Annotated in this window: 48 protein-coding genes, 1 tRNA gene and 2 pseudogenes (2 of these 51 cut by a window edge); 21 read left to right on the top strand and 30 right to left on the bottom strand. The window is 41.4% G+C overall.

Annotated elements, in window-relative coordinates; all coding sequences use genetic code 11:
• The 9 genes from OCV39_RS18375 to OCV39_RS18335 form a co-directional block, all read right to left on the bottom strand.
• Positions 1–254, bottom strand: the 5' portion of a protein-coding gene (locus tag OCV39_RS18375) for a glycine zipper family protein (protein ID WP_136995303.1). Its footprint begins 139 nt before the window's first position; 254 of the gene's 393 nt are visible here — the first part of the coding sequence; the start codon lies at positions 252–254; its stop codon lies off the left edge, out of view.
• A 173-nt stretch (positions 255–427) separates the two neighbouring features.
• On the bottom strand, positions 428–1,717 hold the full coding sequence (locus tag OCV39_RS18370) for an ATP-binding protein (protein ID WP_261889636.1): 1,290 nt from the start codon (positions 1,715–1,717) through the stop codon (positions 428–430).
• A 33-nt stretch (positions 1,718–1,750) separates the two neighbouring features.
• Positions 1,751–2,458 (bottom strand): response regulator, encoded by a 708-nt coding sequence (locus OCV39_RS18365; RefSeq protein ID WP_390903274.1) that lies wholly within the window; start codon positions 2,456–2,458, stop codon positions 1,751–1,753.
• 229 nt (positions 2,459–2,687) lie between these two features.
• Positions 2,688–5,378, bottom strand: coding sequence for a glycoside hydrolase family 31 protein (locus tag OCV39_RS18360; RefSeq protein ID WP_261889634.1), 2,691 nt, complete (start codon positions 5,376–5,378; stop codon positions 2,688–2,690).
• Positions 5,379–5,703: 325 nt separating this feature from the next.
• Positions 5,704–6,261: a copper-resistant cuproprotein CopI gene (gene copI, locus OCV39_RS18355; RefSeq protein ID WP_017051893.1), complete on the bottom strand. Its 558-nt coding sequence runs from the start codon at positions 6,259–6,261 to the stop codon at positions 5,704–5,706.
• Between the two features lie 84 nt (positions 6,262–6,345).
• Positions 6,346–9,477 carry an efflux RND transporter permease subunit gene (locus OCV39_RS18350; protein ID WP_136995301.1) on the bottom strand — a complete coding sequence of 1,044 codons (3,132 nt, stop codon included), beginning with the start codon at positions 9,475–9,477 and terminating at the stop codon, positions 6,346–6,348.
• A complete protein-coding gene (locus OCV39_RS18345) occupies positions 9,474–11,180 on the bottom strand; it encodes an efflux RND transporter periplasmic adaptor subunit (RefSeq protein WP_261889633.1) in 1,707 nt (568 codons plus the stop codon). The genes OCV39_RS18350 and OCV39_RS18345 overlap by 4 nt, the downstream gene beginning before the upstream one ends.
• Positions 11,181–11,193: 13 nt before the next feature.
• Positions 11,194–12,579, bottom strand: coding sequence for a TolC family protein (locus tag OCV39_RS18340; RefSeq protein ID WP_390903255.1), 1,386 nt, complete (start codon positions 12,577–12,579; stop codon positions 11,194–11,196).
• A gap of 89 nt (positions 12,580–12,668) precedes the next feature.
• Positions 12,669–13,133, bottom strand: a complete 465-nt coding sequence (locus tag OCV39_RS18335) for a hypothetical protein (protein ID WP_171757399.1) — start codon at positions 13,131–13,133, stop codon at positions 12,669–12,671.
• A 91-nt stretch (positions 13,134–13,224) separates the two neighbouring features.
• Between OCV39_RS18335 and OCV39_RS18330 the strand changes: the two genes are divergently transcribed.
• Complete coding sequence (locus OCV39_RS18330; protein ID WP_315973073.1) at positions 13,225–13,467, top strand: DUF6363 domain-containing protein; 243 nt, start codon at positions 13,225–13,227, stop codon at positions 13,465–13,467.
• 178 nt (positions 13,468–13,645) lie between these two features.
• Here OCV39_RS18330 and OCV39_RS18325 read toward each other — a convergent pair whose 3' ends face one another.
• Positions 13,646–14,839 (bottom strand): acetate/propionate family kinase, encoded by a 1,194-nt coding sequence (locus OCV39_RS18325; protein WP_261889632.1) that lies wholly within the window; start codon positions 14,837–14,839, stop codon positions 13,646–13,648.
• Positions 14,840–15,157: 318 nt separating this feature from the next.
• Here OCV39_RS18325 and OCV39_RS18320 point away from each other — a divergent pair, with 318 nt between their 5' ends.
• Complete coding sequence (locus tag OCV39_RS18320; protein WP_315973069.1) at positions 15,158–16,771, top strand: putative bifunctional diguanylate cyclase/phosphodiesterase; 1,614 nt, start codon at positions 15,158–15,160, stop codon at positions 16,769–16,771.
• Between the two features lie 67 nt (positions 16,772–16,838).
• On the opposite strand, the pseudogene OCV39_RS18315 reads toward OCV39_RS18320, so the two are convergent.
• A pseudogene (locus OCV39_RS18315) lies at positions 16,839–18,868 on the bottom strand (DEAD/DEAH box helicase).
• Positions 18,869–19,185: 317 nt separating this feature from the next.
• Between OCV39_RS18315 and rnb the strand changes: the two are divergent.
• Together rnb and OCV39_RS18305 are read left to right on the top strand one after the other, a co-directional pair.
• On the top strand, positions 19,186–21,183 hold the full coding sequence (gene rnb, locus OCV39_RS18310; RefSeq protein WP_261889630.1) for an exoribonuclease II: 1,998 nt from the start codon (positions 19,186–19,188) through the stop codon (positions 21,181–21,183).
• A gap of 116 nt (positions 21,184–21,299) precedes the next feature.
• Positions 21,300–22,106 (top strand): AraC family transcriptional regulator, encoded by an 807-nt coding sequence (locus OCV39_RS18305; protein ID WP_261889629.1) that lies wholly within the window; start codon positions 21,300–21,302, stop codon positions 22,104–22,106.
• An 11-nt stretch (positions 22,107–22,117) separates the two neighbouring features.
• On the opposite strand, the gene OCV39_RS18300 is transcribed toward OCV39_RS18305, so the two are convergent.
• Entirely contained in the window at positions 22,118–22,468 is a 351-nt protein-coding gene (locus OCV39_RS18300; RefSeq protein ID WP_261889628.1) for a DUF3024 domain-containing protein, read from the bottom strand.
• Between the two features lie 175 nt (positions 22,469–22,643).
• Between OCV39_RS18300 and OCV39_RS18295 the strand changes: the two genes are divergently transcribed.
• Positions 22,644–23,462 (top strand): phosphate ABC transporter substrate-binding protein, encoded by an 819-nt coding sequence (locus OCV39_RS18295; RefSeq protein WP_261889627.1) that lies wholly within the window; start codon positions 22,644–22,646, stop codon positions 23,460–23,462.
• A gap of 51 nt (positions 23,463–23,513) precedes the next feature.
• Here OCV39_RS18295 and OCV39_RS18290 read toward each other — a convergent pair whose 3' ends face one another.
• Entirely contained in the window at positions 23,514–24,191 is a 678-nt protein-coding gene (locus tag OCV39_RS18290; RefSeq protein ID WP_136995294.1) for a MaoC family dehydratase, read from the bottom strand.
• Between the two features lie 330 nt (positions 24,192–24,521).
• On the opposite strand from OCV39_RS18290, the gene OCV39_RS18285 reads away from it, so the two are divergent.
• Positions 24,522–24,612 (top strand) — tRNA-Ser (locus tag OCV39_RS18285).
• A gap of 176 nt (positions 24,613–24,788) precedes the next feature.
• Here OCV39_RS18285 and OCV39_RS18280 read toward each other — a convergent pair.
• Positions 24,789–25,244, bottom strand: coding sequence for an Lrp/AsnC family transcriptional regulator (locus OCV39_RS18280; protein ID WP_261889626.1), 456 nt, complete (start codon positions 25,242–25,244; stop codon positions 24,789–24,791).
• Between the two features lie 169 nt (positions 25,245–25,413).
• Between OCV39_RS18280 and OCV39_RS18275 the strand changes: the two genes are divergently transcribed.
• Positions 25,414–26,340 (top strand): DMT family transporter, encoded by a 927-nt coding sequence (locus tag OCV39_RS18275; protein ID WP_113799729.1) that lies wholly within the window; start codon positions 25,414–25,416, stop codon positions 26,338–26,340.
• 101 nt (positions 26,341–26,441) lie between these two features.
• Positions 26,442–26,843, top strand: coding sequence for a PPC domain-containing DNA-binding protein (locus tag OCV39_RS18270; RefSeq protein ID WP_261889625.1), 402 nt, complete (start codon positions 26,442–26,444; stop codon positions 26,841–26,843).
• Here the strand turns inward: OCV39_RS18270 and OCV39_RS18265 are convergent.
• On the bottom strand, positions 26,800–27,450 hold the full coding sequence (locus tag OCV39_RS18265; protein WP_017053593.1) for a class I SAM-dependent methyltransferase: 651 nt from the start codon (positions 27,448–27,450) through the stop codon (positions 26,800–26,802). The genes OCV39_RS18270 and OCV39_RS18265 overlap by 44 nt on opposite strands.
• 128 nt (positions 27,451–27,578) lie before the next feature.
• Between OCV39_RS18265 and OCV39_RS18260 the strand changes: the two genes are divergently transcribed.
• Positions 27,579–28,223, top strand: coding sequence for an HAD family hydrolase (locus tag OCV39_RS18260; RefSeq protein ID WP_017053592.1), 645 nt, complete (start codon positions 27,579–27,581; stop codon positions 28,221–28,223).
• A 109-nt stretch (positions 28,224–28,332) separates the two neighbouring features.
• On the opposite strand, the gene OCV39_RS18255 is transcribed toward OCV39_RS18260, so the two are convergent.
• The 6 genes from OCV39_RS18255 to OCV39_RS18235 all read right to left on the bottom strand — a co-directional run bounded on the left by OCV39_RS18255 (position 28,333) and on the right by OCV39_RS18235 (position 31,264).
• Entirely contained in the window at positions 28,333–28,926 is a 594-nt protein-coding gene (locus tag OCV39_RS18255) for a hypothetical protein (protein ID WP_261889624.1), read from the bottom strand.
• A gap of 165 nt (positions 28,927–29,091) precedes the next feature.
• Positions 29,092–29,514 (bottom strand): bacteriohemerythrin, encoded by a 423-nt coding sequence (locus OCV39_RS18250; RefSeq protein WP_017053590.1) that lies wholly within the window; start codon positions 29,512–29,514, stop codon positions 29,092–29,094.
• A 508-nt stretch (positions 29,515–30,022) separates the two neighbouring features.
• Complete coding sequence (locus tag OCV39_RS18245) at positions 30,023–30,172, bottom strand: hypothetical protein (protein WP_261889623.1); 150 nt, start codon at positions 30,170–30,172, stop codon at positions 30,023–30,025.
• A gap of 86 nt (positions 30,173–30,258) precedes the next feature.
• The gene (locus OCV39_RS21225; RefSeq protein ID WP_353958735.1) at positions 30,259–30,426 is read right to left on the bottom strand and encodes a glycosyltransferase family 9 protein; all 168 of its coding nucleotides are present in this window, start codon (positions 30,424–30,426) and stop codon (positions 30,259–30,261) included.
• Positions 30,407–30,940 carry a phage regulatory CII family protein gene (locus OCV39_RS18240; protein WP_261889622.1) on the bottom strand — a complete coding sequence of 178 codons (534 nt, stop codon included), beginning with the start codon at positions 30,938–30,940 and terminating at the stop codon, positions 30,407–30,409. Before OCV39_RS18240 ends, OCV39_RS21225 begins: the two co-directional genes overlap by 20 nt.
• A 111-nt stretch (positions 30,941–31,051) precedes the next feature.
• On the bottom strand, positions 31,052–31,264 hold the full coding sequence (locus OCV39_RS18235; RefSeq protein WP_171755856.1) for a hypothetical protein: 213 nt from the start codon (positions 31,262–31,264) through the stop codon (positions 31,052–31,054).
• Between the two features lie 97 nt (positions 31,265–31,361).
• Here OCV39_RS18235 and OCV39_RS18230 point away from each other — a divergent pair, with 97 nt between their 5' ends.
• The 5 genes and pseudogenes from OCV39_RS18230 to OCV39_RS18210 all read left to right on the top strand — a co-directional run bounded on the left by OCV39_RS18230 (position 31,362) and on the right by OCV39_RS18210 (position 38,215).
• Positions 31,362–31,988, top strand: a complete 627-nt coding sequence (locus tag OCV39_RS18230) for a phage repressor protein CI (RefSeq protein WP_261889621.1) — start codon at positions 31,362–31,364, stop codon at positions 31,986–31,988.
• Between the two features lie 60 nt (positions 31,989–32,048).
• Positions 32,049–33,014, top strand: coding sequence for an HNH endonuclease (locus tag OCV39_RS18225; RefSeq protein WP_261889620.1), 966 nt, complete (start codon positions 32,049–32,051; stop codon positions 33,012–33,014).
• 79 nt (positions 33,015–33,093) lie between these two features.
• Entirely contained in the window at positions 33,094–36,411 is a 3,318-nt protein-coding gene (locus tag OCV39_RS18220; RefSeq protein WP_261889619.1) for a KAP family NTPase, read from the top strand.
• A gap of 87 nt (positions 36,412–36,498) precedes the next feature.
• Entirely contained in the window at positions 36,499–37,038 is a 540-nt protein-coding gene (locus OCV39_RS18215; protein ID WP_261889618.1) for a hypothetical protein, read from the top strand.
• A 146-nt stretch (positions 37,039–37,184) separates the two neighbouring features.
• Positions 37,185–38,215, top strand: a pseudogene (locus OCV39_RS18210) (phage integrase).
• Between the two features lie 164 nt (positions 38,216–38,379).
• Here the strand turns inward: OCV39_RS18210 and OCV39_RS18205 are convergent.
• Positions 38,380–39,423: a GMP reductase gene (locus tag OCV39_RS18205; protein ID WP_017053589.1), complete on the bottom strand. Its 1,044-nt coding sequence runs from the start codon at positions 39,421–39,423 to the stop codon at positions 38,380–38,382.
• A 511-nt stretch (positions 39,424–39,934) separates the two neighbouring features.
• On the opposite strand from OCV39_RS18205, the gene OCV39_RS18200 reads away from it, so the two are divergent.
• Positions 39,935–40,480 (top strand): porin family protein, encoded by a 546-nt coding sequence (locus tag OCV39_RS18200; protein ID WP_261889617.1) that lies wholly within the window; start codon positions 39,935–39,937, stop codon positions 40,478–40,480.
• 72 nt (positions 40,481–40,552) lie between these two features.
• On the opposite strand, the gene OCV39_RS18195 is transcribed toward OCV39_RS18200, so the two are convergent.
• The 6 genes from OCV39_RS18195 to OCV39_RS18170 all read right to left on the bottom strand — a co-directional run bounded on the left by OCV39_RS18195 (position 40,553) and on the right by OCV39_RS18170 (position 45,520).
• The gene (locus tag OCV39_RS18195; protein ID WP_261889616.1) at positions 40,553–42,100 is read right to left on the bottom strand and encodes an NAD(P)H-hydrate dehydratase; all 1,548 of its coding nucleotides are present in this window, start codon (positions 42,098–42,100) and stop codon (positions 40,553–40,555) included.
• Between the two features lie 89 nt (positions 42,101–42,189).
• The gene (locus OCV39_RS18190) at positions 42,190–42,630 is read right to left on the bottom strand and encodes a PAS domain-containing protein (protein WP_017053586.1); all 441 of its coding nucleotides are present in this window, start codon (positions 42,628–42,630) and stop codon (positions 42,190–42,192) included.
• Entirely contained in the window at positions 42,630–43,634 is a 1,005-nt protein-coding gene (locus OCV39_RS18185) for a response regulator (RefSeq protein ID WP_261889615.1), read from the bottom strand. Before OCV39_RS18185 ends, OCV39_RS18190 begins: the two co-directional genes overlap by 1 nt.
• A 128-nt stretch (positions 43,635–43,762) precedes the next feature.
• The gene (locus tag OCV39_RS18180; protein ID WP_017053584.1) at positions 43,763–44,002 is read right to left on the bottom strand and encodes a hypothetical protein; all 240 of its coding nucleotides are present in this window, start codon (positions 44,000–44,002) and stop codon (positions 43,763–43,765) included.
• Positions 44,003–44,205: 203 nt separating this feature from the next.
• Positions 44,206–44,559: a hypothetical protein gene (locus OCV39_RS18175; RefSeq protein ID WP_017053583.1), complete on the bottom strand. Its 354-nt coding sequence runs from the start codon at positions 44,557–44,559 to the stop codon at positions 44,206–44,208.
• A 418-nt stretch (positions 44,560–44,977) separates the two neighbouring features.
• Positions 44,978–45,520, bottom strand: coding sequence for a DUF3332 domain-containing protein (locus OCV39_RS18170; protein ID WP_171755848.1), 543 nt, complete (start codon positions 45,518–45,520; stop codon positions 44,978–44,980).
• A 410-nt stretch (positions 45,521–45,930) separates the two neighbouring features.
• Here OCV39_RS18170 and OCV39_RS18165 point away from each other — a divergent pair, with 410 nt between their 5' ends.
• The 3 genes from OCV39_RS18165 (at position 45,931) to OCV39_RS18155 (ending at position 49,983) form a co-directional block, all read left to right on the top strand.
• Positions 45,931–47,166, top strand: coding sequence for an L-lactate MFS transporter (locus OCV39_RS18165; protein WP_113799745.1), 1,236 nt, complete (start codon positions 45,931–45,933; stop codon positions 47,164–47,166).
• Positions 47,167–47,422: 256 nt separating this feature from the next.
• Positions 47,423–49,777 carry a fatty acid cis/trans isomerase gene (locus OCV39_RS18160; RefSeq protein ID WP_261889614.1) on the top strand — a complete coding sequence of 785 codons (2,355 nt, stop codon included), beginning with the start codon at positions 47,423–47,425 and terminating at the stop codon, positions 49,775–49,777.
• 23 nt (positions 49,778–49,800) lie between these two features.
• Positions 49,801–49,983: a hypothetical protein gene (locus OCV39_RS18155; protein WP_261889613.1), complete on the top strand. Its 183-nt coding sequence runs from the start codon at positions 49,801–49,803 to the stop codon at positions 49,981–49,983.
• A 92-nt stretch (positions 49,984–50,075) separates the two neighbouring features.
• Here the strand turns inward: OCV39_RS18155 and torS are convergent, their stop codons facing one another.
• A complete protein-coding gene (gene torS, locus OCV39_RS18150; protein ID WP_261889612.1) occupies positions 50,076–53,036 on the bottom strand; it encodes a TMAO reductase system sensor histidine kinase/response regulator TorS in 2,961 nt (986 codons plus the stop codon).
• Between the two features lie 95 nt (positions 53,037–53,131).
• On the opposite strand from torS, the gene torT reads away from it, so the two are divergent.
• Entirely contained in the window at positions 53,132–54,172 is a 1,041-nt protein-coding gene (gene torT, locus OCV39_RS18145) for a TMAO reductase system periplasmic protein TorT (RefSeq protein ID WP_017053577.1), read from the top strand.
• A 91-nt stretch (positions 54,173–54,263) separates the two neighbouring features.
• Positions 54,264–54,719: a methylglyoxal synthase gene (locus tag OCV39_RS18140; RefSeq protein WP_017053576.1), complete on the top strand. Its 456-nt coding sequence runs from the start codon at positions 54,264–54,266 to the stop codon at positions 54,717–54,719.
• 219 nt (positions 54,720–54,938) lie between these two features.
• Here the strand turns inward: OCV39_RS18140 and helD are convergent, their stop codons facing one another.
• Positions 54,939–57,008 carry a DNA helicase IV gene (helD, locus tag OCV39_RS18135; protein WP_017053575.1) on the bottom strand — a complete coding sequence of 690 codons (2,070 nt, stop codon included), beginning with the start codon at positions 57,006–57,008 and terminating at the stop codon, positions 54,939–54,941.
• A gap of 193 nt (positions 57,009–57,201) precedes the next feature.
• Here helD and yccS point away from each other — a divergent pair, with 193 nt between their 5' ends.
• Positions 57,202–57,671: the beginning of a YccS family putative transporter gene (yccS, locus tag OCV39_RS18130; RefSeq protein ID WP_261889611.1), read on the top strand. The gene runs 1,684 nt beyond the window's last position; only the first 470 of its 2,154 coding nucleotides appear in the window; it begins with the start codon at positions 57,202–57,204; the stop codon falls past the right edge of the window.

Here is a 57,671-nt window from a genome sequence, read left to right as displayed (position 1 = left end):
ACAGCTGCCCCACCGACACCATCTTCAAGTACACCGACAAGAGCACCCACTACTGCTCCTGTCACTGCGCTATTCTTCGCTTCCGTTTTAGCCGCTTCTGCTTTATCAACTTGCTCTGCATAAGACTGGCAATACTTGAAATCTTGGTCATATTGATTTGCATCGACACCTGTCATATCTACGACAGGTTTTTGGTTGTAAGCGCACGCTGATAGAGTGCTTGTCACTGCGAGTAACCAGATAATTTTTTTCATAACGGTACCTTATTGATTAAATTTAAAGTAACGTAAATGTACAGCGTTTTATTGGATATGACTGTCCTAATTTGTCTCGCTTTTGTCATACTCTGTCAGACACAAAAAAAGCGGTGCAAATGCACCGCTATATTTTTATAGAACACCGTTAATTATCTGACTATAAAGATTAATCAAACATCGTTTGGTATTTTTACAACAAAACAAGCTCCGCCTAAATAACTGTGGGAAATGCTCACTTTTCCGCGGTGACGATCGGTAATTTGCTTGACTATCGCCAGCCCTAAACCATGCCCTGATTTCTTTTTGTTTCGAGCTGAATCTGCACTATAAAATGCATCAAACAAATATGGCCAGTGCTTCTCATTGACTCCTTCACCGTCATCATGAACTTCAATACAGATATAGCCCTCATCTTTTGATAGAACAAGATGTATGTTCTGCTGTGCGAATTTACAGCCATTTCTAACTAAATTGTCCAACGCTCTTTTCAGTAAATGTGAGTCTGCTGTAAGGTAAGTTTCGACCGCAAACAAATCCGACTTAATATTGATCTTTGTATCTTTCCTCCAACGAATAATTTGATCTGTTATCCATTCATTGATTGAAATCGACTGTAGATTTAAATCTGTATCTGGCCTCTCGACACGAGCATAATACAGAAGTTCATCAACCATCGCCTCCATCTCTTCTGTATCTTCAATGATGCTTGCAATCGTCTTCTGCTGTTCTTTATCCAAATTCGTATCAGATAATATTTCAGCCTGCCACTGCACTCTAAAAATAGGGGTTCTTAGCTCATGTGCAACCGCATTAGTTAACGCTCGGTTACTGGTAATCAAACCTGAAATTTTATCAGCCATGTGGTTAAAGCTTTGATTTAAAGTTCCAACTTTTTTTGAACCTTTTAAAGGTGCTCGCGCATTAAAATCACCATCAGCAAAAGCCAAGGTGACTCTTTCTAATTCACGTATTCTGCGACTTAAAAACCAGATAAGAAGCACGCAATAAAGAGCAAATCCAAAAATAAAAAATATCCAAACGATATTGTCATCAAAATCTATTTTCTGAATTAACGGTGCATCAGCATCAACATCCATTGTATAGATGTCATTACTATTGTTTATCGTAAACCATAAAATGCGTTCATCATCATAATAAAATCGCTGATCCACATGAGCAGCGATTCCATCTCGAACTTCTTTTGACTCACTACCTGAAGGTATAGTGGTCAGTATTTGGCGTGTTTTACTGGTGAAGTTATGCAGGGCTTCTAACGCAGCTTCTTTTCCTTGTCCATCAGATATTGTATCAATGGTGTCTAGGTAAGCCTCAGCTTCGTACTCTTGTAAAATATAATCGTAATCGGTATTAATTTGATAAATAACGATTTCATAGCCCACTAAACTCATAAAAAAAAGTAATATAAGCCCAAAGAATGACTCTAAATATATTCTTCGCATCTCACCCCTACCATATAACTGTCATTATCGAATCTAGTTTTCCCATGCATCAGGGATAAACAGATACCCTTTACCGCGAACAGTGATGATTTTCCTTGGTGGCACACTCACATCACCCAGCTTTTTTCTTAGAGCGACGATCTTATTATCGACGGTTCTATCAATGCCATCATACTCGATGCCTCTAAGTAACTTAGTGAGCACATCCCGAGACAGCACCTCTTCCGCTGATGATGCGAGTAAAAGTAGCAGGTCAAATTCGCTGTCTGTCATCACAATGTTCTGAGCACCAAGTTCACAACTACGATGCGCTTTATTTAACTTCAGTTGTCCAAAATGTAATTCATTCTTGTTTTCGACCACAGAAGTACTCTCTGCCCTACGTAACAACATACGGATACGAGCTAAGAGAACCCTTGGCTTGACCGGTTTACTCACAAAATCATCCATTCCAGTCTCTAGAGCGGCCACATGATCAAAATCATCATCACTTGCAGTAAGCATCAAAATCTTACCTCTATAGTCATTTCTGATCTGTCTACAAATTGTCAGTCCATCTTGGCCAGGCAACATGAGGTCGAGTAACACAAGATCTGGATTTTCATTGAGGATAACCTGCGGAGCTTCATTTCCATCCCCCACAGTAATTACGTTAAACCCTTGTTTTAAAAAGTAATCATTGAGCATTGACTGAAGTTTTAAATCATCTTCAACGATAACGAGTTTTTGAACGGACATAATTGATTCTCTGTACTTCAACTAGCGATTATGAATTGTCAGAGTTCGCCTGACACATGATTACAATGTTATAGAATTTCAGGTCATATGTATTTATAAATTGCGGCTGCAACCATAAATATCGCATATTTAGAAAACCGAAGTATCAATAAGTTCAATACGTTACTTACAAAAAAAGAGGCACCAAAATGATGCCTCTTTAAGAGAAAGTAATTATCAGTTAAGCGATGAGCTAATAGCTCACGATTATGGTTTGTTGATGCGATACATTTTGAGCATCAATAGCCAGTTCAAGTATATTCCCTTGCATTTTCCATGATGTGATTTTTTCACCGTTCAATTCGACTTTTGTTGCTGAGAGCCCATCAAGTTGCCACTCAACCAATATTGGTCTTAATTGAGGAGCGCCTTCATAAGTCCCACTCGTCGTGAGCGTCAGTTTTGCCTCAGATTTTTTCGTATCTAGTTTGATTAATGTACGTCTTAAATCACCATCCAAATACTCGTTAGTGACGCCATCATCTTCATAGAGTGTAAATTCACTGTGTTGAGGTAAACCAAATACTTTCAGCGCTATAGTTTCAGGAACGTCACTGGTTAACTTACCGCTAGCAGCAGGGTTGAATGGCACAATGGCCCCCTCTTTCGCGTAAAGTGGTAGTTGGAACAGTGCTTCACCTTTCAGCTCAGAATAGAGCGGTTGTTCTTTCAACTCGATGCCAGTATCACTGTTATATGATTCGCCTGTTCTAAAATCAAACCACTTCCCTTTCGGTAAATACACATCCACATTTTTTTGGCCTAATTTTGCTACAGCAACACTGAGTAATGATTCACCCATCATTTTGTGATTGCTTAGCGTTACTGCTTTTGGATCGTTTCCGAACTCAAAACCAAGACTTGGGAACACAGGAGCGTTGGTTAAATGTGCCGTATGAGCATTTGAGTAAATATAAGGAATTAGCTGATACCTCAATTCTAGGTTCGACTTATTACTCTCTAGATCACCGACTCTGTCCGGTGCTGTTTCTTTACAATTACATAAGTTCTCAGTGTGCGGACGAACAGGCACGTCAAACAATGAACTGTATGCGAACCACTGTGTGTAGGTTTCAGCGAGCGCTGCGTCTTTATCCTTACTCGGCACACCTAAACCCGCGCGATGGAAACCACCGATATCTGAACCATAATAATCCATACCCGATAACATCATATTGGTCTGCATACCCAGCTGAACCGACAAGCTGGTAAGATTAGAACCAATATCACCCGACCACATTGAAGCACCAAAACGTTGAATACCTGGCGCACCTGAACGTGACATAATGAACGGACGCTGGCTGACATCATTACGCTGATAGCCTTGGTATATACTTTCTAACCATTTGTAATTGAAAATGTTGTGTATTTCATTGTGTCCTTGGTCGCCAGCATAAATACCATTGCTATTGTACATTTCGGGCTCGCCAAGATCCGTCCAATGACCAATTACGCCCATATCAATCAGCGGTTGGCGTTTCCAATCATGCCACTTAATACCCGCCTCTTTATTAGTCCAGTCAATCATTCCGCCTTTACCCCACCAGTAGCCACCGCCGTCTGAGTTGGTATTGATCGCTTTACCTGTTTTAGGGTCTCTGGCTAAGAATCCAGACTCTTCCATTATGCTATGCTCTTCGAGATCACGGCTCACGTATGACTCTTCAATCAACATCATGCCAATGCCGTCGTCTTTTAACTGAGCAATTTTCTGTTTCGGTTTTGGAAAATTATCTTCATCCCAAGTCAAAGTGCCCATATGGCTCATTGGATCGTAAGGCTGAACATTCCCAAACCACTGCAAATCCATCACGACGCCATCGATCGGAAATTCATTTGACGCTAACGTTTCAAGCTTGCTGTCCATCTCTTTCCAATTATCAAAGCCGTACTCCGATAACCACATACCAAACATCTTTCTTGGTGGAACAAGTGGGTTACCAACCATCGACATATATGACTGGCGCAATTCAGGGAGATTCTCGGCTGCGAAATAGAATAAGTTCACATCGCCTTGCGCAGACTTAATTTTCCACGGGGACTGGCTGAAATCCCACTGTGTTGAGTACATATTGTCTAAATAGACGGCAAAATCCGTTTGATTTGGTGATGATGCATATAAAATTGGGAACATGGTATTGCCTGTTCCACCGCCATTAAACCCTTCCATACGGTTATTGGAGTGTCTCACTTTGCCATTCCAACTAGAGTCAATAACACCTGGGTTCTGAAACTCTTGCCCTAAACCATTAAGTCGATACTGCTCATCCGCTGAAACGGTAAAGGCGGTGTTTGTATCCGGGCAAATTTCACTTAATTGGTTATCTTTCTGATTTTCAACCGAAATACATAAGGTTTGCTCATCAACAGACACATCCAAGGCTGGCGTATTAAAGCCGTGTTTCGTTTTCTTAACCTTTGATGGTGCTTTAAATTTCGATAGATCAATCAGATCTGAGTGTTTAAACGATGCCTTTTCATCAGCGTCTTGGTAGGTGATTTGTAGAGCATTATCTGAATGAACAAAAATAGACAACTGCTTACTCTTTTGCGTCGCTCTCGCTTTGATGTTCGAGTATATTTTCTCGACAGTCGCGCTATCTAACTGCGTAGAGAGCGCGGATTTGAACGTATCTTCTGTATAAAACACTTCACCAAAAATAGGCCTCAGTGCCTTAGTCACATTCTCTTCTGGGAAGTCTTTTCTAAGACGAAAAACATCAACAGCCGTCACCTTGTAGGTATCTTGACCAGAGAAATGAAAGGATTGAGGCGCAGACGCCAATGCATGGCCGCTTAAGCCACTAAGAATACATGCGGTTAGGATATTAACGGGTAGTTTTTTGATAAGCACAACATCACCTAGAGATTGATTTTCCTTCACTTCTAAAACACATTCACTTAAGAGGAATGTTGTAATAGAGTCCTTGAAGCTTTATCCCATAGTAATAAAAGTGTTCACCGCTGAAAAATAGCCAAACTTAAACAAGATATAGATAAAAGCTATACCTCTGGTGCAACATAACGAGTTATCAGAATTTCGAGCAAGAAACAGAGAATTTATAGATGTTAAATATGTGACTTTACGACTGATATTGATCTCAAGGCGAATTGATAGTGTTCTGGTGCGCAGAAAAAATGAGTGAGCATGAATACCAAATGCTCACTCATTTGTTAAGAATAAAAGGCAGAACGTGCTGCCTTCGATATTAAAGTAGCGTTATCTTTTTCACCATCCCTTGCTCTGCATGTTCAGGAATATTACATGCAAATTCAACATTGCTATCCCCATGAAAGTGCCAGAGTAACTGTTTTGCTTTGCCAGGTTTGACTGTAACGGTACTGCCCGAATCATGGTTATGATGCGGCATAGACTTCATCATCTTACGATGTGCTAACTGCTCTTTCGCTGAACCAATCGAAAATTCATGATCTTGCTTACCAAGGTTCATCACAACAAACTGAACCACATCATTTGGTTGTATCTTCACCTCTTTCTTAAACTTAATCGTCATATCATCGTTGAGTAGAACATGAACAACTTTGTCTGGTTTTGCTCCTTTTGCTGGCATACCCACTTCTGACATACCTTCCATATTCATCATCGAATGGTCCATCTTGCTGTGGTTCATCTCGGTACTGTTCACTTTGGTACTGTTCATTTCTTCGTGGTTCATGGCTCCGTGATCCATTGTAGAGTGGTCAGTATCAGCCAATGCGTATGTTGTTGTGATCGTAAGCAGTGCTGCTAGTAGAGTCTTTTTCATGCGATTTTCCTTAATAAGTCATCTAATCTTTTTGATTTTCTATGTAGAGAGGGGCAGAAACCAATGGCTTCTACCCACTTAGCTTTAATCGTTTACCTTGCTCAGTTCTCGTTGCTTCCAAAGCTTAAAGATGGCTGGGAGTACCAGTAAAGTAAGCAGTAACGCTGATGCCATACCGCCAATCATAGGAGCCGCAATACGCTGCATCACCTCAGAGCCCGTACCTTCACCATACATAATTGGAATAAGGCCAATAATGACGGTGAGTACCGTCATCATGACCGGACGCACTCGAAGTCCTGCCCCCTCTCGAATCGAATGAGTTAGGTCTCTCTCTTGTAGTGTTAAACCTTTTTCTTTTGCATCGAGTTTGGTGTAATGCCAAGCTTGGTTGAGGTACACCAGCATAATGACTCCAATTTCTACCGCGACACCTGCAAGCGCAATGAAACCCACACCAACAGCAATAGAGAAGTTGTAGCCAAGGTAGTGCATTAGCCACAACCCTCCAACCATCGCTAGTGGCAACGTGAGCATGATGATCATCACTTCACCGACTCGTCTAAAACTCAGGTAAAGGAGTAGCATAATGATAGCGATGGTGATTGGCACAACGACACCTAAGCGCTCCTTTGCTCGCTCCATGTATTCGTATTGACCTGACCAAGCAATTGAATAGCCCGCAGGTAAATCAAGCTGATCACCCACCGTTTTCCGCGCATCTTCTACGTAAGAACCAAGGTCTCGACCATCAATATCCACAAACACCCAACCATTAGGGCGAGCATTCTCTGTCTTTATCATCGGAGGGCCATCTTCATAGCGAATATCGGCTACGTCTGCCAAGGCTATACGCGCACCATTTGGTGTAATCAGGGGTAAATTTTGCAGTTTTTCAACCGAATCACGATATTCTTGCGGGTAGCGAACATTAATTGGGTATCGCTCAAGACCTTCAATCGTTTCACCCACGTTCATACCACCGACTGCGGTCGAAACAACTTGTTGGATCTCTTTAATGCTCAGCCCATAACGAGCCGCAGCTCGGCGGTTTATGTCAATCGTGACATAACGGCCACCAGCAACACGCTCTGCATAAACCGATGCAGTGCCTGTAATGCTATTCAATATGGGCTCTAGCTCAGACCCAATCTGCTCAATGATTTTAAGATCAGGTCCCGCAATCTTGATACCGATTGGCGTTTTAATGCCAGTCGCAAGCATGTCGATCCGGGTTTTAATTGGCATTACCCAAGCATTGGTTAAACCTGGAAACTGAACTAAATCATCAAACTCTTTACGTAAAGACTCTGAAGTCACCCCGTCTCGCCATTGGCCTTTTGGTTTCAGTTGAATAACAGTCTCAATCATGGTCAGTGGGGCTGGATCGGTTGCGGTTTCAGCGCGACCTATCTTGCCCCATGCAGTCTTCACCTCTGGTACTGTCATAATCAGCTTATTTGTTTGCTGAAGTAGTTCTCTCGCTTTACCAATCGATATACCTGGGTATGTGGTTGGCATGTACATAAGATCGCCCTCATCTAGCGGTGGAATAAACTCACTGCCGAGTTGGGTGGTTGGGTAATAAGCTGAGCCCATCAGCGCAAGCGCAAGTAGGATCATGCTCTTTGGATACTTAAGGCTAAGGCTAAGTAGCGGTTTATACAGAGCTATCAGCCCTTTATTGATTGGGTTCTTATGCTCTGACAATATGTTTCCTCGAATGAAATAACCCATCAATACAGGAACTAAGGTAATCGCCAATCCCGCAGAAGCCGCCATTGCATAAGTCTTAGTAAATGCCAGTGGTGAGAACATTTTTCCTTCTTGGCCTTCCAAAGCAAATACGGGTACAAAGCTTAACGTAATGATCAGCAAAGAAAAAAATAGTGGAGCCCCTACCTCTTGAGCCGCATCACCTATCACTTGCCAACGGTTCTTATCGTTCAGTGGCGTTCGTTCGATATGCTTGTGAACATTCTCGATCATTACAATAGCCCCATCTACCATGGCACCAATGGCAATTGCAATACCGCCTAAAGACATGATGTTGGCATTGATACCTTGCCAATGCATGACGATGAACGCCGAAAGGATACCAACAGGCAAACTCAAAGCGATGACCAATGATGAGCGGATGTGGAATAAGAACAACGCACATACAATCGCAACCACCATGAATTCCTCTGCTAACTTTTTCCAAAGGTTCTCAACGGCAGCATCAATTAATGTGGAGCGGTCGTAAGTCGGAACAATTTCGACGCCTTCAGGTAAACTTCGTTGAAGTTCGGACAGCTTTGCCTTTACCTTAGTAATCACTTCACTGGCATTTTCACCAAATCGCATAACAATCACACCACCAGTAGCTTCTCCCTCGCCATTGAGTTCTGAAATACCACGTCTTATTTGCGGTCCAAAGTTGATATCAGCAATATCACCCAGTAACAAAGCTGTACCTTGTTGAGTGACTTTTAACGGCAGCGCTTCAATATCTTCAATGCTAGACAAATAACCCGTAGTGCGTACCATGTGTTCCGCTTCAGCCACCTCAACAACAGAAGCTCCACTCTCTTGGTTGCCATTTTGAATAGCCATATTGACTTGTTGTAAAGTCAGGTCATAAGCGCGTAATTTAGCCGGGTCGATTTGCACTTGGTACTGCTTAACCATGCCACCAACCGTTGCCACCTCTGACACACCTTCAACCGTTTGAAGCTCATACTTTAAGAACCAATCTTGCAAGCTACGGAGTTCCGCAAGGTCATGCTGTCCCGTTTTGTCTTGTAACACATAGCTGTATACCCAACCGACACCTGTCGCATCGGGACCCAAGGTTGGTTTTGCACTTGGCGGAAGCTTTGGTGCCACTTGGCTTAGATATTCAAGAACACGAGATCTTGCCCAATACATATCAGTATCATCGTTGAAGATAATGTAGACGTAAGAATCTCCAAAAAATGAGTATCCACGCACCGTCTCGGCACCAGGTACAGCAAGCATCGCAGTCGTCAGCGGATAGGTGACTTGGTCTTCAACAACCTGAGGAGCCTGCCCCGGATAGCTTGTTTTTATGATCACTTGAACATCAGAAAGATCGGGGATCGCATCGACAGGAGTATTCTTTACGCTGTATAACCCGCCCAAAATAAGTGCGATTGTTGCCACCAGAACCAGAAATCGGTTACTGATAGACCAACGAATGATGGCATTTATCATTGTTCACCCTCGCTTATTTCTAGTCCTTTCAATAGATACTCTGAACCTTGATTTTCAACTAAAAAACGAACGCTTTGACCTTCTTCAAAATCAACTAAATTCACCTCATCTCCAACAGAGAAGTTCATCTCTCCAGCGTCCCAATCCCATTCTGGTACTGGTTGATGATTAAGGGTTATCATGCCGAAATCAGCCATCAGCATGGTAATGTCACCGTTAATCCAAACTTCAGAAGCCATTAAAGATTCACTGATCTTGTAATCGACTATTTCATACTGACCCGATGCGGCCTTTTGCATCTCAAACTCCAAATGCTGCCCTGCAACAAATGAATCAAACGCTACGCTATCTGCTACGTTAAAGTTCATCACCATTCCGGGCCAGTCCCAATCAGGTACAGGTTGATGATTGATAGTAAGCATGCGATGACCCGCCATCACATCGGTGATTGTCCCTTTTGCCCAAGCCGTTTCAGCAGGAATTTTCACACCATTGATGCGTGATAATTCCGCAGACTGACTAGACTCTGAATCCAGCATGAAGTGTGCAGAGGTAACGATGCTGTCCCCCGCAGCTAAGCCTTGTAAGACTTCTATTTTGTCCGACGCTTCTCTTCCCACTTCGATTCGTACAGATCGATACTTGCCATCCCCTTCCGCTAACACCACTCGGGCCATGCCGCCAGACCGAATAACAGATGAACGAGGAATCGTTAAGACTGCATCGCTAGTAACCGGTTTTAGGACCACGTTTGCAAACATATTGGGTTTTAGCTTACCTTCTGAATTACTAAAGCGCAGACGTACACGTAAAGTACGAGTGCTTGGATCTAAGATCGGGTAGACATAATCCACTTCCCCACTCCACTCACCTCCAGGTAATGCATCAAGGTTCATTGACGCTTGGCTGCCCTGCTTAATCCAATGGGATTGACGCTCGAAAACTTCCGCGTTGACCCACACTTCATCCAATGGCCCAGCACTAATGACGGCTTGTGCCGGAGAAAGATAACCCCCTTCTCGAATGTTCAAGCTTGCTATAACACCATCGGCAGGTGCTTTTACCTCAATGGTTTGAGAAGCTTCCCCCTTACGAACTATCGACTTAATTTGGTTCCAGTCCACACCTAACGTAATTAAGCGCTCTGTCGCTCCTTTAACCATGCCTTTTCGGTTTGTTTTGTATGCACTGATAAGCTCTTCTTGGGCTTTAACCAATTCAGGCGAGTAGAGTGTAAATAGCACTTCACCCTGTTTTACTCTCTCACCTACCGCATTAATAAAGAGCTTCTCTACCCAACCAGATACACGAACATTGGTTTGCCATAATTGACTGTCATCAAAAGCGATATAACCCACCGTTTCGATACGAGGGGCTAATACTTCACGCTGGACTCTTGCCGTCTTAACACCGAGGTTATTCTCAACCGCAGGATCAATCCTCACTGTTCCTGGTTTATCATTCTCACCATTAAGGGCCTCTGCATATACTGGTATAAGGTCCATCCCCATCGGTGACTTACCAGGCTTATCTCGTCTGTAATTTGGATCCATCGGAGCTGCCCAATATAACGGTTCATCACTACCAGTAACGTCTTCTGAACTCGCCATTTTGTCGTTCATTCCTGAGTGAAAGAGGCTTGCGCCGTAACCTAATACGCCACCAATGAGTAACGCCATGCTTGCAACTTTAATCGTTTTCATTTTCGTTCCCTTTTTATTCTTCTAGATATTGGGTATTTGGCGTGCTGACTTGGTACTCGAAAGCACCAAGTAAAGAAGCAAGCTTGCTGCTGGTTTGATTAAAATCGGTAACTAAGCGACTCAGCTCGATCTTCAAGGCTAATTCATCAGTCGAAGCTGTAATCACATCACCAAACTGAGTTGTATTATTTTGATAACCTCGCTCAACAGCTTCGATTCGATCGGTGACTTGTGGCAATAGGCGGTCTTGATAACGCTTGATTCGCTCCTCTAAATTCACTCTATCGGTCACGAGTGCATTGACTTGTGCGTTCAACTGAGCGAGAAGAGTATCCTTCTGATATTGGGCAGCCCCAACTTGATACTGAGCTGAGGAAAGGTTCTTATCTTGTCGATTACCGGTGAACAAAGGGATGTCCATCGTGATATAGGCGCTAAGTAAATCAGAAGCGGGATCGCCCATCATGTTGTAAGCTTGGCGATAGGCATACATCACTTCCACACCAAATTGAGGACGATAAGCCTGTTCCGCAACCTCAACTTGAGTACGAATTGCCGAGATATTTGCGTCTGCCATTCGAGCCATTGGGTGGCCATTAAGCAAAGCGTAATACTGATTATTAGTAGGATGAGCCTTTAAGGTTGAACTCAAACGTTGCCAATTTAACTGGAAGCTCGCTTGCTTTGACGTTTCTGCACTCAGCCAATCCGCTCCTAACCATTCTGAAAGTTGGGCCATCACTCTGGCTTGCATTTGCTGATTTGAGTGAAGTTTTTCATCAAGCTTGCTCACCTGGAGCTGGGTATTCAGTAGGTCTTGAGCTTCGCTTTTTCCAATAGAATAGTTGGTTTGGACATACTGCTCCATCTCTGCCATCAGACTTCGAGTCTCTTTAACCAAAACTTCAACATGCTGGAGGTAACCAAGCTCTAACCACAGCTGCGTGACATTATTTGCCACATCACGTTCACGTACTTGGATTTGATAAGCGGCACCGTCAGCCTGCTGATTGGCTTTACGTTGTTTGAGTTCGAGAGTCGACCCGCGTTCAAACTGCTGCATCAACCCAACTGAGATATTGGTCATTGGATCATCATCAAACTTAAACGATTCAACAGGCAAACCACCAAATCCGACTTTAAGTTTTGGATCCATTAAGGTAGCACTGGCAATGCCTGATGCTCGAATGGCTTGTGACTGCGCTGCATATTGCGACCGACTGGGATCATTAGCCAATGCCGTCTCAATCAGCCAATTGAGTTGCTTAGTTGATGCAACTTTAGATGGCGAAACCGTTTGTGTTGCCGCATTAGAAATAGCCGGAATTGCAGATACAGCAACGACGATCGTTAAGCAGCAGGTTTTAGGTAAACCTAATCTATAAAATTCAATATTCACTATGTTATCCACGATATAGTGTTATGGATACCCCAAGTAACCAAGCAAAGTAATGGTTAGACTTGAGAGCTAAATGTACTGATATTGAATTAAGCGGAAGGTGGGCGGAGCAAGCCTTGGATACGCGTCACTTTATCACCAATCTTGAAAGTATGGTGTAGTGCCAGAGATGATGACACGATTTTAACGCCATAAGACGGATCGATGGGATAAGACACACTCGAACAGACCGACACACAGCAATCATCAACATTCGATTCTGAATCTCCGCAATGCATCATGGTTGAAGATGCTTCTGCACCTGCATCAACTGTCGGAGTATTGCTACTCATCGAATGACAATTTGTTTTAATCGGATTGGTGTGATGATTGGTTGAGGTAGTTTCGGTACTTGTTCGCGTTTGAGCATGGTGCGTAGGTTGAACAAGCGTGGTCATCGCTTGGCTTTTCATATCACTCATCGTCATGACTGGCGCACTCGACACATAGTTAGACATCAGCATCGCAAAGATACTGAACATCGTGATCCATATGTGTTTAAGTGAGTGTTTCATATCATACCTATCAGAGTAATGATTGGATTTTAAACATTCCCCCTAGGGTAAGGTCAATGCTTTATCACAAATTACTCAATAGAAAGTCTCGATTGCCATAAATGAAAGGCAACCTCATCTCGCTGAAGCAATGATCAACCGAGCCGACCATTACAACCAAACCTTAGCGTTTATTAATAACCCACCTCAAGATTGCACCATTAATGTTATAACTCCAGATGATAACTTTGCTGTAGGAAGATTAACGACAAATAACAACAAACTTGAAGCTGGGTATCAGATGGGTCTAAGGGCGGCTAAAAATGCATCCATTTCAGCTTTAGGGATAAATTGAGTAATTCGGTAGCCATCGCTCAGATGATTGAGAATGAGATCATTGATGGGAAACTTATACCGATACGATAATGACGCATTTGGTCAAAAAACGTCTAGCGCTATCATTATGTACTTGAACGTCCAAAACAAAAAAGCGAGCACTAGGCTCGCTTTTCACTATTATTTTTTAAGCTCTATTACAGCAATTCAATCGATTGTTGAGCAATCACGAATTCTTCGTTGGTTGGAATCACCATTGCGACAGCACCTAGCATCTCAGACTTGCCGACGATACCAGCCGCACCGAATCGAGCCGCTTCGTTGCCTTTCTCATCTTCTGTAAAGCCTAGTAATTTAAGGCTATTAAGAATTTCACGACGAATTGGCAGTGAGTTCTCACCAATGCCACCTGTGAAGATGATGCCATCAATAGAATCCAAAGCGACCATGTAAGAAGCAATGTATTTTGCTACACGGTAAGTGAATACTTGGAATGCAAGCTTAGCGCCTTCATGGCCTTCTTCCATCGCTTCAAGAATGCCACGAGCGTCACTTGTTAAGCCAGACACGCCTAAGAAACCTGATTTCTTGTTCAATGCTTCAAAGACTTTCTCTTGAGACCAGCCTTTCTTCATCAAGTACTCAATGATGCCTGGGTCTAAATCACCGCAGCGAGTTCCCATCATTAGACCAGACAGAGGAGTGAAGCCCATGCTGGTATCAACACTTTGACCATCTTTAATTGCACAAACAGAAGCACCATTACCTAGGTGAACAGAAACAAAGCTGCTCTCTTCAACTGGTTTATTAAGCATTTTTGCTGCTTCACGGCTTACGTAGTAGTGGCTAGTACCGTGGAAACCGTAACGACGAATACCGAAATCTGTGTAAAGCTCTTTCGCAATAGCACCAGTGTACGCTTTTGCAGGCATAGTTTGGTGGAAAGCAGTATCAAACACAGCAAACTGAGGGAGCTCTGGGAATGCAGCCATAGAAGCACGCATACCAATTGCATGAGCAAGGTTATGTAGAGGGGCTAAATCACTTAGAGCTTCTACGTCTGCAACAATAGACTCATCTAAACGAACGGTTTTAGTAAACTTCTCACCGCCGTGAACCACTCGGTGGCCTACAGCAACAACATCTTCAATTAATTTGTACTCTTTTACTAACTCAACTAATTTTGCGACTGCAAGTTGATGGTGATTCTCTGTGCCTTGAATAGCGAAATCAAATTTTTCACCTTGGAATTTCCAGTTCATGCGAGCATCTTCTAGCCCGAAACACTCACCAAGTCCACTTAATACAGCATCACCCGAAGCTGAATCAATAACGGCAAATTTCAGAGACGAACTACCTGAGTTTATAACCAGAACAAACGAATTAGACATTTGTATATGCACCCTGTTTTAGACTGAATTGTGAAGCAATTGCTTCATGTTTGTATGAATCCATTATTCAATAATTTTTGAATCTTTCAACTTTCTTTTAGAAGGAATAGCATGCGAAACGCTTTTTTGTTGATCTAGGACAGTTTTTGATTTTATTCGAGCTTAAAAATATAATTAACCTGATTCATATAGTTGAATCTTGCAGATTTTTTTGAATTCCCCACCTAAACTAATGTTGCAACTAACAACTTTATAACAAGATTAAATTTTAACGAAAAATGGCTGCTAATCTGCTTTTAATTAGGATGGAGTATAACTTTGCCCTTTTTTTCTATGTTACTGGTTACTATTGGGATCGCTCTTTTGATTTGGGCACTAACACCTGCACAACAGATAAAAGAGACCACCAATCAACATGGTTGGAATCTACTCTGTAATTTGATCAGAGCATTTATCATTGGCTACTCTCTGTTCTTGTACAGTTTACTAAATCAAGCTCCCACCCTACTCATCACCGGACTTTCACTTATTCTTTTCGGCGGCAGCATTTTTGTAGTGATGGTCATCCACTTCAGTTCGACAACGATCAAAGAACTTGATTCTTTAGTCGAGCGCGAGCGATTTAATGCACTACACGATTCTCTGACCTCTTTGCCAAATCGACAATACTGCATGGAAACAATTAATAGGAAGATTAAAGTACAAACAGGGTTTACCACGTTACTGCTCGATGTGGTCAACTTTAAACAAGTGAACGATGCGATGGGACATGCTTGTGGCGATAGGTTACTGATTAAAATAGGCCAACGAATTTCTGAACTACTTTCTGATGATGATTTCATGGCAAGGATAGGTGGAGATGAATTTGTCCTTGTGATCAATAAAATGTCACACAATGAAATTTTAACTTTAATCAATTTAATTGATATGAATTTGCGTCGCCCTTTCAGTATTGATGGTTTTGAAATCGCCTCAAGTGCGGTATTTGGGGCAAGCCAATATCCTAAAGATGGCGAGACTCCAGATACTCTCATCAATCATGCAGACATCGCAATGTACCATGCAAAACAGGCAGGAAAACTACTTTCAAACTACACAGCCGAAATGAGCCATGGCGCTAAACGTAAGCTGCAGATCGCCAGCCAATTGCAGCTTGCTTTAGATCATGATGAGTTCGTTCTATTTTACCAGCCAATCATTTCAACAGAAACTGGACTAGTAGCCAGTTACGAAGCCTTAATCCGTTGGAATCAACCTAATGGCGAACAAATAAATTCTTCAGTTTTTATTCATATTGCAGAACAAAGTAACAAGATCACTCAAATTACCCAGTGGGTATTAAAGCAAGTTGAATTAGATATTATCAAATTTCAAAATCAAGGGCTGTATTACCCAGTTCATGTCAATTTATCGGGTAAAGACGTACTAGGTAATACAATCACCAAACTATTAACCGACCTTGTTCAACGTACACCAACGATTGCCCAATATTTGGTTTTAGAAATAACGGAGAGTACGGCAATAAGTAAAATGGCGAATTTAGAACTTATTATTTCTCAAATAAAAGAACTTGGTTTTAGCATTAGCCTAGATGATTTTGGCACAGGCTATTCATCACTTTCACTACTAAAAGATTTACCCATCGATCAAATTAAAATAGATCGCTCCTTTATACAAAAGATCATAACAAATAAACGTAACCAGTCTATCGTTGTTAATACGATTGCACTTGCTCATGGTCTTGGTTACAGCGTGGTTGCTGAAGGGATAGAACATCCAGATACCTTACATTTACTGACCGCATTCAAATGCGACTATATTCAAGGACACTACTATTCCGCAGCACTATCCATTCAAGATGCGATTAACTGGTCACAACAGCACAATGCGGAATATGGCAAAACCTTATCGACCGCAGTAAAAAGCAATTAATTGAAAGCCCTTCTTTTAAATACAAAAAAACCGAGCACTAGGCTCGGTTTTTCTTACTCAGGTTAAATTAACCTTCGTTATTGCGGCGACCGCGGTGACCAGCACCACCATTGCCTGAATTTCCATGACCACGTTCGCCACGGTAGTTACCACGGTTGTCACCACCACGGTTACGGTCAAAACGGCGTTCGCCATCACGAGAAGAAGAACCACCTTCACGGTTTCCACGGTAGCCGCCGCCTTCACGGTTTCCGCCATTACCACCTTCACGATTACCACGGTAACCGCCACCATCACGACGTTGACCACCGCCATCGCGACGTTGACCGCCATCACGGCGAGGAGGACGACTGAAGTCAGTGAAATCTACAACAACTGCACCCACATCTTTTTGACGGATGCGTAGTTTGCGTAGTTTACCAGCAGTGTCAGAGTTCATTGCTTTAGGAAGCTGAACGTAAGTTTGACCTTGGTCTAGCTTGATAGCACCGATAGAACCTTTAGTTAAGCCAAGTTCGTTTGCTAATGCGCCAACGATATCTTTAACTTGAACGCCTTGCTCACGGCCAACTTGTAATTGGTAAGTATCCCAATCAGCAGTGTTGCCACCGAAATCACGACCACCTTCACGTCCGCCATCACGGCTATCACGTGGATTGTCACGACGCTCTTTACGACGGTTTTTATCACGCTCGATTGCAGCAATCATCGGATCTGGGCCAGTGTAGAACAATGGCTGTTTACCTTGTTGACGCTTAAGAAGCATTGCAGCAAGTGTTGTTGAATCAATTTCAAGAGACGCTTGTAGTTTCTCTACTAGTTCAACAAAGTTTACTAGTGCAGTGCTTTCTTTATCAGCTTCAAGCTCAGTACCTAGCTTAGCAAGACGAGACGCTGCAACTGCATCACGTTCTGGAAGTTGAATCTCTTCCATTTGTGATTTAGTAACACGTTCGATAGTGCGAAGCATACGAATTTGGTTTGTGCGAACAAGAAGAATCGCTTTACCTTTACGTCCAGCACGGCCAGTACGACCAATACGGTGGATGTAAGATTCAACATCGAATGGAATATCGTAGTTGAATACGTGAGTAATACGCGGAACATCAAGACCACGAGCTACAACGTCAGTTGCAACTAGGATATCGATAACACCTTTTTTGATATGATCAACAGTGCGCTCACGTAGAGACTGAGGAATATCACCGTGTAGTGCTGCAGCTTTAAAACCACGAGCAGATAACCAATCCGCTAGACGTTCAGTATCTTGACGAGTACGAACGAATACGATTGATGCATCAGTTTCTTCAGTTTCAAGAAGACGAGCCATTGCTTCATCTTTCTCTACGCCTTTCACTACCCAGTAGTTTTGCGCCACTTTATCAACAGTGTGGTTTGTACCAGCAACGTCAACACGAGCTGGGTTACGTAGGTAACGGTCAACAATAGTTTTAACCATTGGAGGCATAGTTGCAGAGAATAGTACGCGTTGTGCTGATTCTGGAGCTTGCTCTAAAATCCAAGTAACGTCATCAACGAAACCCATTTTTAGCATTTCATCTGCTTCATCAAGAACAAATGTATGCGCTTCATCTAGGTGTAGACGGTCACGAGTTAGTAAGTCTTTAACACGACCTGGAGTACCAACAACAATGTGAGCACCGCGGCTTAGAGCACGCATTTGGTCAACAATTGAAGCACCACCGTAGATTTCAAGAACTTTAAGACCTTTAATGTCACGGCCAAGGTTTTTGATTTCTGCAGCAACTTGAATCGCTAGCTCACGAGTAGGAGCCATGATGATTGCTTGTGGTTTGTGTTGGTTAAGATTAATTTTGTTCAGGATTGGTAAAGAGAATGCAGCTGTTTTACCAGTACCTGTTTGTGCTTTACCTAACGCATCACGGCCTTCTAGAAGAAGAGGAATAGCAGCCGCTTGGATTGGTGTAGGAGAAACGAAACCCATGCTGTTTAGAGCTGAAAGGACATTTTCGTTAAGAGCTAATTCATTAAATTGAATTACAGATTCGGACATTGGGATCCCACTATATAAATTAAAACAAAAGGTCCCAGGTGCTCTACCAATTCAATACTGATCCAATCAGATACTGATTCCGTTCAGTTGCGAAACAGTAATAAAAACGCATCAAGCCATTAGGGACGTCTAAGGGAGGCGGATTATTCCTTAAACGCATAAAAAAAGCCAGAAAAAATTGAAATACATCACAATTTTTTCTCATTAACGAATAAAGTGATCATCTATTCGACATATTTAGTCGAATATTTAGACACCAGCCTAGCTTTGTATGAAATCTAAGTTCTACTTTATTCATCTCCCAAGCTTGCTTTAAGTAGTAATCATTCCTCGCAATGATTATAGTGTGCTTAATCACATTCGTTTGAAAAAAGACAGTATGTTTCAAGATAATCCTCTATTAGCTCAGCTAAAGCAGCAAATCCAAGAGACCCTTCCTAAAAAAGAGGGGACAATTAAAGCAACAGAAAAAGGTTTCGGCTTTTTAGAAGTCGACAGCAAAACAAGCTTTTTTATTCCGCCGCCATATATGAAAAAGTGTACTCATGGCGACAAAGTTGTTGCGATCATTCGTACCGAGAAAGAGCGTGAAGTTGCAGAGCCTGAAGAACTAATAGAGCAAGGGCTGACACGTTTCATTGCTCGCGTGAAACTATTCAAAGGGCGTTTAAACTTAATTCCAGATCACCCTCAGCTGAAAAAGCTTCAATTAAAAGCAAAAGCAAAGAAAGGGCTGAATCCTGAACTATTGAAAGAAGGCGACTGGGTCGTTGCTCACCTTATTCATCACCCTTTAAAGGGAAACGATAACTTCCTAGCTGAAATTTCAGAAAAAATCACAGATGCGGATGATAAAATCGCACCATGGTGGGTCACTCTTGCACAGAATGATCTTCCAAATAGCGAGCCTGAAGGTATCGACAACTGGCAAGTCAATGATGATGCCGATCTAGAACGCGTTGACCTCACCGATTTGCCTTTAGTGACCATCGATGGTGCTTCTACTAAAGATATGGATGATGCGCTATACGCAAAGAAAACAGAATCTGGCGATTTTGAACTGACTATTGCGATCGCCGATCCAACCGCCTATATATCACCAGAAGATGAGATGGATAAAGTTGCCCGTGAACGCGGCTTCACTATCTACTTACCTGGTCGTAATATCCCGATGTTACCGCGCGATCTTGCTGATGACTTATGTTCACTGATCGAGAACGAAGTTCGCCCTGCCCTCTGTTGTACCGTCACAGTAAGCAAAGATGGCGTTATCGGTGACGATATCAAATTCTTCGCTGCGAACATCAAATCTCATGCTCGTCTTGTATATGATCATGTATCGAACTGGCTTGAAAACGGGAAATCAGAGGAATGGCAACCTGAAGAGCAAATCGCTACCGTTGTTAAAGATCTTTATGATTTCTCACTTGCACGTGCAGATTGGCGTAAGAACAATGCTGTCGTATTCCCAGATCGCCCGGATTACCGCTTTGAATTGAGTGAAGACAACGATGTGATTGCGATTCATGCCGATATGCGCCGCTCTGCAAATCGATTAGTTGAAGAGTCGATGATCACCGCTAATATTTGTGCGGGGACTATCCTTAAGAACACTTTTGGCAATGGCGTATTTAACACTCATGCTGGTTTCAAGCCGGAAAAGCTAAAGGATGTATTAGAGCTAGTCAATCCTCAATCTGAAGACGCATACACAGAAGAATCAATAACAACATTAGAAGGATTTGCAAGCTTACGTCGTTGGTTAGGCACGTTAGACACCAACTATTACGATAACCGTATCCGTAAGTACCAAGCATACAGTGAAATTGGCAATCAACCTCTTCCTCACTATGCCATGGGCCTAGACATTTACGCGACGTGGACATCACCAATACGTAAATATGGTGACATGATCAACCATCGAATGTTGAAAGCGCACATTCTAGGTAAAGACCCAATACAGACGGCAGATGAGTCGGTGGGTGAAGAGCTAGCGTTGCACCGTCGCCACCATAATATGGCAGAGCGAAATGTCGGTGATTGGCTATATGCACGTACTTTATGTGCTGAGCCAGCTAAGGAAACGCGTTTCAAAGCAGAGATTTTTGACATTAACCGAGCAGGCATGAGAATCCGCCTAATCGAAAATGGAGCCGCAGCTTTCATACCTGGCTCTCTTATTATTGATAATAAAGAAAGAATTAGCTGTAATAGTGACGACGGTACTATTTGTATTGATAAAGAAGTGGTATATAGAACAGGTGACGAATTAGAAGTTGTTTTAACAGAAGTCAACCTAGAGAATAGAAACCTGGTCGCAAAACCAACTCAAGTTTTTGCAGAGCAGCCCTCAGAGACTGATGAAACTAAAACATAATTAATTCAACCTCTTAGATAGGCGCTCACATTATGAGCGCCTTTTTTTGTCACAATTAAACGCAAAATCTGTTTTATATTGACAATCGCGGCTTAGGTCTGCATTTGAGGTAATCAATGCCCATCATCGATATCATAAAGTTATCAAATTTAGAACAAAGGAAAACGGAGCGTTACCCAGCGCCCAGAAATGGCATTTTTATCGTCAGACAAGGAACAATGCATTTTAGCTACCCAAACGGGAAGAAGGGGAAACTTGAGGCTGGGGAATTTGTGCTATACAGCTCGGGGGAGTTTTATAGTGCGAATAAAGAGATAAATGGAGACAACTTCGTCGCAGAATCAATCAATTTTGATATCAGTCTATTTCAAGAATTTAGGCAACATTATGATGATATCAACTTTATCTCTAACTCTAATAAACTGTACAAGTTCGATCAATCCGACACCAAAATTTTTAAACTACTCACTTTTTTGATCGATACTCACAACAGTGCTTCATTTAATCGCTTTGCTCAATCACATATCGCGTTTGCACTTCTCGCGATGATGTTAGAAAAGTATCCATCACTATTTAGTACTGTGGTCACGGCTTCAGAGCTTACTGTCACCCAGAAGGTCATCAACTACATAGACAACAATATAGAGAATGATATCTCACTTGACTCTCTCGCTTTGCATATTGGAATGTCAACGGCCACATTAAAACGCAGGCTCGCAGCCGAAGAGCTTTCGTTTTCAAATCTACTCAAAATAAAGAGAATTAATCACGCCTCTAATCAGCTAAGAAACTGTTCAAAATCAATCACTCAAATTGCGTATGATTCTGGTTTTAAAAGTGCAGCCCACTTTAGTACTGTATTCAAGAGTTTACAAGAATGCACACCAAAAGAGTTTAGGGCAAAATCAACCGTAGAAGCCTAACCATACACGACTTACCAAATGTAAGCTTTAGGATCCCTTTCTATCTCTTTCAACACTGCCACCAAGTCAGTACTTGAAGGCAAATAGGGATAAGGGATCCATATCAGTCTCTCTCCACTATGCTGTGGAACGAAAATAGACCACCTTCGGGTTTGGTTATCAAATTCAATTTTGGCAACAGGGCTTATATATTCACAATGGCTAGAGTCGAGTAAATAATGAGCTTTAGAGAACTGTACTCCATTATCACATGTTTCAAATAGAGACTTTCCTAACTCCACAGGATGATTACTATTACGCTCATGACAGAGTTGTGTCGCACTTCGTTCGAGGCGATGCATATCCATCTCAATAACTGCCATTCAAACCTCCTTAGGCAATAAAACATTTCTTAAAGCGGTGAATAAGAACCCAAGTAGACCTCCCTAGCACAAGTCTAGGCCCTCAATCTTTATAATACCATTTATCCTATTCACAAAACTGTAACCAGAACCTCATATGATGCTGTGAGCTTAAACATACCATATGGAGTTATTTATGTTACGAGTCGCAATTGCCACTCTCCTGTCTGCTTGCCTACTCACTTCTAATGCATTTGCACAAGAAACGAATATATCGGGATCAACGTCTGTTGCACGATTGATGGATGTGCTTGCCGAGAAATATAACGCAAGCCACCCAAATTCTTATATCGCGGTTCAAGGAATTGGTTCGACTGCTGGAATTACAATGGTAAAAAAAGAGGTTACCGATATAGGGATGAGCTCCCGTTACCTTACCGAACGCGAACAAGAAGCGGATATGGACGTGTTTCCCATTGCTTATGATGGGCTTGCATTGGTCGTGAATCGTACTAACTCGATTGGCAATCTGACCAGGGAGCAGTTATACGATATTTACAAAGGAAAAATTACAAATTGGAAAGAAGTCGGTGGGGAGAATAAGCCAATTGCAGTGGTCACTCGTGAGCCTTCATCCGGTTCAAGATACAGTTTTGAGAGCCTTTTAGGTTTAACAAAAATCGTCAACCATCGTTTAGTATCTGATATAAATCCAAACAATTTAGTCGTGAACAGCAACAGTATGGTTAAAACAATCGTTAACCATAACCCGCACGCAATTGGTTTTATTTCAAAAGGGTCCATTGATCAATCCGTAAAAACGATCAACTTTGCAGGTGTTAAGCCTACTTCTCAAAACATCGCAAAGGCCCATTACGGACTATCGCGACCTTTTTTGTTATTACATAAAAAAGACTCATTAACGAAAGAGTCCTCTCAATTTATTGAGTTCATAAAGTCGCCTCGCGGACAGGCGTTAATCAAAGAGTATGGATACACTCCTGTTAAGCATTAACAAAAAGAGAGAGCAAATGCTCTCTCTTTTTTTATTCAAAATCGTCACGGTTTAGAAGTGCAATTGAATCACTGAGGTCACGACACAACCAGGTCTACGAATTCCTTCAATCTCAACGCGAATTTCACGTTCAATCTCAAGACCTTTTTTAATCGGTGTCACTTTTAGTAGTGTGCTCTTCGCTCGAACATTATTTCCAGATTTTACCGGATATGGAAAACGTACTTGATTCAACCCTATGTTTACGACCATTTTTGCCGTTGGGAACATTGAATTTGATTCGTCTACACTATCAGTCAGCTTAGGGAGTAACGCTAAAGTGAGAAAGCCGTGTGCAATAGTGGTTTTAAATGGTGAATCTGTCGCTGCTTTTTCTGGATCCGTATGGATCCACTGATTATCTTCAGTTATCTGACCAAACTGATTAATACGGTTTTGGTCCACTGGCAACCAGTTACCCACATGGATAACTTCACCAACCTGAGTTAATAGTTGATCATATACTTCTTGGGCTTCTGGTTTTAACTCAATAGGCTCAGGAGCCGGAGCTTCTTCATTAACAGCAGGTAGCTGATGATCTCTCACCCATGAGAAAAAATGACTGTTTTGAGTTTTATTCAGAAACTCTCCCCAGTACTCACGTAATGCAGGGGACATCCATTGCATGAATTCAGAGTGCTGTGCAGACCAGCTCTCTCCACGATGTTTAAAAATATTTGCGACTTTCATAAAAAACCTCAGTCTCACCCAAGAACACTAACTATTACTCTTTAATTTTGAAACACTTCACAGTTTCGTGCAAACACTTTCGAGCTAACACGCGTACTCTTAACAGCATAAAACAAATAATTTCAACAACTTGCCAATAAAACATTATTTTATTAGATTTCACTAAGCTGAGCATTTACTCAAAAAACCATTGATATGATGAATAAAATAGGCAAGCACCATAAAAATCAGCCTTAATGCATATAACGGCTAAAATAACAGCAAATAAATAATTTTCTTCATTTTTTTCTTTACAAGGTTCGTGCCAATACATATTATACGCCACGAAACGGAGGGATGGCTGAGTGGTCGAAAGCACCGGTCTTGAAAACCGGCAACCGTTAATAGCGGTTCTAGGGTTCAAATCCCTATCCCTCCACCACATTTCGAAAAAAGCCTTTGATTATCAAAGGCTTTTTTTATATCTGCAAGACACGTAACTAATCACCAAGAATAATCGACACCACTCCCTTTTCTTGAATTCAGTTTAAATTATTCCACCGATCTATTTCTGTAGTACTACACAGCGGACGGCAATTCACTTCCTCCTTATTCTAGTTATACAAACACTGGTAACGAACCATTGCCTTTTACTTGCCGTATAGCCAGGTGAGTATGGATATCTTTTACATTGGTTAAACGCTGTAGTTTCCTAGTAAACGCTTCGTAGCCCACAAGATCTTTACTCACCACCTCTAGCAAATAGTCATAAGCTCCCGAGACAACATGACAGTTCACTACTTCTTCCATATCCACAATGGCATGTTCAAATTCATCAATAGAGCTCTCTTGATGGTTATTCAAACTCACTTCGACAAACACAGTCATCGCGATTCCAACGGACTTCCTATCCAAAGTTGCTCTGTATCCGCTGATCACGCCCTGCTCTTCTAACCTTTTCAAGCGTCTCGCGCACGGTGAAGCAGACAACCCCACCAGATCGGCAAGTTCAGCCGTCGTTAAACGTCCATCACTTTGAAGTAGATGCAACAAATGACGATCAATCCTATCCACGCGCACTTTCCTTTCATGTTTATAGAAAATTGAGTGGAAACCACTCAAACTAACCCACCTCTTAGCGGAACCCACCATTTACACCTTACTATAACTGCAAGTTTGCCAAATTCCACCCGTAAAATTGATACATAATTCCAACATCCACCTAAAAAGATAATAACATCATATGAATTACGGCTACCCTGCAATCATTGCGACTCTTTTACTTTGGTCTGGTTTCTTTTTGTCACTAAAAGGAGGAGCGAATTCAAATCTTACTCCGGCAGATATTGCAATGATGCGATTTGCGTTACCTGCTTTGGTATTACTTCCTTTAGTGGTAAAAGCGAGAATCGAGATAATGAAGGTTCCTCTGCGTTATTTGATTGGAATGTTTATTGGATGTGGCCTGCCCTATCTACTCATTGCAAGCACAGCCATGCACTTCGTTCCTGTTGCCCATGGCAGTGCTTTAGTCCCAGGGACGCTTCCGCTTTTTGTTTCTGCAATTGCGGTTATTTTATTTAAGCAACCTCTTAGCCAACATAGAAAGTTAGGTCTTGCATTTGTGTTTCTAGGGATCCTGTTATTTTTAACGAGTAGCTTAGCTGAGTATGATGGAAACCAACTGACTGGGCACCTACTGTTTCTAATGGGAAGTATGATGTGGGCGATGTTTACCATTTGCGCTCGTGTGGCTAACTTAGATGCTCTCGTAAGCGCAGGGCTAATTTCATTGTTATCCGTGATCGCTTTGTTTGCACTGGTGAGCACTGGCACGCTCGATAGCCACTTAACATCTATACCGTTTAACTCTTGGCCATGGCAAGAGCTCGCTGGGCATTTGATGCTACAGGGCTTAGGGGCCGGCTTACTTGCAGCATTTACCTATTTATATGCTATCAACAAGTTGGGGGCAGAACGCTCAGCAGCCTTTGGATCCGCAACTCCGGCAGTCGCTACTCTACTGGCTATACCTATTTTCGATGAAGTTCCAGACTTGACCACATGGGCGGCACTAGGATTTATCTGTGTTGGCAGTATTATCGCGAGTAACGTATTCCTTAAAAATGACGCTTCGCTTCAATATCGCCCTCCCACACGTGATCAATAGACTGATTTCAATCGCCTCTGATTCAAGCGGGGATTATTTCGATTGTGGGGGAAAGTCGACTACGTTACATTATCTTTTTTGTAAGGCTCTCGGAGCAAATTATGATCACTCCTATCGCTATTCGCCTCACTCAAGGTCGAGATTTGAAACAAGCTATAGCTGAACTCGTACCAGACAACAAAATCAGTGCAGGCTCTATTGCTTCTTGTGCAGGGTGCATTTCACAGTTAAATATTCGACTGGCTAACGCAGATAATACGTTGAATGTTTGTGCGCCTTTCGAGATTGTATCTTTGACTGGCACGCTCACGCCAAACCACCAGCACATTCACATATCCGTTGCCGACAGCGAAGGAAAGGTATGGGGTGGGCACCTATTAGAAGGCACTATTGTTTCGCACACCGCAGAACTTATCGTTCACCACTACCCTGATCTGATGTTTTCGCGAGAACACGACGCTAGTACAGGTTACACTGAACTGCTGGTTTCCTCATCACAATAGTAAAGTCCTCTTCAGCATAGTCATCGATTAATGACACATCATCACACTGAAGTTTGCAGTAACGATAAATAGCCTGTTTGTTATAGCTCACAAGCAATGGCTGAGGTGGGAAAACATCTGCATTTAAAAGGTTGAAAATAAGTACTTTGTCCGCAGCTTGATACATCTGATTTATGACTGAAGATAAGTAATCGTCATTACGCGAACGATAATTTAACGAGCCAGAAGCGACAACAATATCATGCGGCTTAAGGGTCATCTGGCTAAAATCACCCCATATAAAATGACTTGCTGTTTTGGTGTTCGGATCGAGATGGTGTTGAGCAAACCTCTTTTTCGTGGTTTGAATAAATGGGCGATGCTGATCAATCCCTGTGTATGAATCGAGAGTGTAGATCTCATCAAGATAACGAAACAAATCACCGAACCCACACCCCAGATCTAAAACGCTCCGATCATTAAAATTCGTCGCCGTGGCAATAGCTTGAAAGCGCTTATTCTGAGCAGTTTCATCTGACCATCCTAATATTTTCGCGTTTCTTCCTCGCCATTTTTTCAAACGAGTACGATGAAACAAATAGATCTCTAATCGGTCCAAAAGGTGCATTATCTTATCCGCTTTATTCGTCGCGTTTTGATCTATTCAATAGAAAAATTGACGAGTATTAATTAATGGTCGCATATCGAGAAGTATGTAACAATCCCACCTCTTATTTACCCGTTAAAGTCATACCAATGAAATTTCAAGCCGCTATTTTCGACATGGATGGACTCCTCCTCGATACAGAACGTGTCTGCATGAGAGTCTTTAAACAAGCCTGTGAAGTCCAAAATCTTCCATTTTATGATGATGTCTACCTTTCTATCATCGGCCGTAATTCAGCAGGAATTGAAGTCATTTTTCGCAACGCTTATGGAGAGTCTTATGAACGACTTAATGCAGAATGGCGTGAACGCTACGGTGCGATAGTTAAACACCAAGCAATTCCAATAAAAAATGGCGTGATTGAGCTACTCGAATGGTTGAAGGAAAATAAATACCCTATTGCTGTCGCCACCTCAACCCAAAAAGACATTGCTGAAATTAAACTTCGGCTCGCCGGGTTAGATCAGTATGTGGATAGCTTAACCACGGGTTGCGAAGTCAGCAAAGGTAAACCAGATCCAGAAATCTATCTGCTTGCGGCCAATCGCCTACAAGTACAACCTGAATTGTGTTTAGCATTTGAAGATTCCAATAACGGAGTTCGTTCTGCTATCTCTGCCAATATGATCGCTTATCAAATACCAGACTTGGTTGAGCCTTGCGAAGAAGTATTGGCTCTGGGGCACTCCATTTTGCCTTCGCTCTCGCATGTATTAGCGTCATTAAAAGAGTAAACATACGATAGCAGTAGCAATAACATTTAAGTTCGAGTTCAATCGCTGGTTAATTACACTCCCTCACTCGCATTTGAGTCGATGTGGGGGAATGTGCCAGCTCCTTGAATCAAGCTCTAAGAATTTGAGCTCGTACTTTCGAATCCAAGTCGAACAGAAACTTTGCAGCCTCAACATGTTGCGGGTATTCGATAAATTTCTGACGACAAGCTTCTGTCATCATGTGAAGCTCTTCTGCCAACATTAATTCCCAGTAGAGTGATGTTGTATGCAACATCGCTAAAAGTGGCTTAAACACCTCTTTTTCATACGCCAACATTAAATCTTCTAAGATTATGTCACGTTCATCTTCACTGCTGATCGGTAATTTAATCGCTGCTTTTGCTTTAAGGTAATGTTCGTTACCAAGCAGATTATTCATGACGGGTTGATTGTCTTGAGCTAATTCAATGAGTTCTATCTTGATAGCTTCTCGCCAGTTCTTTTGGCTAAGATCATCTTCAGCAACAGTGTCAAACTCATCATAGATCCTACGCTCTGTTGCTCGTTGCACCTTCATCAGCACCGAGCGAACTGTTTGAAAGGGTAATTGATACTCTTTACAAAGCTCAATGATTAATGAGTGGAAACCGCCATGAGGGAGATGAAGATTTGTTTTGAAAATAGCAAGAGCGGCTTCTTGCTGTGGCGTAAGATCGCGCATGATGGTTATGGTCCTTTGTTCTAGTTTACTCTTTATTTAGACGGCTAGCTTTCTAGGAAAAGCTAGCGGCGTAAACCATATACCAACCATAGGCTTGAAGATAGCTTTATAGTGAAAAGAAGCCCAACAATCAGGCCAATCAACCCAACAGTTCCATCAAAACCTTTAGATTTTTATTAGATAGCGATATTCGTTTGATGCCAATAAATATTTAGCAAAATCACGATCGTTCTCTTCTGCCATAATGTGCTCAATAAGCCAATTTGCCATGAAGAGTATTACCGTCTTCAACTCACAATGGTTATTGATAAATTGAGAGCATTGATTTTTAAGCTGCTTAAGTAACATATTATGAACATTAGTATGTTTTTCATAGCCGTCATAACGAGAAAGCACCATAAGGTTCTCTTCACTTATGAAATGATATTCCGCATAAGCGATAACTTCGTTGATCAAACGCTGCATTATGCCTCTCGATTCGTTTTGATTAACCAATAACTTATTAATCATCGCGAGCAAATTCTTATGTTGCAAATCTATAACTTCGATACCAAGATCATAGCTATCTAGCCAATTGTAAGTATGCATTCCTACCCTACCGCAATTTGTCATTAATAAAACGGAGTATGAAGAGGTGCAATTTTTGTAACATACCTTCAACCCACTCCGTATATCGTACCAATAAGCGAACACTTTTGGAACGTAAACAAGCAACATACGGTAAATTGGTGGCATATTTTATACCCTAATTTCAAAAACTTTTTGAACTGTCGCCACTTTGTCGCCATTTACGATTTTTAAGCATAAAAAAAGAGCCACTAAAAAGTGGCTCAATTCTTAAAAAATTTAATGTTGAAACAACCATAACGTGATAATTGCGATTCATTTAATTTCAATACGTTAACCAAAAAACAATCATATGTTAATATAGATCAAAACAACCATAAATTGATATTTTTGTGAATTATACATTTCAGCCAAACTACAGCAGTAAGAAAGTTACTTTCATCACACCAGTCTAGGCAAGCTTACAATTTAAGTTTAACCAATAAATCTTCAACGATAACAACCCAATCACTACCACTTAACCTTGACTCTAAGTTTTTATGTTTAGAACATGACCAATACGCATATCCTCTTTGGGAGAATGCCAGTACAAGAAAACGATTTTTTTACTTGCCAGCTTATCACTGTTTTTAATTCGGGCTAACGCATAGCCAACATCATCAATTTCAATTTGATTCATATTCTTGATGTCTCCAACATTAACCAAGTCTTTACTCTGGATAACTTCAAAGTATCTACTTGTTGCTGGTTGCCAATATTAAAACACTAAGTCTCAGGATAGATAGCGACGACATCTTTGTATAACACCTTAGAAACATGGACAAGAGATGTGTCTACTGAGATCAATAGTCCAGCATTACTAATGATCGAAATAACACACTCAAAACTCGCTACTCCTTTTACTAACTCAACATTAGGTAAATTCAAGTGCACCGTTGGCGATGAAGTCCACGCTCATACTTAAAAATGGGGTTACGCCTGTCGTGCGGTTTTCTACATCGGAAATCAAAAGCACAAGATTGCTGATGCTTGCCTGCGCTTTTCGAATAATGGTGTGCTTGTGAATTCGGGTAAGCCTGCTCGTTCCTGCGTGTTCTAGTGCCAAGCGAGACAAGTCACCAGAGTGCATTGCGTTCTCTAGTGCTCGTTTAATGAATGTCTCCTCACTCGCATCATCTGGGATTTGAGCGGTGACAACTCCGAGGCCAAGCAAAAGGCTATTAAGAATGGTGTAGTTGCCGCTTGCTTTCGTGATCACCACTAGCTCGACACAAGTCAGAACATGTGGCTGTTCTGGATTAAGCTTGTTACGTAGCATCGTGGCATTCATATCAGTGGCTTTTGCTAACTTGGTCATGTTCTCCAAGTTCGCAAATGCACAACACGCATCGTTAAATGCCTTTTGTTTAGAACCACGGAATTCGCACATTGAGTCAATTTCATTCATAACCAATACTCAATTGAAGATAAACGGAACGAAAACGAATCCCCAACCAAGAATATTAAGCCACAACGGGCAATACTCTTTAGTGGGAATCAAGGAGGATAAGCGCATGACCTACCCCATGTTTTCCATTGCTTCACGAGTAGCCAATTCAACTAAGGCGATGATATTGATTAGGGGAGTTTCCTTACCTTTTGCTTTCTTTTTAATAGGTAAGCGACCATCTGCTACCCAATCCATGATGGTACGTTTTGGCATACCAGAGAACTGAGAATATTGATCGTAAGTCATGAAAGGCGTATTTAGGACTACTTGATATGAGAGCATAGTGATATCCTGTTATGTTATTGAGTGTTTCATTTCGGACAATAGGGTCGCACCCCGCACTGTTCAGTCATCATTTGAGTGAAAATACAGTCTTCTTATGAGTGAATTACAAGAGCAAATGCCACCTTTTGAATACATTGGCGGTCGAGAAGTTACAGAAAGGATGAAGAAGGTCACGAAAACGAGAGACTTCAAGTCCCTTGGAGACGTACTTGGCATTTCAAAAGGGACGATATCTACGTGGCACCAGCGAGAGTTAACTCCCTTCGAAGTGATTTTGAGGCTTCATTTGAAGACTGGCGCATCAATCAAATATCTAGCTTTAGGAGAAGGCGAAGCTTTCCCTGATCAAGTAGTCCAAGAGCATACGTCTAAAAAAAATGAAGCTAAGACACTTTTTGATGTCGATTACTTCATTCTGACTAATGGAAAGCTTGTGGGAAATGAAACGCTAGCTTTTGATAAGAGCTACTTAGACAAACTTGGGGTTCTGAATGTAATGGGCATCGAGCACGATGGGACTACATTCATTGTCGATAAAGAAGTTCACCAAGCAGTAAGCGGCACTTACCTAGTGGATATGGATGGATTGTTGTCTCTAAATGACATTCAACGTTTACCTGGTAAGAAACTGGCGATCAGCTTCAACGGCTCGACTCTAACAGTCGAAGAAGGTGAAGTAAGGGTTGTGGGTAGAGTTGCGTTAGTGATGGAGAAGAAGTAGGTGGAGGTTACATTTAACAGTGATGGAACAATAGCAAACCTTAGTAGCTTAACTGAACCTTTGCAAAAGCAAGATATTTTAAATGCTGTAAAGAGGTTTTTAGAACTTGACCGATATGTTGACTCTTATAAAGACTCCACCAAATATGGTTTAGTCGTCGACGGACAAATCTACCCGCCCAAAACAATTTTTGGTTTAGCGATGGAGAAGGTCCTGTACATCACCGTTAAATCTAAACATTTTCGCTCTGGCTTCAACAAACCCTGCTTTGATTCTTTTAATAGACTCGGGTTTGAAATTTGTGTGAAAGATAGCTCTCAAAATGAATCGAGCTCCAATAAAGATAGTCGGCTTTGGACAAAAGAAGAGCTTTCTGAGGCAGTAGATGCCTACCTTGAAATGCAGCATAAAGCCGAAAGTGGGATCGCCTACAAGAAAAGCGTCTACTACAAACAACTTGCAGATAAATTCAATCGCACTCCCAAAGCTTTTGGGAGAAGAATGTCGAATATTACCTATATTATGACGTTAATGGATTTGCCAACCGTTTCAGGTTTAGCGCCACTTGCAAATGTAGGAAAAACCCAAGCACCAATTATTGAAAAGCTGATATCCGAAAAATTAGGAAAAACGTTTATTGGTGTTGGGCTTGCTGATGCTGAAATGCAATCAATAATTAACAGCAAAAAACCGCCTGAAAAACCAGTTGGTGATGACAAGCCTGACTCGGTTGAAACAACAACAAAAACATACAAACGCTCAGGCAAAGTTAAAGGCTGGGTAATACGTAGAGCAAATAAACACTGTGAGCTTTGTGGAGATAGAGCCCCTTTTGACAAAGAAGACGGCACACCTTTTTTGGAAGTACATCACCTGATCCGCTTAAAAGATAACGGGCCAGATACTGTCGAGAACTGCGCCGCACTGTGTCCTAACTGTCATAGAAAACTGCATTACAGTGCTGAGCGTGTAGCTCTAACAGAAGAACTTCGCGAGAAAGTTATTCAAAAAGAAAGCGGCTTATAACTGTATGCGTGGTGGCCACCAAACAAACAATATCTACCTATACATCATAACGAATTAAAACCTAAGGCACTCTAACGTCATGGCTAACAATATGAAATTCCAAATAGAAAAACCATCTCCGGAAGATCTATTTGGCAGTAATGGGCACAACAATGCTGCCAACGCAATCCAAGAAACATTAGAACAATTCCCAGAAATTCATCTTATCGGATTAGAAGGCGAACTTGGCGCTGGTAAAAGTACCGTTCTCCAACTACTCAAATCAAAACTTGACTCAAAGAATTTCTATTTTATCGAGTTTGATGTAGAAAAATATCATCACTCTTCAACTAAAAGCTCGTTTATTAAGGTTTTATCGTCAAAACTTAAGGAACTTTATAGTTCTCATTCAAACGAAATTGATGAAGCAAAAGACCTCGCGCTTGGAAACAAATTCACTTATAAGAAAGAAGTAAAAAGTAACCTACCATGGATTTCATTCATATTAGTCATTTGCCTTCTGTTAACTGCTAGAACGATGCAACCCGCACTACAAGCGTTAACGGATATTATTAGTGTACTAAAAAGTGGCGAGCCTTCTAGCGAAAATCCTATTTTCACTAGTAAACAACTGATTGATATTACACTTGGATTCTCTCCTCTAGCTTTAGCTTTGGTCTTAGGTTCTTTGAGATTCTTAGGTAATAAATTTAATTTTAATTGGTTATCTAAACTGCCAAATATAGGGAGTGCATTAAAGCGTAATTCCGTAGATACAATTAGTGAAACATTACTTATTAATAAAGAAGTGAGCAGTGTCGAGTTAGAAGCAGCATTTAGCCAATTTGTTACCATCATTCCAGAGAATGACGTGGTTATTTTAGTTATCGATAATCTAGATCGAGTCTCTAGTAAAAAAGTTAAAGAAATATGGAGTGATCTCGAAATACTAACTTCTATTTGCAGCAAGAAATTTCGAATTATCGTACCCTATTCTGAAAATCACATTGCTTCTGCATTGTCTAATAGCGATAAAGAAAAAGAGAATGACAGTCAAGAATGCTCAAAGAGCGGACAGGAATTTATATCAAAACGAATTCCCGTTGTATTTAGAGCCCCTCCAATCATGTCTGCTGGTTGGCGTGAACCATTCGCAAAATACTGGGAAGAAACACTACCCAAACGCGCTGGAATGAGTGATACATCAGATTTAATTGATGTTTGGGCCTCGACATTAGAAAGCAAACAAATAACGCCAAGGTTCTTGAAAAAACATATCAATGATATCGCTTCAATAATTTTGTCGAACCAAATAACTAATCCTAACGCTTGTTGCTGCTCTGCTTACTTACTCGCTTGTAAGCTTAATAAAATCCCAGTTAGCGAATTTCTATCGGAGCCTTTCCCAAAAGCTAAGGAACATAAGTGGTCCCCTAAGGTAGAAGCCACTAAGAGAATTTTGCGTAAGGTAGCTGGCGTCCAAGAGTGGCCGCTAGAAATAATGGCTATTCACTACCAAACGACCACGGAACTTGCACAATGTGAGTTACTTGGAGACCCAATAAAAAGAGCGATCAAAAACCATGACGGTGAAGGAATAAGCGAACTTGCAAATATGTATGGATTTATCGTTGAGTTTAATAAGGCAATGAGCTCACCAAACACAGAACCATATGATTTGGTTTGCTTATCTCATTCAGCAATATTACATCAGCAAGATACTAATGTTGAATCGGCCGTTGATCAGGTTAAAACTTGGCTTCCTGAGATTAACCATGCGCTCAAAGAACAAAAAAATGATGCTAGTTTAGATCACTACAACCTAAATACGATATCGGCCTTTAAAGCTCTACAAGAGCATGGCTTACCAATAAATTTAGACCGAATAAAACAAGAAATATCGCTCGTTAAAGAATACATTTTGGCTGACAATTTAAAAGAAAATGAGGATCCATATCAAGCCACAGAAGTGCTATACCATTACACGCAATTGACAAAAGAAATTCCATCTCTTGCATCTAACCCTTCTAGTAATTATTTTATCAATGTGCTGTGGCCAAACAGAAACAAACTAAGTAGATGGAATGTTACGGACTACCAGCAAAGTAATAAAGAAGTTAGAGAAAGCCTAGAATTAATCGCCTCAGCAGATAGTTACTTAGATAGGTTAAGCTATTTTGAATATTTAGCAACTATCAGTGTAATTGACAACAACTCACTTAAAGAGTTAACAGACAAAAATGCTATCGTACTACACGACACAATATTTAAAGCACAAACAAACTTAAGCTGGTATGCACTACCATTCACTTTAGGCTGGTACCAAACAGCTCAATCCTCCGTAGTTTTTAATCACTGTATTTCTAAGTTTTCTCAAGACAGTCAACAAAACAGACTCGGTGTATGGATATCCGTCCTACTTGCATATTGTATCGAAAATGAAATTACGTCGGTTCAAGTTCGACTCAACAATAGAACTGTTATTTCCCCGAATAGTTTTATAAATCAAAAAATCACAGAGTTTGGACACTTAGATGAAGACACTCTATTTAACTTTCTGTCGTTATCTACCTCGTTTGAATCTATATTAATGGCTTGTCAAGATACTACTTTATTTCCGTTACTCAAGAATTCTGTGAAGCGTTTATGGAATGAAAATAAGGTAATATTTCTTCAACTAGATTCCGCATTAAATTCAAATTACTCCCTATTAGCAAGTATCATCGAAGAAAAAGAGGTGCATTTGAACAAACTCGCAGCTTGGTTACATGATTGTGATGTACTAGTAAGAGATTGGTCTTCTGAATTAGTCAATGATGTTCTAATTACAGATAATAAATATTTCATAGATTTTGCTTGGAAGGAAATATCTTCAATTAATGATTCCGATGCTCTAATACAAATCTTAGATTCAGAGGAAAGCCATGAATCACAGTTCATTATCAACCAATTCTCCGGTGGCAAAAGCAAACTAACTAACTCAAAGTTTGTAGCTGATGTACTAATAGGTCTCCTAGATTCACATACTCTTATGCAAAAGAGCAGTTCTGTTGCACTAGCGCTACTTAACCTTCTGTATTCTAAAGATAAAAACCTAGTAATTCGAAAAATACGAATACAACTAACATCAAGCTCAATCGAACGTTCTCAAAAATATACTCTTATTGAGTATTTTGGATCTGAAGTAAAACTAGATCCACTGAGCAAAGAAGACGCACAAACACAAATTATAGATCTAGTCGATGGGTTAGTTTCATCTAAAGTTGCAAGTTGGTTAAACTCTCAACTAACCAACCTAACAGGTTGGAATTCAGAAAAGATACTTGAATTAAAAGAGGCTGTGGAAGTCCACTCCGAAACGTATGCTCTTGATAAGATCATCGCAGCATACAGTAAAAGAATTCCAGAAAAGGTTTGATTAGTAATAGAGAAGTGGATTTCTTTCCGCTTCTCTATTCTCGATTGAAAATATAACGACCTCTTCGCATCCAGATAGAGTGAATATATGATGCATAAACAAGATGAATTAGATATTTTTGTAAAATCAGTGAGTCGAACAAATTCAGCAATTACACACAATGAAAATACCAATGACCCCAAAGATACTCTTCAACATATCTTTGATAAAAGTGGTCTTTCCGAGTATATGCAGACTCCCAAAATGAAGTCACTATCTATGAATGAAATTCGTTCATTAACCGATGACGATCTAGAGTTGTTAATCAATGGCAATGGGTTAGAAAAAGGAGAGCGTTGGGCAATTCTAACTACCCAAGACTTGAGATCAGAGCTAAACCAACGTTACTACGATAAAGGAGCAAAGATAAGCGAAAAGGCTTCTAAGAGAGCGAACTTAATAGCGATGCTTTCGCTACTTATTGCTATTCTTTCATTAATTCTAACTTTTTTCCCTGCTGCAAAACCTCTTCTAGAAGAAACACTGCATTATGAAGCTTTAGATTCTGTTCCTGCAAAGCCCGAATCTGTACTGAATGAACCAACCCAAGCACCACAACTAGAAACACCGTTACCAACACAGTTATAGCGGTTATTTTATTTAATTCAATCATACGAACCCCATCAATCCAAATACATCCACTTCAAATTGTGCATATAGATAGCTTTAAAACATTGTTTAACGTTTGAACCCGATTTAAACTGTATAAACATACAGCAATCATCGATATTACTATGTCTATTAGAAACTTAAAAGACGGTTCCACAAAACCATGGCTTTGTGAATGCTACCCAAGCGGCCGTAATGGTAAGCGTGTTCGTAAAACATTTGCGACTAAAGATGAAACAAAAGCGTTCGAATTGCACATAACGCAAGAAGTAGATGACAAACCTTGGCTTGGTGCTAAACCCGATCACCGCAGGCTTTCACACATTATTGAGCTTTGGTACTCGCATTACGGCAGAACGCTCGTAAATGGTGCTGCAATTTACCAAAAATTCGAACTCATGGTTGAAGCCATGGGTAACCCTATCGCCCCACCTTTAATGCTAAAATTTACGCTGAATTTCGAAGTTTACGAATGGCTGGCCAAATTAGCTTTGTCGATGACAAGTGGCAAAAGGGAGCCCCAAGCATTTCAACGCTTAATTCTGAACTCGCTAGGTTTAAGGCCGTCTTCAGTAAACTAAAAGAAATTGGTGAATGGTCCCTTCCTCACCCTTTAGAAGATATAAAACCATTTAAAAATCCAGAAAATGAAATGGCATTTATACCAAAAGAGAAAATCCCGTTATTGCTAGAACAGGTTGGTAATCATAAACGCGAAGATATGATAAGAATCGTAAAAATCTGTTTGGCAACAGGGGCACGGTGGAATGAAGCAGCCCAACTGAAAGGCAGTCAACTTGGCAAATATAAGATCACTTATACCAATACCAAAACAAAGAAAAATCGCTCTGTACCTATTTCTAAGCAGCTCTATGATGAGATCTACAAACCAACACCAGGCAAGCTATTTGATGAGTGCTACACTCCATTTTGCTACCTTCTTAAAAAAAAAATTGGCTTAACTCTTCCTACGGGGCAAGCCTCTCACGTACTTCGCCATACTTTCGCTAGCCACTTTATGATGAACGGCGGCAATATCTTAGTGTTACGTGACATCCTTGGTCATGCTGATATCACAATGACTATGAGATATGCTCACTTCGCGCCCGATCATTTAGCTGAAGCTATCACCAAAAATCCCATTGCTGATTTTTAATCATATTCACATTTAGTGCATAGATGGTGCATATTTTTATACCCTAGTTTTAAAAACTTTCTGAACTGTCGCCACTTTGTCGCCATTTACGATTTTTAAGCATAAAAAAAGAGCCACTAAAAAGTGGCTCAATTCTTAAAAAATTTAAACAAGTATTTTAAACGCTACTCTTTACCGAACACGTTGTTCTCTTGCTCTTGCACACGAATGAAAGTCGTACGCTTACTTAGCTCTTTAAGCTTTGCTGCGCCTACGTATGTGCACGTTGAACGTACGCCACCAAGGATGTCAGAAATCGTATCATGAACAGAACCACGGAACGGAAGTAAAACAGTTTTTCCTTCTGCTGCTCGGTATTTTGCAACGCCGCCAGAGTGTTTCGCCATCGCACTTTCTGAAGACATGCCGTAGAACTTCATAAAACGTTTGCCGTCTTTTTCAACAACTTCACCACCAGACTCCTCATGCCCAGCTAACATGCCACCAAGCATTACAAAGTCAGCACCACCGCCAAACGCTTTCGACACATCACCAGCACATGAACAACCACCATCTCCGATAATCATACCGCCTAGGCCATGCGCAGCATCCGCACATTCAATAATGGCAGAAAGTTGAGGGTAGCCAACGCCCGTTTTTACACGAGTCGTACAAACCGAGCCAGGGCCAATACCCACTTTTACAATGTCAGCGCCTGCAAGAATAAGCTCTTCACACATATCGCCAGTCACAACGTTTCCAGCAGAAATAGTTTTGGTTGGAAACTCAACACGCACTTTCTCAACGTACTCAACCAAATGCTCTGAATAACCATTAGCAATGTCGATGCAGATGAAAGCCAGTTCATCGCTAAATGCCATTATTTCTTGAAGTTTTTTAAAATCAGCATCCGAGGTTCCAGATGAAACAAACACGTTATTGAGCGTTTGAGCATTTGAATTTTTAACAAATTCGCCCCACTGTTCTACGCTGTAGTGTTTGTGAATTGCGCTCATCACCCCATGTTCTGCGAGAGCAGCTGCCATTTCAAAAGTGGCAACAGAATCCATATTTGCAGCGATTACCGGAACTCCTGACCATTGACGACCACTATGCTTGAATGTAAAATCGCGGGTTAAATTTACTTGAGAACGGCTTTTTAGAGTTGAACGCTTAGGGCGAAACAGTACATCTTTAAAACCTAACTTAAGTTCTTGTTCGATACGCATGGTGTAATTCCTTGATTCATTAACTTATGTGTCATTCGCATTATGCGTGGTTTTGACTTTGGCAGAAGTCGTTACCATTTTTCGGACACAAAAAAACCGGAGCGTTGGCAGACGCTCCGGTTTTCAGCATTATAGGCCCTGATTTCCATTCGGCAAGTCTGATAAATGCATTTTTTTTGTGATATCATCTTAGAAATTCCAAACCTAAATACCCTTCTTACCCGGCACTTCTAGCTGTTATTAATAAAATCAATTAGTTACAACAACCTTAAAACTTACCGATTGCGCAAACCTTTGCGTGTCATCTCTATCTCTTGCTGTTTTCGCCATCAATGTTGCCGTTTATATCAAATAATGTGATCTATACTGAGTATAAATCCACGCAAAAAGTCCAAAAAATTCAACGCTAAATTCCTTAAAAGTGATCTCACCCCACTATCGGTGGAGCATTTCTTGCTATGAATTTATAAAAGGAATACTTGCTGTCAATGGCAAATCACAGGAGTTGAGAATGAAAAGACCACTAATATTGATATTTACCACGATGGTTTGCCTGCCCACTATGGCAAATGCAGCAGGAAACCGTGGTTCACTTTATACCAATGTGGGAGCGACATTAGTTTCTAACGATTCAAATCAAGAGACCGCCTACTTTATTCAAGCCGGGTATAACTATCAGATGACGAAACTATTATCTGCGGATGTGAGTTATAAAAGAGTGGAGACATTTAACTCCAACGTGAGTGCTAATTCTGACGAATTTGTTCAAACTTACGATGCCTATGGTCTTGGGGTGCGCGTTGATCAACAAGTGGGACTTCTTGGTATTTACGGTAAAGCGGGAGGAAGTTATATCTCATCTGAAACTACTGTCTGGGATACGGTTGCAGGCGCGAAGAAAACAGAAACCGATGACAGCTTTAAACCTTATGCCAGTGCAGGGGTCAGTTTAATGTCTCCGATGGGTCTAGTACTTGATGCAGGGGTAACTTATCAATTACTTCCAAATGACGAACACGCGACTTCTTTCAACGCAGGCGCTAGATTCGCATTCTAGTTCTCTACGGTTTAATTGCTCAGTTTCCCCGATCTCGCATCTCAATTACAGATGTGAGATCGGATACAAACGCTAGCCTTGGATGAGTGGACCATTGATAACACGACGAAGCGTTTGAAAAAGGTCACTGGCAACTAAGCCAATCTCACCATTCTCTTTGGCACAAAGATCAGCAGCACAACTATGGATAAATACACCAATTTGAGCCGCATCCGTTAGTGTAAGATTTTGCCCCAACATCGCCCCAATCACGCCAGACAATACATCCCCCATACCTGCGCTTGCCATTCCAGGATTTCCCGCGTGACAAACCCACGTTGCTTTGCCATCGCACACAATAGTACCCGCTCCTTTTAATACGACAACACCACCATATTTTTGCTGAAGATCTTGAGCCGCTTGATAACGGTTGATCTCAATGTCAGCAACCGTACAGTTTAACAACCGCGCGGCTTCTCCTGGATGTGGCGTTATAATGCGATTTGGGTCTTGATTAGGTTCAACGGCCAGTAAAGTAAGCGCATCCGCATCCAGAACCTTTTCACCTGAAGATTGCTTTATGTATTCAAACCACCTTTGGGCTTGCTCATCTTGCCCCAAACCTGGCCCTAAAACATAGGTGCTTGCCCAGTGGATCTTGTCTGAAATGACTTTGCAGTCGCTTTCCCAACTCAGAGCCATAATTTCAGGTCGAGAAGATAAGATTGGTAAAATATTATCAGGATGGGTTAATACACTCACTAAACCCGCGCCGCTACGAATACATCCTTCAGAAGCAAGGCGGATTGCCCCTCCCATCCCAACATTTCCGCCAATCAACAAGACTTTGCCATTTAGCCCTTTATGAGCGGTGCGTTTTCTTGGCATAAGTAAGGTAGGAATTTCATCCGCGCAAGAATAGACCGCACTGGCGACATTCATTTGATTAAAACTTTCATCGACACCTAAGCCGGAGAAGTGCAACAAGCCCGTATGATCTCTTGCCGATCCCGTTACCAATCCTTGCTTAATACCTATGAAGGTTATGGTATGAGATGCAACAATCGCCAGGCCGTTCTGCTTTTGCCTTCGATTGGCTTCTTCAAGGGAGTGCGGTTGAACGTGACCAGTATCAGCATCTAGTCCTGATGGAATATCGATGGAAACAATGGGTAAGTGAATGTGGTTAATTCTAGAAATGAGTTCAGCATAGTTAGGGCGAAGTGGTGGTTTAAATCCTGTACCGAGTAGTGCATCCACAATAAGATCACAGTCTGGTGGGATTCGGTCTTTAGCATGACAAACGGCACCATCAATTGTTAACCAAAGCTCCAACGCTTGCTGCGCATCTTCTGTCAGCTTGTCAGATAAATCCCCAGCTTGCCAAACATGAACCTCTATTCCTGCTTGCTTTGCCAAACGCGCCACAACATATCCGTCGCCGCCATTGTTGCCTTTACCGCAACAAATGAGCCATTTTTTAGAGTGTGGGTAGTGAGATAGAATCAATTGAAAAGCAGCCTCTCCCGCTTTTTCCATCAATTCGAACATTGTGATGTTGTTCTTTTTGGCCGCTAGGACTTCTCCTTCACGTACCTGCTTTGCCGTATATAAAGGCTGGGAATGTAATGAGGTCTTCATTGAGCTATCCCTCCAACTCACTTAGTTAATCTCTTCGTTATTTAAGCTCTTGTTTAGGTAAAGCCAAGAACTTCGCTTGGCTTTAATCACTACTTTTTCACTTGTGATGCAATGGCCTCTGCTGTTGCATCTTGAATGGATAAAAACAGAGAGTTTATTTTTCCTGTCGGCGTTCGCATCGGGTTTAATGTCACGTTTTGATACATGAAGTTGGCCTGCTGCGTAATCGGTCTAACATTTCGACAGTGGAAAAGGTAAGGCCTCTGCTGCCAAGTAATAAAACTGCGGCAACCTAGGTCATAAACAGGTTTTGTTTTTAATCGAAACCAGTCTTGCGGAATTTCAGGGAAAAGTTCGAATATCGACTTTCCAATAGCGTCATGTGCTTGTTTACCACTGTGGTGAGTCATGAACCCATTCCACACCTGAACATTATAGTCACGATCCAAGACAATTAAGCCCATATCAACATTTTGGACCATATCCACCATCCAGTGGAATTGTTCAAACTCAGCAGGAAGATTAAGCATTAAAAGTCCTCCATTAAGTAGGCTAATTTGTTATCTAATAAAGGCAATGATTCGTCCACGAACATAAACAGTAAATCACATCGGATCGATGTATCATCAATGTTATAGCTCACTTCAAAGGTCATTGTTTTATTAAATGAACCTGAAGTAGAAGCAATAACAGAATCAATTGAGATATGTTGGCCTAGAAGTACTGGAGAACTCTGGAAGAAGCGAACTTCAGACTGCTCGCCTAAACCATTTAGGAATGAGCCCACTAAAATATTAGAGACATCCATGAGTAGTTCTAATTCTTCTAGCTCTTCGCTATCTGCAGGGATCTTCATTAATTTTTTAAGGTCTGCCACACTGGAGTCACTCAGTAAGACTAGCGCTTCACCCGCGATCCCTTCTCCACTGAACCCTTGGCAAATGCCAGAAACCTGATCGTTGTCCGCCAAATCCCTTAATGCCATGTGCAATTCACTCACTTCGAGGATATTTACATTTGGCAGTGGCAAGTGGACAAAAACATCAAAATGCCGTGCTAATGCATCTGCCGCACGACCAATTGAGACGTTCGCCACTTCCATATAAATATCACGTCGACGAAGAATGGGAAGATCAATACTGGTTGGTGTAATGATGCGAGGTTGCGCGACTGGCTCAACGAGTTCTTTCAGAACATCATTAAGAACAGCTTTATCAATTGGCTTTTGAATAAATGCTTTCGCACCCAAAGCTAACACTTTTGCTTTGGCTTTCGGCTGAATATCACCAGAAACCACGACCACTGGCGTCGTATTTCCGAGACGCTGCAACTCTTCTAATGTTCCAAAGCCATCCAATTCCGGCATGGTTAAATCTAAGAACATCAATTTGAAATCATTGAGTTCGAGTTGTTTTAGAGCGTCGAGACCATGAACCGCGAAGGTAATATCCGCATTTAATGATGCAGGGAGGGAGCGTGCTATCTGCTTGCGCGCAAGTGCTGAATCGTCACAGATAAGAACGGGAAATGACATTCAATCACCTTCTTCTATTAGTTCGTACAATAAATACAGTGTAACAGAACAATATAAAGTCAGGTATGTCGAATTAACCTCTTTAATTATCTAGAATAAACAACACACTAGTACTTACCTATCGAAGATTAGTAAGAAGGCCAAAGAGTTAAAAGTAGAATACGCAATATAACTGCAAGTACGATAAAAGCCACGCCTAAACGATACCATTTATATTCGCCGATACTGAGAGGAATGCGCTTATAAAACATCGTCACTACCCCTTTCCAATCATGGCTGCGTTTGCCATATTGCATGACGCTGGTTAGTACAAACATAATACCTACAATCAACAATCCTTTTTCCGCCACAAACAGTCCAAACTCCATAGCAAATCCTTTTATTCCAATCATTGAACGGGTTAAGTCTACCCAGAGGCGTGAATAAGATCTGTAGAACTATAGTCGTAGAGTGACAGCGCTTTACCAAAAGTGATTGTATAGAAGAAAATTGATGTATAGAGGAGAGTGACAAAATAGTAGAAGTATGTAGAAACAAAAAGCCCTCTTTGCAGAAGGCTTATCGCGAGTATTTAAGCTGTGACGTTTTTGAATTTTGCAGTGATGTTATCTCGATATGTGAACCACAAATAAGTCACAATGATTGAGAAATGCAGATAAGAAAGAGCAAATACAATGGGTGACGTAATTAGATCTTCAGACATACCCCAAGCGACTCCAATGACGGTAATCGCCAGCTTAGATAGCATTCCACACATTAACAACAGAAGAGCAAGCTCAGGAAAGCGAGTGCTACGGAATGCAAACCAGTAACAGCTTCCAACAGCCAAAGACGCAATCGATAACCCTAACATGAAAGAATGTAAGTGGTCTGCAGAAGCCACCCCAGCGGAAAGCGATGTCATTAAGATTAGTAATAATTTCATGTTTATTTGCCTTACTTTTTAAGAGAAAAGCATCCTTTCATTTTTGCAAACTCATTTTGCATGACATTTTGCGTATTTTCCAACGAATTGCAAGGCTAAAAACCGCACAACAAATGCTTAAAAATCGAACAATAAAGCTCTGATTACAAATATTTAACAAGCAAGATAGTAGCAAATACCATTACAACAGGCTTTTACTGATTAAATGATTGGAACAGACGGTTTTTAAACAAAAATTTAACATGTAGATTTTTCTTTAAATTACGACTGGTCAGGCATTTTGTACACCTAACTTAGCTAAAAAAAGCCAGTACAAAAATGCACCGGCTTGCTGATTAAGGTAATAACTTCCTACTAAGGATATTTCCCTCACAGATGTTCTAGATTGAATTCATTGCAGAAACAAATGTAACCAAAACTAGATCCGAGCGGTTTTGGTATACACGTCCAACTCTTGCATACTAACAAAAGTGATAAGCTCATTGTCTAAATAAAAATTGACGCCTCCAACGCTCTTTTCACCTCGGAAAATCTGTTTAGTGCCATCTTGATATGAAATATCCATTTGAAGCGTATTTTCATCTACTTTCTTCATCACAGCATCTTCAACCCACTGATTATTAACTTGAATTGGTGCTTCAGTTAATGATTTATCAAGCTGACTATTAACTTTAATTATCGCTTCTAATTTCGAGTCAACCACTGCTGGTGACTTCCCGGAAATAGGATTTTTTCCTGTCCAGAACTCAATTGAATTGAAAATAAACATATCGGCTACTGATGCGATCCCATATACAGGAGACAACAAAAGAAACACGCCTTCACGAGCGTATCTATTATCCACAAGCTGCAAGTTAAATTTTGAGACCAAGCCTGTTGTTGCCATTTGTCCCATACAACCTGTCAACGTTGATGCACTCAGCAGCATCACAGACACCAATTTCATTTTTTGCACTTTCATTTCTCTTACCAACAATAATGTTTTAACTTCAGATATTGAAGCGGGCCGGAGTTTAATGAATATAAATAGAATTGAATAGTGAAATAATCATTTATCTACAACAAGTTAACACGGACATTTTTACAACATCAGAAAAACGCAACTTTCATCATCAAAGAAAAAACATTGAGTATGAAGCCACTGCCATATCAACCTTCAATCCTCATCCCAACCAAGCAATTAACAACTAATTATCAATTACTTTTCATTTGAAATTATTTTACATTCGCTCACAAAAAGAGATTCCAATCACACTTTTATTGGTTATAATCCGCGCTCTTTGCGACATCTATTGATAAATGCAAACTTATTTTGAGAAAAACACATTAACTAACTCTTCTTTCTATGAAAGAACCAAACTGAGAATAAAAATGAGCAAGATTGATAAAGCAATGCGTATCCTGCTAGCAGGTTTTTGTATCAACCTGTGTCTTGGCATCTTGTATGCGTGGAGCGTATTTAACAAAGCACTCGTAACCGACTTTGGATGGAGTGCGGCGGACGCATCTTCTCCTTATGCCATCGCGACCATCACTTTCTCAGTTTGTCTTTTAGTTGCAGGTATCCTTCAAGATCGCATGGGACCACGTAAGATCCTTATCCTAGGCACAACATTAACAGGCCTAGGGATGATCGCTTCTGGTTTCGCTTCATCCGTTTTTGCGCTAAATATTACGTTTGGTGTGATTACCGGTGCGGGTATCGGTTTTGGTTATGCTTGTCTTGCTCCATCTGCAATGAAATGGTTCCATATCTCTAAGAAAGGTATGGTAAATGGTTTGATTGCGGCTGGTTTTGGTTTAGCGGCAGTTTACCTAGCCCCGCTAACATCAATGCTAATCTCTGAAGTGGGCATCAATACTAGCTTTATGATCCTTGGGGCTGGCGTGTTAGCGATTGCCGTTCCATTAGCGTGTACGATCAACAACCCACCAGAAGGCTACCAAGCTGAGCAACCAAAAGTAAAAGCAGGAAAAGCACCAATTGCGGTTAAAACGTCTGCTGATATGACTTGGAAAGCGATGCTAAAAACGCCTCAGTTCTACTCTCTTTGGGTAATGTACGCTTTTGCTGCCTCTGCGGGTTTAATGATCATTGGTAACATCACTAATATTGCGAGTGTACAGGCTAACTTGCCTAATGCCGTTTACCTTGCATCAATCCTTGCGATTTTTAACTCTGGCGGTCGTGTTGCCGCGGGTATTCTTTCGGACAAAATTGGTTGCGTTCGTACTTTGATGCTTGCTTTCATCTTACAAGGCATCAACATGGTGCTGTTTGCTTCATTTGATACAGAGCTAACGTTGATTATTGGTACTGCGCTTGCTGCTGTTGGGTACGGAACATTACTTGCAGTATTCCCATCAATCACTGCTGAATACTACGGTCTGAAAAACTACGGTACAAACTACGGTGTTTTATACACGTCATGGGGTTTAGGCGGTGCAATCGGTGCTGCGATTGTAGGTTATTCAATGACTCAAAGTGATGGTTACACATTAGCGTATACCATTTCAGCAGGCATGATGGCAACCTGTGTGATTTTAGCTTTCGTGACCAAGCCGATGTCTGAAGAGAAAATTGAAGCACTTCAACAAGCTGCTTAATCTGGTTTTAAGATCGAGTTTCAAGGCCTAGCTATCAAGATCTGGCTTGCAAGATTTAGCTTTCCAGACTGGATTTAAGATCATCGATTCGATAGAAAGGCGTATCACTAAGGGTGGTACGCCTTTTTTTTTCCATCTTAGCTCTTTATTCGTCCCCAACCCCAAGCAGATCGTCTTACTCATTGATCGTACTAAATTTGTCGCTAACTTATATATCTGCTTTAATTAGCGCATCACTTGCTAATTTCATAAGACAATGCCACTTCGTCACATTATTCTACTTTGCTTTATTACCGTGTTTTCCGGCTGTGCTGTGTATGCAGGTCTAAACTACGATCAACTATTTGGTCCTCAACAAGTCAGAGATCGTCAAGCACCTCTTCAATCTCCTCAGGCGCACTTCTTTTTAGACGAAGTAAAGCCCATCATAGATAAGCGATGCGTTGTTTGTCATGCCTGCTACGATGCCCCTTGCCAACTCAAAATGTCCTCCGTTGAAGGGATTGATCGTGGCGCGTCTAAAGAAAAGATTTATCAAGGCACACGCTTAACGGCTTCAAAGCCGACACGTTTATTTGAAGATGCTCAATTGACGCAAGAGTGGCGTGACAGTGGCTTTCACCCAGTACTAAATGAGAGAGTTCAAAACCCTACAGCCAACCTCGATGCCGGACTAGTGGCTCGTTTACTCAGCCAAAAAGAGAACCACCCTTTACCACAGCAAGTTCAACTCGAAGGCTTTGATTTCTCAACCGACAGAGATCAACAGTGTCCAACCATTGAAGAGTATGCCCAATACGAACAGGATTACCCAACTTGGGGGATGCCTTATGGTATGCCAAACCTCGAAGCATCCGATTATAAAACTCTGATGGCGTGGTTAGAGAACGGAGCTATCATGAATGAGCATATTCCGTTGTCTATGGATGAACAGTCCAAAATTGCCCAATACGAAGCTCTCCTCAACAACAGCTCACGTAAAAGCCAGTTAACTGCTCGTTACTTATATGAACACCTCTTTTTATTCCATCTCTATTTCTCTGAGTTACCCAGCCATCCACGTTTCTTTACTTTAGTACGTTCAGAAACACCACCCGGAGAGCCTGTAAAAAGAATTGCGACTCGTCGCCCTTATGATGATCCTAACGTCGATCGTGTCTACTACCGCTTGATCCCGGAACAAGGGACAATCGTTGATAAAACACACATGCCATATGCACTGAACAGTGATCGAATCGGGAAATGGAAAGAGTGGTTTATTGATGCTGACTATGACGTAGAGCAGTTACCGAGTTATCACGTCGAAGTCGCAGCGAACCCAATGACAAGTTTCCATAGTTTGCCAGTAATCGCGAGATTTAACTTTTTGGTCGACAACGCGCAAAACACCATCATGGCTTTCATTAAAGGTCCGGTATGTCGTGGACAGCTCGCTCTCAATGTAATTAACGATCGATTTTGGGTATTTTTTGTCGATCCGCAAAAAGCGAATTTACCTGAAATCAACGATTTTTATTACTCCCAAGAGCAAAACCTAAAACTGCCTGGTGAATTAGAAAGTAACACGCTTCCACTCACTAATTGGGTGAAATACGCTCGTCAACAAGCTCGTTATCTTGATGGAAAGTCAGAATTTACTAATCAGTGGTTTAAAGGTGCCGACTACCTCAACACCTCTATTCTATGGAATGGTGAACAACGTAACCCTAATGCCGCACTGACAGTATTCCGCCACTTTGATAGCGCCTCTGTTGTCCAAGGCCTTGTTGGCGACAAACCCAAAACAGCATGGGTTCTTGACTATGCCCTACTCGAAAGAATTCACTACTTATTAGTCGCGGGTTTTGATGTTTATGGTAATTTCGGCCACCAGCTGATCACTCGTATGTACATGGATTTCTTACGTCTTGAAGGAGAGAGTAACTTCTTAACCCTGCTGCCTAAAGATGTACGCCATCAAGAACAATCCAGTTGGTATCAGAACCAGAGCGCTCAATTGAGTGATTTTTTGCAGCGTAATATCAGACCATTTGAGCAGGAAAGTAGCGAAATTTACAAAACTGACGATCCAAAATCAGAACTTTACGATAAAATCGTAAACCACTTAAAACCAGTTCTGAATGATCGCTATGATATTGTCGATACAGGGTTTACCTCTAGTAATGAAGCCCAACTTCAATCGATCGACAAAATCAAAGGCGCTGGGCTTCTCCCCTTACCACAGATCACGATGTTGATGATTACATCCGATGGTGGAGATGATCAATTATTCACTCTGTTACGCAATAATGCTCATCAAAATATTTCTAGCTTATTCGATGAAAAAAGTAACCGCGATCCTAAGCATGACTCTCTTACATTGGTTCGTGGGGTTATTGGGAGTTATCCTGCGGCTTTTTGGTCATTAGAAGAGTCTGAAATTCCCGAATTAGTAAAAAGACTAAAAAATCTCAAATCTGAGCAAGATTATATTAAGTTATTGGATCGTTTTGCAATTCGAAGAAGCTCAGATAAATTTTGGCCCTTTAGCGACAGAGTCCATGCTTGGTATAAGAAGAATCAACCTACTGAATATGGATTGTTGGACTACAATAGGTTTGAGAATCGGTAGTACTGTCGCTATAGGAGGCTCCTATGAGTATCAGAGATAATATCGAAGCTCTTGAGCAGCAAATTTACGTTGCATGTTCAGAAGGCGATTATGATGCGTTAAATATGTTAGAGAATCAGTTAGAACTGCTACGCGGAAGAGCTGAGCACCCTTTTGATGATGACCCAAATGCATTAGATCTAGGAAGCCGCTTTGAAAACAATTAGTAACAGAACGGATAGCTAACAAACCATCGCATCAATACTAAAAATCCTCTGTTGATACAGAGGATTTTTGTTTTTTCATCTAGAACTTTTATTTAGTTGATTGCTGTATTTAACGCTTCAATTGATTGCTCAACCAAATTCGCCAGTGTTTCGTGATCTTTCCGGTAAACCATCAGAGGTTCACCAGCACTTTCAATCAACATACACGCATGAAATAACCGTTTTAAACCTAAACTGCCTGCTGACCCTTTTAATTTATGCGCGAGAGACTTAATTTCAAGGTAATCATCTGATTTTTCAGCAACCTGTAGACTCAATAATACGTCTCGGCTGCTTGTCACAAACAGCCCTACAATTTCACGCATTTTATCTCGACCTAAAATAGACATATCTCCTTCAATGACCGTAATATCGATCACTCTTATCTCATTTGGTGTGATCTTTTCACCTGAAAGACTGTCACTGTTAAGCATAGTGCAATCATCCCTATTTGATGAATCAACAGCCTCTTCATTTAGTTGAGGCAATACAAGCGATTTCCCATCAAGAGTACTTTGAATAAGGGTTGCGAGTGCATCCTTATCGAGTGGCTTAGGTAAGTAACCATCAAATCCACTTGATAAATAACTCTCCACTTCTTCATTGAAAACATGAGCCGATACCGCCACCATTGGCGTTGGATGAGCCTGTAATGTGATCTCTTTATTTTTCTCAATCGCCTTCAAACTGCCCAGTAGATCAACGCCATTACAATCGGGTAAGTTAATATCCAACAACGCGATATCAAAATGCTGCGACTCAAAAATTTTCTCAGCTTCGGCTCCGGTTTCCGCAGTCACCACTTCATGCCCTAAATTCGATAAGAACCCTTCGGCAACCAGGCAGTTCACAGGGTTATCTTCTACCAGTAAGACTTTCGCTTTAATCACCGTATTCAAGCTCGTCACTGATGGAATATCCACCTTTTCTCCGGGTTGAAGCTCTAAACTAAACCAGAAGCGACTCCCCTCTCCAACGTTTGACTCTAAATGCAACTCCGCATCCATCGCCTCAATAATTCGTTTACTGATGGCTAGGCCTAATCCTGTTCCCCCAGTCGAATTAATCCCACCACTAGCCTGAGTAAATGGGTCGAATAAGTTTCTTTGTTCTTCTGGGCCAATACCAATACCAGAATCGCTCACTTCAAACATCACTCGCTTGTCGTTATCAACATCCATACTCACATAGATATCAACTTCACCGCGTTCCGTAAATTTAATCGCATTACCCACAAGGTTATTGAGAACTTGGCTGATGCGAGTTACGTCTCCTCTCCAATATTTTGCAACATCACTTTCAATATGCTGATAGAAAGCAAGATGCTTCTCTTGCGCTCGGCTTTGCATTAGCTGAAAGGCATCATCAACCATATGGTGTAAGTTGAATGAGGATTCACGAATTTCAAGGTGACCCGCCTCAATTTTTGAGTAGTCCAATATATCATTCAAAATAGCGAGTAAGTTTTTACCGCTACGGTTAATAATATCGACGTACTGCCCCTGCAATGGATCTAAGCCACTATCTTTAAGTAAGTGGGCCGTCCCGAGTACCCCATTCATTGGTGTTCGGATTTCATGACTCATTGTCGCGAGGAATGCAGATTTGGCGCGACTGGCTTGTTCCGCTAAAGAGCGAGCTTTCGCATGGTTCAAAACTTCTACATTGAGTCGTTGGTTCGTTTTCTGCAGTTGATGAGTTCTGTCAGTAACAAGCTCTTCAAGGTGTTCCTTGTGTTCCTCTAAATCTCGCTTCGCTTGTGCCTCTCCTTCTGCTACTACCTGCAAGGCTTGAGCGGTGTTTCTAGCAGTAACGATGGCTTGTCCCATATGCGCAAGTTCATCATTTCCTTTGACATGGATCGTGACATCTAAATGCCCCTGAGCAATCGAAAGTAGAGCTGATGAGTATTCTGTTAGGCGTTTCACTACCGAGATGTACACCACCTTCCAGACGATGATCACGGCAATGATTAAACCAATGATCGAGATTAAACTCAGAGAAAGCTGCGCGTAATTGAGGGTTTTTGTTAACTCTTCTACCGCTTTTGTGGTGGTCAGGTTCGATTCATCAACTAAGCTGTTTACAGTGTTGTTCAACTCACTGAAAAGGCTCAATGTATTTTGCATTAAGAACTGAGACTGCTGCTCGTTCTCATACTTTTCCATCAAGATATCAAATACCACCTGGCGCTTACCCAAATCGACTAATAGTGCAGTCATCTGCTTGGATCGCGTTGGATCTTCCACTGCACGAACGCGCCGCATCATAATGTTTAGGTTACCTTGGAATTCACTCTGAATAATCTGGATACGTTCAATATTCGTAACGGTACGTGCTTCTTCTATCTGATTGAGCATTTTAAAAGCTAACAAATGCAGTTCATGTAAGCGTTCTGATAAATCGAGGTCAACTTCGACTAATGCATCCAGTGCTTGGTATACCTTCTCAGTCTGTTTATTCTCTAATAAGTCATAGATATGAGTGACATTCGCCACCGCAATAGTACTAGTATTCAATACCTGCGTTCGAGTCAACTGTTCTAACTCAGCACTGAGCTTACGCATCTCTTCCACTCGGATATGCAACTCACCACTCAACCACAGCTTCTTCTCTACGGTAATACCGAGTTCTGCTAACGTATTGATGACGCTTTCAACGTTATTTTCGAGTCGAGTCAATAAACCAGAATCAAAAGAATCCGACCCAAGGGCTTTAATATGTGTAAGAAGGGATTCAAGTTGCTCAAACAGCATTTTCCCAGATGCTTTACGCTCCTGTTCATTTTTGGCATTTGACAGAGTTTGAACCGATGAGATGATCCTAGAACTCAGCTCAGAAACTTGCCTCGCTTCTATCATTGCCGGAATGGCAGAGTCCACGACATTTCTTTCCGTTTTCGCCACAAACGAAAAACCTGAAGCGCCAATGAGTGCAGAAAGTAATACCAGCAAAGCCATGATCAAAAATGAGAACAATAACTTACGGCCGATACTCGCGGTTGCTAACAACATAAAATGATAACCTTTGAGAACATGCTTCTTAACCGAACGATAATACGTTATATTTTGCAGTGTTTATCCAATCAATGCCAATGAACTATTATTCCATGCCTAGACCTAAGTCACTTTCAGCAACATTAGTACGTCTCGCAGCCACCATCAGCCTGGTAAGCATGCCAATTTCGACTGTTTTTGCTGAACCGTCAAAGACGCAAAAAGTTAACACTCCAGCACCAAAAATATGCGCGATTTACCCGCACTTAAAAGATTCATATTGGTTATCTGTTAACTACGGAATGGTTTCTGAAGCACGAAAACAGCATGTGGAATTACGAGTTCTAGAAGCAGGTGGTTACCCAAACAAGATTAAGCAACAGCAGCAACTGTCGCTGTGCACTCGCTGGGGTGCAGACGCCATCATTCTTGGAACCGTGTCACCTGATGCTTTTTCTAATAATTTAAGTGAATTTGTTGGCTCAACACCGGTTTTTGCCACGGTGAATAAATTGGTACTCAATGACAAGCAGAGTGATTTACTAAAAGGCGTCGTGGGCGTTGACTGGTACTGGATGGGCTTTGAAGCAGGTCAGTACTTAGCCAATGCGCATCCTAAAGGGAGTGGTGTTACCGATATTGCCTTCTTGCCTGGGCCAAAAACAAGCGGCGGAACAAAACCCGCAACTGTCGGCTTTTATGATGCAATCAAAGGAAGCGATATAAATATCGTGGTGAGCTATTGGGCTGACAACGACAAAGAATTGCAGCGAAACCTTGTTCAAAAAGTCATTGATACCCCAAATGTTCAATACATAGTGGGAAGTGCAGTTGCCATTGAAGCCGCAGTCAGTGAATTACGAGCTGCTGAAAAAACGGATGACATTAAATTAGTCTCCACTTACTTAAGTCACGGCGTTTACCGCGGTTTACTCCGAAATCGTGTAGAGTTTGCACCGACCGATCAAATGGTCCAGCAAGGCCGCTTATCCATGAGACAAGTTATTCACTACCTAAACGATGAAAAGTACGCTTTTGATAGTGCTCCGAGCATTGAACCTCTCACACCAAAAACGTTACAGCGCAAAGTAATTGAAAATTCTTTATCTCCATCAGAATATAGGCCTACTTTTAACATAAAAGAGATTGAATAATTCAAGCGACCTATGTTTTAGTATCAACCGTTTATAATTCTAACAAGACTCAGCACAGACTGTTGATATTACTACATTAGGGAATACTTACATGCAAAAAACGACTCGTACTATGCCTGCGCATAAACATGTCGCTCTTGTGGCTCATGATCACTACAAACCTGAATTATTAAAATGGGTTGTTGAAAACAAAGAAAAGCTTCAAAGTCATTTCTTATACGCGACTGGCACGACGGGTACCATGCTAAGCAAGGAAACCGGTTTAGCCATTAAGAGTATGATGAGCGGGCCAATGGGGGGCGATCAACAATTAGGCGCTCTTATCGCAGAAGGAAAAATCGACATGATGATTTTCTTCTGGGATCCACTCAATGCCGTACCTCATGATCCGGATGTAAAAGCTTTACTACGTATTGCCAGCGTGTGGAATATCCCTGTTGCCACAAACCGCGCAACGGCAAAATTCTTATTTGAGTCTAAACTGCTCGAAGAGGAAGTGGTCATCGAGATCCCGGACTACGAAAACTACTTAGCAGATAGAACTTAATTAATCTGATTCGTCAGATGATTAAGTCGTCGTAAAAACGCCTTCTTTTTGATCTTCAATCTTTATTCTAATCGTAAAAAGAAAATCATGCAGAAGGCGATATCTTGAACTTAATCTGTGAATTTCGAGCTTTGATTCTGTCTTTAGCTTTTATCTTTTAGTTTTTAGCTTTTAGCTTTAAAAATACTGACTCTTCACTTCAAAATTCAGCCCGTTTCGTTATTTCTTTCTTATCACTGGCCAATCACCAGAATTCAACTCTTGAACAAAGCCTGAACCATCACCGCTATGGGTGATCCATACTTTATGTCTAGCACGGGTCATTGCGACATAGAATAACCTTCGCTCTTCGGCATATGGAAAGAGATCATCAGATTGAGACAACGCCCCATCAAGATGTAACTGTTTTTTCTTCGCAGGGAGTTGCCCTTCATCAACACATAGGATAATGACGAAATCCGCCTCTTTTCCCTTACTGCCATGGCAGGTCATAAATTGAATATCAAGCTCTGTAAACTGCTTCTTCCAATCCATGAGTAGTGTCGGGCTGTGGTAATGATTTCGCCCAAGCAGTAAAACACTCGGTCTGTTCTTCGCAGACTTAGCGATACCCTCTAAGATTTTTTCAACACTAGCACTTGGAGCTGTCACCACGGCTTTCTGCTTTTGCTGCTTAAAACTATTGAGATCTTTTGGTATCTGACGTGGGTTAGCTTGTATAAAACGGTTGGCTACCTCACCGATCTTGCTATTAAACCTATAGGTCATATCAAGGTTGTGTACGGTTGAGTTTGGAAAACGTTTCTCAAAATCTGTCGTTAAATCAACATCTGCCCCTGCAAATTGATAAATTGACTGCCAATCATCCCCCACCGCATATAGAGAAGTACTGTAAGCTTGCTTAACTTGCTCGCACAAGGCTTGAATGAGACCCAGTCTATCTGGTGAAATATCTTGGTATTCATCAATCATGATAAACTTCCACGCTCCTTGAAAACGTCCTTTTTCAACGTATTTCGTAGCACGGCTGATCATCAAGGGGAAATCGATCTGATTCTGTTCTTTTAACATCTGTTGCCACGCTTGCACGCAAGGCCAGCAAAGCGCGAGCTCGCTATTGAGCCTTGAATATTCAGGGTGCGCAACCAAGTTCTGCTGAATGTCTTTCTTTGACAGCCCTGATGCGCAGAGCTTTTCTAACTGAGTTTCTAACCAGTTAATTAGTTTAGGATCTTCAACGTGACTGCCTAATTCATCATCCCCGGTCAAATACGCAATAGGCCATTTAGACAGATGCTTTTGCCAGCGTTTAAAGCTCGTTGGAGTCATCCAATGTTTTTTAAGCCAATCAATACACCACGCTTGCTTAAGTTTGCTATCCAATGCAATCGGAGAGATCACGACATTGTTACCTTCAACATGTTTAAGGATGCTTAATCCTAGTTGATGGAAGGTATTGACTTGAACTTGCTCTGCTGACATGCCAATTTTTGAATCCAGACGCTGTTTCATTTCAGCGGCGGCATCTCGCCCAAACGCCAGCATTAAGATTTGATCCGCTTGTGCTTGATGACTCTGCATTAAGTACGCAACGCGAGCCGTTAATACACTCGTTTTACCAGACCCAGCCCCCGCCAAAACAAGGTTATGGTCATCATTGAGAAGCACGGCATGTTGCTGAGAGGCGTTAAGAGGTGAAGATTCACATTGGGAGAATAAAACTTCCCAATTCTTTTTCTCGTTCTCAATCCAACCCTTATTACGGCCAGATAATGTTGATGATGGCTCTTTAAGCCAAGATTGCAGGCGTGATACACGTTTCGGTAAACGCAAAGCCGCTTCATCTATACTCATGCTCATTTGAGAAAAATCATGATTCACTTGAGTAACCCAAGCATTCACTTGAGAATGTTGGAGAAATGCAGGCTGTTTTTCTAATTGATCTAGCGTCGCTTCCCACTGTGGTAGATATTCAGCCAGCTGAGAACATTGATGATTGTGCCACTGCTGATAAGTGGCTACCGCATGGCGGGCAAAGTTGCGGCACAGCGCCCAAGGAAGCCCTTGAACAACCCAACTTTTTGTTTGACCATTTTCTTCATGCGCAAAAAATTGTAACGATCCCCAAATCAAACCTCGATGTAACCCTACTCTACCATCCCAAACGGTGAAGGGTATTCGCTCTTCACTACCAGAAGACGAAAGGAGTAAACGATTATCATCAAGTTCGACCTGATAATATTCGTTTTGAATAAAAAACTGTGCAGTCTTATTTGCGCTTAGCTGCATGAATAAATGCTCATTAAAATTTCATTCAGCGATTTTATACTAATCAGGCATTGTATTGAAAAATTTATGTCAATATTTGATAAGGTGAATTTATAATCGATCAGGAATATTTATTAACTTATATTCTAATTACATCAGAACCTTGCGTGTCTATTCTGCTAGTATAATGTTTTTGGTTTTTATCTGAGTTATTGTGAAGTTACCAGTCAAATTACGCCTATATTGGGCAAATAAAACAATCAATTACAGCATTCTGATTCTTATCACTCTCATGGGGGTGGTTTTACCTGCTTGGTATTATGAGCAGCATACCTTGATCACCCCTCTGATCTTAGGTGTGATTGCCGCAGCACTGGCTGAAAGTGAAGACAATTTCTCTGGTCGAGTAAAAGCCATAACCCTTACCTTTATCTGTTTTGCGATAGCGGCATTCTCAATAGAGATACTCTTTAATACACCTTGGTTATTTGCTATCGGGCTTTTCCTCTCGACGTTCGGCTTTATTATGCTCGGAGCTATTGGCCCTCGTTATGCCAGTATTGCCTTTGGCTCTTTATTGATCGCGATTTATACCATGCTTGGCGCGCATGAAAGCACCAACTTGTGGTTCCAGCCCTTATTACTATTAAGCGGCACGGCATGGTACTTTTTCATGTCGATGAT

The sequence above is a fragment of the Vibrio cortegadensis genome (genome assembly GCF_024347395.1).
GTDB classification, from domain to species: Bacteria; Pseudomonadota; Gammaproteobacteria; order Enterobacterales; family Vibrionaceae; genus Vibrio; species Vibrio cortegadensis.
Note: the sequence above shows the minus strand (reverse complement) of the source record. Positions and strands in the feature narration are given on the sequence as shown.

Bases quoted from the DNA above. Each gene is read 5' to 3' on its own strand.
- OCV39_RS18370 (WP_261889636.1), bottom strand. From the start codon at position 1,717: ATGCGAAGAATATATTTAGAGTCATTCTTTGGGCTTATATTACTTTTT.
- copI (WP_017051893.1), bottom strand. From the start codon at position 6,261: ATGAAAAAGACTCTACTAGCAGCACTGCTTACGATCACAACAACATAC.
- OCV39_RS18350 (WP_136995301.1), bottom strand. From the start codon at position 9,477: ATGATAAATGCCATCATTCGTTGGTCTATCAGTAACCGATTTCTGGTT.
- OCV39_RS18345 (WP_261889633.1), bottom strand. From the start codon at position 11,180: ATGAAAACGATTAAAGTTGCAAGCATGGCGTTACTCATTGGTGGCGTA.
- OCV39_RS18335 (WP_171757399.1), bottom strand. From the start codon at position 13,133: ATGAAACACTCACTTAAACACATATGGATCACGATGTTCAGTATCTTT.
- OCV39_RS18325 (WP_261889632.1), bottom strand. From the start codon at position 14,839: ATGTCTAATTCGTTTGTTCTGGTTATAAACTCAGGTAGTTCGTCTCTG.
- rnb (WP_261889630.1), top strand. From the start codon at position 19,186: ATGTTTCAAGATAATCCTCTATTAGCTCAGCTAAAGCAGCAAATCCAA.
- OCV39_RS18305 (WP_261889629.1), top strand. From the start codon at position 21,300: ATGCCCATCATCGATATCATAAAGTTATCAAATTTAGAACAAAGGAAA.
- OCV39_RS18300 (WP_261889628.1), bottom strand. From the start codon at position 22,468: ATGGCAGTTATTGAGATGGATATGCATCGCCTCGAACGAAGTGCGACA.
- OCV39_RS18295 (WP_261889627.1), top strand. From the start codon at position 22,644: ATGTTACGAGTCGCAATTGCCACTCTCCTGTCTGCTTGCCTACTCACT.
- OCV39_RS18290 (WP_136995294.1), bottom strand. From the start codon at position 24,191: ATGAAAGTCGCAAATATTTTTAAACATCGTGGAGAGAGCTGGTCTGCA.
- OCV39_RS18275 (WP_113799729.1), top strand. From the start codon at position 25,414: ATGAATTACGGCTACCCTGCAATCATTGCGACTCTTTTACTTTGGTCT.
- OCV39_RS18270 (WP_261889625.1), top strand. From the start codon at position 26,442: ATGATCACTCCTATCGCTATTCGCCTCACTCAAGGTCGAGATTTGAAA.
- OCV39_RS18265 (WP_017053593.1), bottom strand. From the start codon at position 27,450: ATGCACCTTTTGGACCGATTAGAGATCTATTTGTTTCATCGTACTCGT.
- OCV39_RS18260 (WP_017053592.1), top strand. From the start codon at position 27,579: ATGAAATTTCAAGCCGCTATTTTCGACATGGATGGACTCCTCCTCGAT.
- OCV39_RS18255 (WP_261889624.1), bottom strand. From the start codon at position 28,926: ATGCGCGATCTTACGCCACAGCAAGAAGCCGCTCTTGCTATTTTCAAA.
- OCV39_RS18250 (WP_017053590.1), bottom strand. From the start codon at position 29,514: ATGCATACTTACAATTGGCTAGATAGCTATGATCTTGGTATCGAAGTT.
- OCV39_RS18245 (WP_261889623.1), bottom strand. From the start codon at position 30,172: ATGAATCAAATTGAAATTGATGATGTTGGCTATGCGTTAGCCCGAATT.
- OCV39_RS18240 (WP_261889622.1), bottom strand. From the start codon at position 30,940: ATGAATGAAATTGACTCAATGTGCGAATTCCGTGGTTCTAAACAAAAG.
- OCV39_RS18235 (WP_171755856.1), bottom strand. From the start codon at position 31,264: ATGCTCTCATATCAAGTAGTCCTAAATACGCCTTTCATGACTTACGAT.
- OCV39_RS18230 (WP_261889621.1), top strand. From the start codon at position 31,362: ATGAGTGAATTACAAGAGCAAATGCCACCTTTTGAATACATTGGCGGT.
- OCV39_RS18220 (WP_261889619.1), top strand. From the start codon at position 33,094: ATGGCTAACAATATGAAATTCCAAATAGAAAAACCATCTCCGGAAGAT.
- OCV39_RS18215 (WP_261889618.1), top strand. From the start codon at position 36,499: ATGATGCATAAACAAGATGAATTAGATATTTTTGTAAAATCAGTGAGT.
- OCV39_RS18205 (WP_017053589.1), bottom strand. From the start codon at position 39,423: ATGCGTATCGAACAAGAACTTAAGTTAGGTTTTAAAGATGTACTGTTT.
- OCV39_RS18200 (WP_261889617.1), top strand. From the start codon at position 39,935: ATGAAAAGACCACTAATATTGATATTTACCACGATGGTTTGCCTGCCC.
- OCV39_RS18195 (WP_261889616.1), bottom strand. From the start codon at position 42,100: ATGAAGACCTCATTACATTCCCAGCCTTTATATACGGCAAAGCAGGTA.
- OCV39_RS18190 (WP_017053586.1), bottom strand. From the start codon at position 42,630: ATGCTTAATCTTCCTGCTGAGTTTGAACAATTCCACTGGATGGTGGAT.
- OCV39_RS18185 (WP_261889615.1), bottom strand. From the start codon at position 43,634: ATGTCATTTCCCGTTCTTATCTGTGACGATTCAGCACTTGCGCGCAAG.
- OCV39_RS18180 (WP_017053584.1), bottom strand. From the start codon at position 44,002: ATGGAGTTTGGACTGTTTGTGGCGGAAAAAGGATTGTTGATTGTAGGT.
- OCV39_RS18175 (WP_017053583.1), bottom strand. From the start codon at position 44,559: ATGAAATTATTACTAATCTTAATGACATCGCTTTCCGCTGGGGTGGCT.
- OCV39_RS18170 (WP_171755848.1), bottom strand. From the start codon at position 45,520: ATGAAAGTGCAAAAAATGAAATTGGTGTCTGTGATGCTGCTGAGTGCA.
- OCV39_RS18165 (WP_113799745.1), top strand. From the start codon at position 45,931: ATGAGCAAGATTGATAAAGCAATGCGTATCCTGCTAGCAGGTTTTTGT.
- OCV39_RS18160 (WP_261889614.1), top strand. From the start codon at position 47,423: ATGCCACTTCGTCACATTATTCTACTTTGCTTTATTACCGTGTTTTCC.
- OCV39_RS18155 (WP_261889613.1), top strand. From the start codon at position 49,801: ATGAGTATCAGAGATAATATCGAAGCTCTTGAGCAGCAAATTTACGTT.
- torS (WP_261889612.1), bottom strand. From the start codon at position 53,036: ATGTTGTTAGCAACCGCGAGTATCGGCCGTAAGTTATTGTTCTCATTT.
- torT (WP_017053577.1), top strand. From the start codon at position 53,132: ATGCCTAGACCTAAGTCACTTTCAGCAACATTAGTACGTCTCGCAGCC.
- OCV39_RS18140 (WP_017053576.1), top strand. From the start codon at position 54,264: ATGCAAAAAACGACTCGTACTATGCCTGCGCATAAACATGTCGCTCTT.
- helD (WP_017053575.1), bottom strand. From the start codon at position 57,008: ATGCAGCTAAGCGCAAATAAGACTGCACAGTTTTTTATTCAAAACGAA.